Source organism: Haloarcula pellucida (genome assembly GCF_014647235.1).
Lineage (GTDB): Archaea > Halobacteriota > Halobacteria > Halobacteriales > Haloarculaceae > Haloarcula > Haloarcula pellucida.
In genome coordinates this window covers 160,547-217,908 of the sequence record NZ_BMOU01000006.1, presented here as the reverse complement: position 1 = coordinate 217,908, position 57,362 = coordinate 160,547, and the positions used below count along the sequence as shown (strand labels likewise).

Sequence of the window (57,362 nt, the reverse complement as noted above, 5' to 3'; positions counted from 1 at the left end):
GCGGCGGCCCGTACGCGATGACGATGAGTACCAGCGCGATGGCCGTCCAGAGCTTGTAGTTGTCGAGGATGCGCGGACTGTGTTCCGGTCCGGAGAGCGGCGCCGGGAAGTCGCTGTTGACCGACAGCCGACCGCCGCGGTGGGCCAGCCACGTCTCGGCCATCACGGCGAGGAACATCACGGCGCCGAGGAACAGCAGGAGGCCACCGATAGCTATCTGGAGGCGCATCTCGGCGACGGTACCGACGAGTCCTTCGAAGGCAAATTCGTCGTAGGTCGGCTCTGCGGTCCGTCGCGGGATGCCCGCGAGGCCGGCCCGGTGCATCGCGTTGGACATCAGCGCCATGCCGACGAACCAGACGTACGGCTGTGCGATGGCGACCGACCGGCGCTGGAGCTTCTTGCCCGTAATCTGGGGCACCAGCCAGTAGCTGATCGCCATCGCCGTCAGCGCGAACGCCGTGCCGACGGTGAGGTGGAAGTGGCCGGGCACCCACAGCGTGTTGTGGATGAGGTAGTTGATGTTCATCCCGGCGTTTATCATCCCCGAGAAGCCGCCGGCGGCGAACATCAGGCCGGCGAGCATACACCCGGCGAAGGCCGGTTCGCCCCACGGGAGGCTCCGCAGCCAGTTGAAGTACCCCTCACCGCCGCGCTGGCGCGCCCCGTGTTCGACGCTGGCGACGACGGTGAACGCGGTCAGCAGCGACGGCAACAGGAGGAACATCGTGTTCGTCATCGCGATGAACTTGAATCCCTCCGGGATTCCGGGGTCGACGTACTGGTGGTGGAAGCCGACCGGCGTCGACAGCAGGAGGAACAGGACGAACACGATGCGGGCCAGCGGGTCGCTGAACAATCGCCCGCCGGCCAGTTTCGGTAGGATGGTGTACCAGACGAGGTACGCGGGCATCAGCCAGAAGTAGACGACCGGGTGGCCGAAGTACCAGAACAGCGTCCGGGTCAGGAGCGGGTCGACCTGACTGATGAGCCCCAGCGACCACGGGATGAGGAAGACGACGACCTCGACGGCGACGCCGATGGTGGAGATGTACCACATCAGCATCGTCGTCACGATCATGAACGTCTTCAGCGGGATGCGCTCGCCGGGGTTCTCGGCCCGCCACGCCCACAGCGCCTTGAAGTAGGCCAGTCCCGCGATCCACGACCCGACGATGATGAGCGCCGCGCCCACGTAGAACGCCGGGTGGGCCTTCATCGGCGCGTAGAACGTGAACAGCACGTCGGCTTCGAGGTCGTGACCGAAGACGGACGGCGCGCCGAAGACGCCGCCGAGGATGGCGACGGCCGCCAGCACCGTCCCGGTCAGCATCAGCCAGAACGCCGACCACGCGATTCGCTGTGGCAGTTCGCGTTCGAGGCTGTTCGTGACCCCCCACGCGAACAGGCCGGCGATGAAGAACGTGGTAAAGACCAGCGCCAGCAGGACGCCGTGACCCGTCAGGAGCGTGTAGTAGTCCGCGGAACTGACGAACCCGCGGAACATGCCGGTTCGGTGGAGCGCCTGCACGATGCCAAAGAGGGCGCCGATACCCAGCGCGACGAACGCGACGATGAACTCGCTGCGGACGAGTTTCGACGTCTTCGGGTACTCGTCGACGAACACCATCAGTTGGTCACCTCCGTTGCGTTGTACTGAGATTGCGGGACGACTTCGACCGAGCCACCCATCGTGTGGTGGCCCGCGCCACAGTACTCGTGACAGACCAGCCCGTAGGTCCCCGTCTCGTCGAAGCGGGCCGTGACCTCGGCGACCTGTCCCGGGATGACCATCGTGTTGATGTTCGTCCCCGTGATGGCGAAGCCGTGCATCACGTCGGCGCTGGTCACCTTGAACGTGACCAGCGTGTTCGCCGGGACCTGGATGGGGTTGTCACCGCTGCCCGGGACGAACTGGAACTGCTGGGCCACCACGTAGACGACGTAGTGGCTGTCGTTTTGCTTGACGACGCCGGGGTCGTCGAAGGTGGTCCCGGTTTCGCCGCTCTGGACCGCTTGCGGGTCTATCTGTCCCCCCGAGTCGTCGACCATCGCGATACCAGCACCGACTGTGCCGTACGATATCGTCGCGATGAACCCGACGATGAGGAGCAACGCTGCACCGAGCCAGACTTTTTCGAAGTTGTGAACCTGCATGGTGAATCACCCGATGACCGAGACGCGGCCGAGGAACTCGACGAAGTACATGAACACCCACAGCAGGGCGATGAGCACGAAGTAGAACGCGACCAACGCCGCAGTCCCCGTCGGGTCGAACTCCTCGTGGCCGAGTTCGACTGCCGGGTCCGCCGCTGTGGCTTCCTCGACGGGCACCGTGCCGTCCTCACCGACGAGGTCCTGCGGTGGCCGCGTCGACTCACGGTGACGCATCGCCGCCGCGTACAGCAACGGCGTGAAGAACGCGAAGAGGACGGACCCGGTGAGTAGCCACCGCGGGCCGGAGACGGGCAGGCGCTGTGTCCCGCCGCCACCGCCGCCGCTTCCGCCGGGCGGCCCGCCGACGACGACGGCACCTTTCATCCCGAGCGAGAGGTGCGGTTCACAGACGTACTTGTAGATACCCGTCTCCTCGAAGGTGTAGCTGTAGGTCGTCCCGGCCTCGGCGACCGGGTCACCCGAATCGAGGGGGCCGTCGCCGTCGGAGACGACGTTGTGGCCGCCGCCCTCGCCCGTCCAGGTGAAGACGACCTCCGTGCCCGGCGAGACGCGCACCGCCGGCGGGTCGAAGGCGAACGCGCCGTTGTTGCCCTGCGCGCCGACGGCTATCTCGACGCTGTCCTGTCCGGTCCGGTCGAGCGTCTCGCCGTCGTAGTTCGAGACGTCGTCGAACCACCCACCGTAGTCGGGGTTCGCCGGCGGCCCCTGTTGGGCGGTGCCGCCGCCGCTACTGCCGCCGCCGGGCCTGACGACGACGGCGCCTTTCATTCCGAGGCCCACGTGTGGCTCACAGACGTACTTGAACATCCCTTCGCTCTCGAAGGTGTAGCTGTACGTCGCACCCTGTTCGGAGACGAGTTCGCCGGAGTCCAGCGGCCCGTCACCGTCCGAGACGACGTTGTGGCCGCCGCCCTCGCCCGTCCACGTCCAGACGACTTCCGTGCCGGGACTGACCATCACTGCCGGCGGAGCGAAGGCGAACGCGCCGTTGTTCCCCTGTGCCCCGACGGCGATCTCGACAGTGTCCTGTCCGCGCTTGTCGACGGTGCCGTCGTAGTTCGAGACGTCGTCGAACCACCCGCCGTAGTCGGGTTCTTCCTGTGCTGTCACCGTTCCGGCCGCGCCCAGCGCGGCCCCCGCGACCGCCGTCTGGACGAACTCGCGGCGTCTCAGCGCCATCGGTGACCCTCCCCGGGCGTGACCGACGGCGTCCGTCCGGTATCAGTTCCACTACCCATGTTCGTGGCGACAGTAGAACAGGGTAAAAAGCACGTACCGGCTTTTCAGCGGGTAAGAACTGGCGACGGTTTTTATGCACCCTCTATCGTACGGTCGACCATGTCCACGTCCAGCCCGCGACTGGTCACGGTGCTCGCCCTCCTCGGGCTCGCGCCCGTGGCCTACTACTTGCTCGGAACCGGCCGGACAATCGTGGCGCTCTCGCTTGTCAGCGTCGTCCTCATCGCCGGGAGCCTCCTGCTGATGACCGGCCCGCACGAGGGACAGACGGCCTGAGATGGGTCCCGCGACGGCCGGCCTGACCGCTGGCGAGACGGCCGGACTGGCTGCGTTCGTCGGCCTCGGTCTCCTCGGAAGCGTCCACTGTCTGGGGATGTGTGGCCCCCTCGTGACGACCTACGCCGAGCGCCTCGACTCGGGTGGCCCCGTCTCGGGCCACGAGATTCGCCAGCAGGCGCTGTTCAACGTCGGCCGCGCCGTGAGTTACACGCTGTTGGGGGCGGCGTTCGGCGCCGCCGGGGGCCTGCTGTACGACGCCGCCGGCCTCGCACGACTGGCGACCACAGTCCGCGGCGTCGTCGGCGTCCTCGTCGGCCTGTTCGTCCTCGCCGTCGGCGTCGGCTATCTGACGCGGGGGCAGGCCACCGACGTCGCCGCGTCGCTCCCGGTGGTCGGCGGCCTGTTCCAGCGCGTCTCGGCGACGCTGGTCGCGCGACTCGACGACCTCGTAGACGGCCCCGGGATGGTCGCGCTGGGTGCGCTGCACGGCCTGTTGCCCTGCCCGCTGCTGTATCCGGCGTTCCTCTATGCCTTCGCGACGGGGTCGGCCGTGACCGGCGCGCTCTCGCTTTCGGCGCTGGGCGTCGGCACCATCCCGCTGGTGTTCGCCTACGGCACCGCGTTCGGGTCGCTGTCGCCGGGCCGCCGGTCGTCGCTGCACCGCGCACTCGGGGCCGTCTTCCTCGTCCTCGCGCTGGTACCGCTCGCCAACGGACTGGCGGCGTTCGGCGTCGCCGTCCCGAAACCACCGCTGCCGATGCCGTGGACCTGATATGACCGACTGCACGCTCTGTGGCCTGCCCGCCGACGCGCCCGTCACCGACAGCGGCGTCGACGGCGCGTTCTGTTGTCGCGGGTGTCTGGAGGTCGCCCGGACGCTCGACGACCCCGAGCGAGAGACGGCCGAGGACGTCGACACCGGCCCGGACCCCGAGACGGTCGACGGCGAGACGGCCTTCCTCGCCGTCGACGGGATGCACTGTGCGACCTGCGAGACGTTCCTCGAAGCCCGGGCCACCGAATCAGCGGGCGTCACGGCAGCGGCAGCCAGTTACGCCACCGGGACGATGAAACTCACCTACGACCCCGCGGCAATCGCCGAGGACGACCTGCCGGAAGTGGTGGCCGGCACCGGCTACGAGGCGGGGTTCCAGACCACCGACCGCGAGGACGACCACGAACTGGCGGGTCGCCTCGTCGTCGGCGGCTTCTTCGGCATGATGACGATGCTGTGGTACGTCCTCTTCCTCTACCCGGCCTACCTCGGCGTCGACCCGGGACTGCTGTTGCTCGACCCGACCGGGCCGGCCGGCGACTATCTCTTGTGGAACATGGCGGTGATGACCGCCGTCGTCGTCGGGTACACGGGGTGGCCGCTCCTACGGGGCGCGTACGTCAGCCTGCGGGCCGGCCGGCCGAACATGGACTTACTGGTGGCGATGGCCGCGACCACGGCCTTCGTCTACAGCGTCGTCGCCGTCGGCCTCGGGGAGACGGAGGTGTACTTCGACGTGGCGACGGTCATCGTCCTCGCGGTGTCGGTCGGCGACTACTATCGGGACCGGGTCCGACGGGCGGCGGCCGGGCGGCTGACCGACCTCACGGCCCAGCGAGCGGACTCGGCCCGCCGCCGGACCGACGCGGGCACCGAGACGGTCGACCTCGCGGCGCTGGACCCCGGCGACGAGGTGGTCGTCAAGTCCGGCGAACGGGTGCCCGTCGACGGCGCCGTCGTCGAGGGGACCGGTGCCGTCGACGAGTCGCTGGTCACCGGGGAGTCCCTCCCGGTCCGCAAGACCGAGGGCGACGACGTCGTCGGCGGCGGGATGGTCACCGAGGGCGCACTCGTCGTCGGCGTCGGCCCCGACGCCCGGAGCACGGTCGACCGCCTCACCGAACTGCTGTGGACCGTCCAGAGCGACCGCGACGGCGTCCAGCGACTCGTCGACCGCGTCGCCGCCGTCTTCGTCCCGCTGGTGGTCGCGCTGGCCGGCCTGGCTGCTGTCGGACACCTCCTCGCGGGCGCGGGCGCGACCGACGCGCTGCTGACCGGCCTCGCAGTCCTCGTGGTCTCCTGTCCCTGCGCACTCGGCCTCGCGACGCCGCTCGCGACGGCGGCAGGTGTCAAGACGGCCCTCGAAGAGGGCATCGTCGTCACCGACGGCGCGGTGTTCGAGACGGCCACCGACGTCGACGTGGTCGCCCTCGACAAGACCGGGACGCTGACGACCGGCGAGGTGACGCTCGTCTCTCGACCCGACGACGAGACCCTGCGTCGCGCCGCGGCCGTCGAACAGTTCGCGGACCACCCGCTGGCGGCGGCCGTGACCGAGGCCGCGCCGCCGCCGGACGCCGCCGTCGACGCGTTCGAGCGCCACCCCGGCCGCGGGGTCAGCGCCAGTGTCAACGGGGAACGGGTCGTGGTCGGGACGCCCGCACTCCTCGGCGACTGCGGCCTCTCGGTGTCCGACGACCTCCGGGCACGCTGTGCCGAGGCACGAGCGAACGGGCACGTCCCCGCGCTCGTCGGGTGGGGCGGGTGCGCCCGCGGCGTCGTCGTCGGCGGGGACCGCCCCCGCGACTCGTGGGAATCGGTCGTGACCCGGCTCTCGGCCGACCACGAAGTCGTCGTCGTCACGGGCGACAGCCCCGAGGCCGCCGAACCGTTCCGCGACCACGAGGCCGTCGACGAGGTGTTTGCGGGCGTCCCGCCCGAGGCGAAAGCCGAAGTCGTCGAGCGGTTGCAGTCGCGGGGGACGGTGGCGATGGTCGGCGACGGCACCAACGACGCCCCGGCGCTGGGGTCGGCCGACCTCGGTATCTCGCTGGCCTCGGGCACGAAACTCGCCGCCGACGCGGCCGACGCCGTCGTGACGACCGACGACCTCCGGGCGGTGCCCCGCGTGTTCGACCTGACCGCGGCGACCCGCCGACGCATCCGAGAGAACCTCGCGTGGGCGTTCTGCTACAACGCCGTCGCGCTCCCGCTGGCACTGCTGGGCCTGCTGAACCCGCTGTTCGCCGCGCTGGCGATGACCGCGAGCAGTCTGCTCGTCGTCGGGAACTCCGCCCGGTCGCTCGGAGGCGAGCGGGCGGTGGGACCGGACGTCGGACCGACCGACGCAGTGGCCGCCGACGCCGACTGAGCGGCCTCGCAACCGTCCGTCTGCTTTTGTGCGTGCCGCGCCTACAGCGGGACGATGACCGAACAAGCGACCTTCGCCGGCGGCTGTTTCTGGTGTACAGAGTCGGTGTTCAAACAGGTGAACGGGGTCGAAGACGTGGTGTCGGGATACGCCGGCGGCCACGTCGAGAACCCCTCCTACGAGGCGGTCTGTCGCGAGGAGACGGGCCACGCCGAGTGCGTCCAGCTGACGTTCGACCCCGACGTCGTGAGCTACGAGGACCTCCTCGCGGTGTTCTTCACGACCCACAATCCGACGACGCTGAACCGACAGGGCAACGACGTGGGCACCCAGTACCGCTCGGCAGTGTTCTACCACGACGACGCCCAGCGGGAGACCGTCGAGGCGTTCATCGAGGAGATACGACCCGGCTACGACGACGACATCGTCACCGAAGTCGAACCGCTGGAGACGTTCTACCCCGCCGAGGAGTACCACCAGGACTACTTCGAGAAGAACCCGAATCAGGGCTACTGTCAGATGACCATCCCGCCGAAGATAGAGAAACTGAAACAGAAGCACGCGGAGTTGCTGGCATGAGCTTCGAGTTCACGACGACGGTGGACGTCCGCTACGACGATTTGGACACCTACGGCCACGTCAACAACGTCCGCTACGGGACCTACCTCGAAGAGGCCCGCATCGACTACCTCGCAGAGGTCGTCGCCCGCGGCGACCGGTCGTACCTCTCGGCGGAGGGCGAGGGGACCGGCATCGTCATCGCGAACCTCGAACTCGACTACGAGCGCCCCGTTCAGTCGGCCGAGGCGGTCACCGTCGGCGTCCGGGTCCCCCGTCTCGGCACCAAGAGCTTCCCGTTCGAGTACGAGGTTCGCGACGGCGACGCCGTCGCGGCCACGGGCGAGACGACCGTCGTCACCTACGACCGCGAGGCCGAGGCGCCACAGGAGATTCCCGACGACTGGCGCGAGGCCATCACCCAGTTCGAAGGCCTCTGATGCGCTCGGACACGCCGGGCGTCCACCACGTCTCGGCCATCGGCGGCGACCCACAGCGCAACGCGGCGTTCGACGTCGCGGGGTCGGGGCTCCGGCCGCTGGTGCGGACGGTCAACTTCGAGGACGAGTTCACCCACCATCTCTACGGCGCCGACGCGGGCCGGACCCTCTCGCCGACGCCGCCGAATCGAGGTCGCTCGCGTGGACGCCTGTCTTCGTCGGGTGTGGCGACGAGATAGTGGTCGTCGACGCCCTCGTCGCGCCCGTCGCCGACGGGTCATAGCCCCCGCGACGCTGATGGCCGCGCCCAGCGAGGCTATCGCCATCACGACCTCCGTCGACATCTGCGGCCCGTTCCTCCGCTTAGTCTCGTTTTAATCACATTATATGATAGATAGTTACAGGCCCGCGAGTAGTCGTCACAAAGGGCATGAAACTACGCACACCAGTACTGCTCGCTATTCTCGTCCTCGCCCCGGTGGCCGCGACGCCGGTGGTGGACGCACAGACACAGGCATCCGGGCCGACCGCGATCACCGAGTGTCGGATCATCACCGACCCCGGTCGCTACGTCCTCACGCGGAACCTCTCCAGAGAGGAACTCACAGACGAACCGTGTCTCCGCGTGCGGGCGAGCGACGTCGTCCTCGACGGCCAGGGGCACACCATCGAGGTTCCCCGTTTGGCGACCCCTGTCAGCGTCGGGGCCGAGGACCGGCGGCTCTCGAACGTGACCGTTCGTAACCTCAGCGCCGACAGCTACTACGAGACGTCGGCCATCACGGTCGACGGCGTCGACGGCGTCACCGTCAGGAACGTCACACTGTCGGACAACCAAGTCGGCATCTCAGTGACCGACTCGACGAGCGTCCGCATCGAGTCGAGCGGGTTCTACGGCGCCGGTGGCTTCGGGGCGACGACGACGCCGTCTAGCTACGGGGTCACCCTCGCGAACACCACCGACGCGGTGGTCACCGACAACAGGTTCGGCAGGTTCACTCGTGGGACCGCGCTCAACGTCGACGACGGGGCACGGAACACGACGGTCGCGAACAACAGCATCCGTGGCTGTGTCGAGTGCGACGAGTCCTTCGAGTTCGAGTGGAACGCATCGTTACAGGACGCCGGAACGGGGGTAGAGATAGCCCGTGCCACCGGGACGGCGGTCGTGAACAACAGCGTCTCGTACCACACCGACGGCGTCGTGGTCGATGGAGATTCGTCCGACACGGAGATTCGGCAGAACCGAATCACGCACACCAAACAGGGCGTTCTGGTCGCGACGACCGGGCCGACCGGTACCGACGACACCGACCGGCAGACCCTCGTCGCAAACAACACGCTTCGGGAGAACGCTGTCGGCCTCGAGACGACAGCGACGCACGTCCCGCTCGTGATTCGGCACAACGACGTTGCCGGAAACGACCTCGGACTCTACCTCCCGGAGAGCCGCGTCTGTGCGCCCGGAATCGTCGGGACAGAGCGAATCGACGTCAGTCGGAACGCCATCGTGAACAGCACGCTCTGGGCCGTCAACAACGAGCGCTCGGCGACGCTGAACGCGACGGCGAACTACTGGGGTGCCGCTAGTGGGCCGTCGAGTGCGAACGACACGGACGCCCCGTTCGCCGACCCGGAGACCGGGACGCTCGCTGACGGGCAGGGTGGTGCCGTGTCCGAGTCACCGACGACGGCGGGCGAGTCCAACGTCCGCTTCGACCCGTGGCTGAACGAGTCGGTGGCCGAGGCCGGCGCGCCGTAGCGCCCGCCCCGCACGCGACCACCGGCCCCGTCTCCACACCGACCTACAACAGGAGCGACACCACAGCCAGTACGAGGAAGGCGAGGACGAGCCACTTCGCGATAGTCATCGACATGCCGGCGACACCGCGAGCGCCGACGAGACCCGCGGCGACGGCGAGGACGAAGAACCCGACGGCGAGTTCGAGTATCGCCACGTCACCACCACCTCGCGTCGGGTCGCTGTCTGGCGAGACGGTTCGGGACAGGGTCGGAACTGGTCGACGGTGGGTTAGTCATGCGACACCCGTCGTACGCCGCGGGCCGCCGAATCGGCTCGCGTTGCAAGTGCAAGGATAGACGGCCGTGCCGTCGGTGAGAGCGTCCCGCCAGCCCCGATGGTCCGTTCCGAGACAGTCAGACGGCGTTCGTCCGGGCCGGGTTCGTGTCGGCTCAGTCGTCTGCGACCGTCGGCGCAGTCTGCTCCGCCGCGTCGACGGCGGGCCCCTCGGACACCGGCGTCCACGCCAACTCGTCCTCGTAGTGGAACGCGCAGTGGTCCTGCGTGGGGTCGACGACGGTCAGCGAGAGCCAGCCGTTGTCGAGCAGGTCGGTGAGTTCCTCGTGGTCGGCCAGCACGTCGGTGACGCGGTCGACGGGCGCGTGAATCACCGTCGAGAGGCGCAGGGGCTGGTGGTGTGGGTCGTCGTCGGCGGCCATCACGGACTGGAGTGGGAGGCCGGTCATCAGGTCGCCGCCGTTGCCCTGATAGACGCCGACGTTACCGACCGGGTTGTGGGTGACCTTCGACCCGCTCCCGAAGACGGCGGTGTCGACGGTGGCGAAGTAGTACTGGCTGTTTATCCACTGGGTGACGACCATCGGGCCGGCCATGATGGCCGCCAGCGCGTCGCCGTCGGGGTCGGTCGTCCAGTCGTAGGAGTGGAGGAACGCGCGCCCGTCGAGGTCGGTGCCCTCCGTCAAGTCGCGGGGGCCGACGACGAACCCGGCGTTACCGGCGAGGCCCCACTCGGGACGGGTCTCCGCCCAGTCGGCGGCGCGGCGCTCCGTCTCGCGGACGCCCGCGCCCTCGGCATCCATCGAGGCGGCGCGCTCGGCGGCCGCCCCCTCACGGGCCGTACCGAGGTCCGTGCGGAGTTGTTCGAGGTCGTCGTGGTGGCTCTCTGGAACGTGGTCGGCGTAGAGGGTCACCGCGTCGGTCGTCGTGTTGTGCTCGCCGGCGAGGAAGACGGTGTCCTCGGGGACGTCGAACCCGCGCTCGCGGAGTTCCTCGACGACCGCCTCGTCGTTACAGATGGCAGCGAGGACGCGCGCGCTCGGTCCGCCGGGGTTGCCGGCACAGGCGCCGCAGTCCAGACTCGAATCGAACGGGTTGTTCGCCGTCTCGCTGGCGTGGCCGGTGAACACGACGAGGCGGGCGAACGTCTCCCAGCCCATCAGGTCGAAGGCCGTCGCGGCGTACTCGACCTTCTCCTCGAGGGTGAGCCCTTCGCGGAGTTCGTGGACGCCGTCCGGGTTGTAGTCCACGCCGGGCGCGCAGAACTCGTGGTCGTCGGGGGTGCGGTCGTCGGCGGCGTCGAGGAGGCCGGCGGCGCGGGCCGGCGCGAGCGTGCGGGCCGCCAGCGCGGCGCCGTAGCCGCTCCCGGTCGTCTCGACGAAACTGAACGCCGTCGCGGCGTTCTTCTTGAGCGCCGCGAGGAGTTTGCCGCCGGCGTCGAGCGTCGCCGACCAGCGGTCGTAGTCGGCCTGCGCGTCGTCGGCGCCCTTCGTCGGACGGTCGGCGACGTGGTGCTGGGCGTCGACGATTGGCGGGCAGGCGTCGACGGCCACGTCGGCGTCGTACCCCTCGTAGCGCATCGGGACGCCGAAGAAACCGGCGTAGCCGTGCGTGTCGTAGTCGCCCGTGGCTTCGAGGTGGCGGCGGAGTATCTCCGAGCGGGTGTCGATACAGAAGACGAGTTGGGCGTCCGGACGGCCGCCCTCGTCGGCCTCGGCGCGGGACTCGCTGGCGTCGCTGACGGCGTCGACCAGTTCCTCGCGATAGCTGGCCTCCCACGCGGTCAGCCAGCACTCGCGCAACGGGACGTCTTCGGTCTCGCCGACCGGGTCGACGGTGCGGGTGGTGCCCGGGGCGTCGAGGGGGTCGATGGGCGCGCCGAGCAGGTCCGCGAGCGTCAGGCGGGCCGCCAGATACCCCGCGAGCGTGACGGGGTAGGCGGACTGCCAGTCGCCGCCGTCGGCCGCACGTTGTTTGACGTAGCCCGTCCAGCCCGGCAGGGCCGTCAGGTGGTGTTCGAAGACGTCCGGCAGGCGGTCGGCCGGCGAGTCCGCGAGGAGGTGTTCGAGCGCGTCGACCGGGTCGTCGGGCAGGTCGGCGATAGCCCCGGAATCGGGAATCTCGCCGTCGTGACGGGCCACGGCGTGGAACGCGGCGTAGAACCCCTGCTCGCGGTTCGGCATCGGCCACTCGGCCTGCCCCTGGTCGAGGAACGACGACAGCCACTTCGTCAGGAGGCGGTCCACCTCGTCCTCGACGGCCTGTTCGTCGTCCGTGTCGGTCGGCGCCGCGGTCATACGCTCCAGCGATGTCTCCGGGTCCGTGTCGTACCCGTGGTCGGCCAGTTCGGCACGGAGGACGTCGGGGGCTATCTGGCCTGCCTCCCAGGCCCGGCGGAACACCTCGACGCTCGGGTAGCCGTCGGCGTCGAACAGTTCCCCGGCCTCCGAGACGGCCTCGTGGAACGGCTGGTCTTCGAAGCCCGAGAGCGGGTTGGCCGTCACGAACGAGTGGAGCGGCCAGACGTCTCCGACCGCGGTCGCGGCCTGTTCGATGCTGTCACGAATCTGGGTCTCAGTACTCATTGTAGTCCTCCTTGGCAGTCAGAACGGTGTCAGAGGGTGGTTGGCTCAGGTTCAGGAGCGCCACGTACAGGCGCTGGCTGTGCTCGTACGCGCCACGCTCGATGGCGACGTAGACGGCGAGGAAGGCGGCCGCGACGACGCCGTGGACGAGCGTCAGGTCGGCGGGTGCCGTGACGACCGGCACGTCCACCAGCAGGGCGTGGACGAGGTTGTAGGCGAGGGCGTAGACGGCTATCGCCGGCAGGAAGACGACCGGCACGGCCCCGAACCGGACCGCGGCGGGCAGGTCCGTCTGCGCGACGGCCGTGCGGGTCGCGTGGAGCGTCGTCAGCACCACCAGTCCCGCCAGCAGGAGGCCGCTGTCGAAGTGGGTCCCCTTGCCGGTGAGGGCGGCGAAGACGGCACCACCTGCGAGCGCGGACAGGAGGGCGACGCCGGCACCGAGGACGCCGGCCGACTGCGAATCGGCCTTGCCCGGCGCCGTCTGTTCGACCTGTTCCCCTGCCGAGAGGAACTGGTAGGCCTTGTAGAACCCGTGCAGGACGAGGTGCGTGAGCGCCGCGCCGAAGAAGCCGAGGCCGGCCTGCATGATCATGAAGCCCATCTGGCCGACCGTCGAGCAGCCCAGTTGGCGCTTCACGTCGGACTGGACGGTCTTGAGGAGTTTCCCCAGCAGGGCGCTCGTCGCGCCGACGGCCAGCAACAGGAGCATGAACTGCGCGTCGGCGGTGACCACCGGAGCGAAGCGGACCAGCAGGACGCCGCCCGCGTTGACGAAGCCGGCGTGCATGAGCGCCGACGCCGGCGTTGGGGCGGTCATCGAGGAGAGCAGCCACGTGTGGAACGGCACCAGCGCGGACTGTATCATCGCCGCCAGCAGGAGCGCCCCCGCCGCGACCAGCCACGCCGTCTGTGGGACGGTGTCGGCGGCGGCGACGATACCGGAGACGGTCGTCGCCCCCGTCGACAGCCACAGCGTCACGAGCGCGACGGTCAGCAGGGCGCCGCTCGCGAGGAAGTAGCGGCGAGCGAGTGTGGCCGCGGCCTGTGCCTGTGGCCAGCCACGGACGTGGCCTATCAAGTCGGCCATCACGATCCCCATCGCCACCCACGCGGCGGCAAAGAGCGCGACGTGGTCGGCCGCGACCAGCACCATCACGGCCAGCGTGAACGCGAACACGCCGCCGAAGAAGCGGTCTATAGTCCGGCTCCCGGCCATGTAGCGGCGCGAGTAGCTGTGGACGATACCGCTGAAGAAGGTGACGACAACCCACATGACGGCGGTGAGTCCGTCTACGGCGGCCACGCCGGGGAGCGTCCACGCGCCGTCGACGACGAATCGGGCGACGAGAACGCCGAGGCTGGCGACACACAGCGCCCACACGACGCATGTGAACACTCGGGGCGCCAGCGACGTCGACTTCGTCCCCGTGTTCGGAAGCTGTCCGACCGCCGTCGTCTGCTGTTGTTCTGTCATCGTTTGTTCCGTGTCGACCGGTCACCGCCACCGCGGGAGTCTCGGGCCAGTGACGGTTACCGGTCGCATTCATCCACCTATACGAACAAACTGTTTGTTAAAGTCTTCTATTCTACCAAAACGTTCCAGATATTGCATATTATAGAACATTATGGTTATTGGCCAAGGGACGACGTCGGCTGGAGTCTGACAACGGTGGAGACGGGGAGGAAAGATGTCGGGGCGACGCCGAGATGCGGACGTAGCCGGCGAGTAGCGGCAGTCCGAGGCAACATCCGGCAGTGTCAGTTTCGAGGTGCTCGGGTGGGCCACCGACGCCGGGATGGCTCTCACGAGCGAGCGGGGCGGACCGAGCGTGTGTCGAACAATTCGGTCGAGTTAGTGCCGAGTTTCGACCAGTCCGTGAATTGCCGGCCGTGGTCGAGACGAAGCGGACGCCGCGGACTACTCCGTGAACTCGCCGAACGGCGTCGTCTCGTGGCTGCGGACGAGCACTTCGTCGGCGACGGTCAGCCCCATGTCGAGCAGTTTCTGTGCGACGGGCGTGATGTCGCTGTCCGTCTCGCCGACGACGGTGACGAGCAAGTTCTGTTCGCCCGTGACCAGTTCCTGTACGGAGATGACGCCGTCTATGTCGAGAATCTCGGGGATGAGATTGCCACGTTCGGGTATCGAGGCGGTACAGAACAGTAGCATCCGGAGGGGATACCCCGACTGCTGGTAGTCGACCTCGGCGCTGTATCCCTTGATGATTCCGTCGGATTCGAGGCGCTGGATTCGCTTTCGAACCGTACTGTCGGACGTGCCGGTCCGGTCAGCGATGTCGCCCGACGACGTGTTTCGAGCGTCCTCCTGAAGCGCGTGGAGGATTTCTTGGTCCACTTCGTCTATGTCGTCGCCCATACAGATTCGTCCCGCGTCGTCGACAAAGGTACTTCGGCTCTCGGCGTTCGCCGTGGCGACGTGGGACGATTCGATATAGCGGTATCTGATTTACTACCGCGAGACGCTCGACGCGCCGAGTTTTTACGAGTCGGACGATTATGGGCAGCTAATGGTCCAGAACGTCGCCTCTGTGATGCCGGAGCTGGAGCCGGAGGACTTCCACTTGCTCTCCGGCGTCGAACAGGGGATGCGGTTCTCCGAGTACGTCAACCGCGAGAAACTCACGGAGTTCTCCCGCCTGTCCGCCGAGAACGTCGACTACCGGCTGGACCGCTGTGAGGACCGGGAGCTCGTAGAGCGCAAGACCATCCAGTACGAGGGGTTCAAACTCACCTTCGAGGGGTACGACGCGCTCGCGTTGCACACCTTCGTCGAGCGCGACACCATCGAGGGGTTCGGCGCGCCGCTGGGCGTCGGCAAGGAAAGCGACGTCTACGAAGTGCAGTCCTACAAGCCGATGGCCCTGAAGTACCACCGCGAGGGGTACACCAACTTCCGGGAAGTGATGCGGGAACGGGACTACACGTCCGACCGAGACCACGTCTCGTGGCTCTACACTGCCCGGAAGGCCGCCGAACGAGAGTACGAGGCGCTGGAGACGCTGTATCCAGATGTCTCGGTTCCCCAGCCCATCGATACGAACCGGCACGCCATCGTGATGGAGAAAGTCGACGGCGTCGAACTCTCCCGGACCGGCCTCGAACCCGAACAGGTCGTCCCCGTGCTAGAACTGATTCTAGACGAGATGCAGACGGCCTACGGGGAGGGATTCGTCCACGCGGACATGAGCGAGTACAACGTCTTCGTCACGACGCAAGGGGTCGTCGTCTTCGACTGGCCCCAGGCGGTGCCGACCGACCACGAGAACGCACGTGAACTGTTGACGCGTGACGTCGACAACATCGTGAGCTACTTCCAGCGGAAGTACCCCGCCCACGTCGGCGACGTGGACGTCGACAGCGTCGTCGAGGCGCTCACGTCGGCGACCTTCGACGCGCTGGCCGACCACACCGACTGACTCCGATTTTCGCGTTCCGAGGGCCCTAAAGCGGTGAGTCGATGATCTGAGCGACGCCCTCCGGCCGCCGGATAAAGTGAATGCCGCTATATCAAATCAGGATGCGCGAGTAGTTGAGACTGGCGCTCTCAATGCATACGCTCTGGGCGATACAGTATTATCCCAATCTAACATCATTTGTCAATATCGGGCGTTCTGCATGAACTGGAATGAATTTGTGCCTAACCTGTGGCCGATTTCGGCAATCGACTAAGTCAGTTCCCCGGTCAGTACGATCTGTATGTCATCGGGCATCTCTCGGAAAGCGTTTCTTCGCGCAACTGGAGTCGCACTTGCTGCGACTATCGCAGGGTGCAACAGCACAACAGACAACAGCGGACCGAACACCAATACACAGACCTCTCCTGAGACTTCTCCGCAATCCGAACAACAGAATGACGACTCTCCGACGTTCGGTAACTTCTACGTCGGCAACGCAGACACAAGCAGTAGTACGGTCATCGACGGACGTGCTGAAGTCGTATATACACGGCCCGATACGGCCACCGACAAGTCACCCGTCGTAATGGTGCCTGGCCTTGGGTTGTCACCGTACATTTACCGGACGACACCTGACGGTCGACGCGGCTGGGTGGAGTACTTTGCCGAAGCTGGCCACCCAGTGTATGTATTCAACCCGCCTCGAAACGTCGATTCAGGTGGCTTAGACACTGCTGCCCTCCAGAGCTCTGACTCTGCGTCACTCTCTCGGTGGTCTATCGATCGAGCATGGCCGACGTGGGGGTTCGGACCTGAAGTCGGTGACCCATACGAGGACGTTCGATACCCGGTTGAGTCGGTCGACCAACTCGTTGCGTCATTCCCCGCATACGTTAGCACTGGTGGCGGAGGTGGCGGTAGACAAAGTGGGGGCCAGACGGGTGGACGTGGCGGCGACCAGAACTCCACACCTGCGGATTCCACTGAGACAGCAGCTGGAACCCAGACTGGGTCGACTACCGGAGGTGGCGGTGGGAGTCAGTTCGCATCACCCCAAGAGACTGCCGCTCTAGAGGCGCTTCTCAATCGTGTTGGTCCGGTAGTACTGCTCGTTCACTCAGCGGGCGGTAGTTCCGGATTCACGGTTGCACAAGCTGTGCCAGACCTCGTTGAACGGATCATCGCAGTTGAGCCGGTCGGTGCGCCGACTGACCCGCAAACTGTAGCGGAGATGGGTGGTGATGCACCGTTTATGGGTGTGTATGGCGATTATGTCGACGAGCGCGGACAGACTGGTCGCAAGGAAGCGACCCAGACAACTGCAGAACTCGCAGGAGAGACAAGTCCCGCATCGACGCTACTTAGCCTTCCGGATGAAGGGATATCCGGAAATACACATCTCATGATGCAAGACAACAATAACGGTGAAATCGCTGATCGAATTGTCTCTTGGATTAGTGACTAATTCGGGGGTATAGTATCGTTCGGACCGAGACAGAATGTATTTGCCCCGACCAAATGAATACTCGATAGATGCGGCAGTTGCTCTGGTGGCTCATTGGTGGGTCTCGTGGAGGCCGAAATCGACTTCGTATCCTCCGCGCACTCAACGACCAGCCACGAAACACCAATCAATTGTCGAATGACCTAGATTTGAACTACAAAACAGTGCAGCACCATCTCGAAGTCCTCGAGGAGAGCAATATCGTGACCACGGAGGGTGACAATTACGGGCAGATGTACTTCCTCTCAGACAGAATGATGAACAACCTCGACATTATGGAAGACGTGGCGGAACAGGCCGGAGTTGATGATGATTCGTAACTGGATCAAGAGTCCACTTGGAACGACAGTAGCGAGTGCGACCGCCGCGAGTGGTATCGCACTCTTAGTCGCACTATTCACATCAGTTCCGTCCCATGGCCCTCCGTCGAGGGCGCTGTCCTCCCAGGTTGAACTGCTCATTCGGATGGAGGTTTTCTTTACAACCCTGAACCTCGTGTTACTGGTGGCACTCGCAGTCATCTACGTGCAGCTTTATCGCGACCTTCCGAACAAGTACACAGCAAGCCTGCTTGTGCTAAGCCTCGCGCTGCTCCTATACGCGGGTACGTCAAATCCAGTAGTACACAACGTCTTCGGCTTCCGCCCTCGCCCAAATATCGGCGCCTTCGTGTTTCTCCCGGACTTCTTCATCGGACTTGCCATCCTAGTTCTCCTCTATCAGAGCCAGACCTGAGTTCGAATCAATTTTTCAGAGGTCTGAGGTGGCTTTCATAGACTGATTTCGTTCACCGATTAGACGGACTCTTTAGCCTCTCCAGCTATCTCCTGATGTGGGTGTGACGCGTGAGTCACGCCGGACTGTCTTCCGTCGAATTGCTCGCCAACCGACTATCAAGTGGCCAGTCTATACTTCAAACCCGCTGTATGACCGCGCTTCACTTGCCGGATTAGAGTCGGATATTCGCGCCGTCGCAGGAGCTTGGTTCGATCACGTCCACCACGAGTCAGTTGAGAAGTTCGTTTGCTCACTTCCGCTAGCGTATTTTCAGTTCAACGTACACGACCGCTACGTGGGACCAACTCGCTACGAGATTGACACACTATTTCGGTTATTCGTTCTGAAGGAACTCCACGGGTGGGAGCACGAGACCGCACTCTGCGAGTACCTCGAAAGCCATCTCGAACTCTGTGAATGTCTTGGGCTGGGTGCCGTTCCCGACCAATCGACACTCTGGCGCAGTTGGCACACGCGCTTCAACGATGAGCTTCGCGAGACGGTCCAGAAAGCGGCTCGAACGATTCTCATCAAAGCGCAGAACGCCGACGTCACCGTCCCCCGCGAACCAGAGCAGATCCTCCCGGCTCGTTGCGATGACGTGGACGAATCGGTTCCAGACGACCGAGCCATTCTGGACAACGCCGATAGAGTCACCGAGCACGTCAGCCGTGTCGTGTTCCCTGCGTTCTCGCTCAATCGTGGCGAGGGCTGTGAGGTCCACGAGCACGCTTTTTGGGACCTACAGACGTATCTCGGACTGCGCGAGCGGCTGGCTGCAAACGAGGGTGCTCGCAGTTTCGTCCACGAGTCAACGCGGGAGCGGACACCACTCGGACACGCCCACCGCGACCACATTCGTGATCTCTCTATCGAGCAGATTCGAGCGATGTACCGGCAGGCGATTCGACGACTCATTGATGAGGTCGCAGAGACGGAGAAGTTCTTCCGGGCAGGGATCGTCGCTATCGACATCACCGAGGCTGCTCCCTTCACCGGCGACCGGACCGGCCACGAGGACGAGATCATCGGGACGAAAGAACAGACCGACGAGTACGCCTATCAGTGGGCGACCGTCCAGCTGGTCGGGAACGCTGTCCCACTCGTCCTCGATGCCCGCCCGGTACGGAAAGGCGAGTCACGACTAGAAATCGTCGAGGACTTGCTGGATTCGGCTGAAGAGCTCGTTCACGTCGATAACGTACTGATGGACCGGGAGTTCGATAGCCAGCACGTCCTGGAGATGATTAGTCAGCGCGGGCACTCCTACGTCGTTCCGAAGCGGATGCAGACCAGCGAGAAAGCCCAGGCCAAGCGATTGCTCCAGCGCGATCAAGGCCGATATGAAACTGACCGGAAGCTCCACCTCGGCAAGAACGAGTGGCACGAGACGACGCTGATCTACCGACGGAAAGAGGACTCCGAGCACGACGATCACCGGCAGTATTCGGTGTTCATGACGAATCGGGGGAGCGGACACCTTACGGAGTACGGCTACAGGTGGGAGATCGAGAGTGGGTACAGGTCGATCAAACGGTTCATGGCGGCGACAACGTCGAAGAACTTTGGGCTGCGATTCTTCTACTTCGCGTTTGCGTGTCTGCTGTACTCGATCTGGCGAGCTGTCGATCTCCTCGTCCAAGCCGAATTGACTGGCGAGTATGAGCACTCACCGGTGATTACAGCGGACAACACGCTGACGCTGCTGAAGAAGGAAACTGGAATCGGGTAGAGAGACACTCTGTCTGGGTTAGCGCGCCGTCTGAGTGGCTACACTATTGGATGTCTGAAAAATCTGCCCATATGGTTGAAGGTTTGACAGGAATGGCCGCTTGGAGAGTGATCTGGAGTAGTTTCCGCTGACCGAATCGGTCAAATTCGCGCATCACAGGCCCGCTAAACCCACTGTAGTCTCAACTTCCAAGGATGCGCCACAACAAAGAGGTCGAGCAGATGACCGGGAGACTGATTTATCGTGAGGGGAAGAACAGGCGCGGATTCTGAGCTGGAGATTTTAGGCGATTTCGAGGACCCACGGTCTCAGTAATTCGGTCAGCTGATAGACGTTAGCTTGGGTTTGAGACCATTTTTACGAGTGCCGTGCCATGACCGATATTCGATTGGTGGTCTTTTGAACAGGGCAAGCATCGTGTTGCCGTCGTCGCTGGATGTCATCAGCGGATACGCACGCAGGTCTGCCCAGTGTTCGAACTCCTCGACGATCTCGAATCCCAGCGCCTCGTTGTACCAGTCTGCCGCCTCATAGCGGTCGGGTACCGACAGTTCGACGTGATCGATACTACCAACCAGGAATCCATCGTCAGTCATCGGTTCCCTCCGTGAGATCAACCACGAGTTTGCCACGAACGTGACCGTCTGCGTTCCTGTCTAGCGCATCCTGTACCTCGAATAGTGGATACGTGTCACCGACCCGGGGTGCAACGACTCCGGATTCGGCGTGGGCGGCGACCTGCCGGAGCGTCACTGGATCCGAATCGATAATGACGTCGAAAAAGCGGACGTCAACGTTGTACTCGTCGTGGTATCGTTCGACTGCCTTCTCCGAGGGCGGTTCCGGGAGCGTAACGACGACGCCCCCAGACTGGACGACCTCGACCGACCGTTCGAGGACAGCACCGCCAACAGCATCGAGGACGAGGTCAACGTCGTCCAGTACGTCTTCGAATCGTTCTTCTTGGTAGTTTATGAATTCGTCGACCCCAAGTTCGTGGAGGAACTCCTCGTTGTGGCCGGAGGCGGTTCCGATTACGTGAGCCCCCGTATTCGCCGCGAACTGGACGGCCATATGACCGACGCCACCAGCCGCTGCGTGGATGAGAACGTGCTGCCCGGAATCAAGGTTCCCTTCCTCATAGAGTGCGTGGAAGGCAGTCTGTCCTGCCATGGGGACGCCCGCAGCTTCGAGATGGGAGAGCGACTCAGGCTTGGCCGTGATTTCGTCACTTGTCATCGTGATGTACTCGGCGAACGCACCCCCGGAACCGGGAAGGCGTGCCATTCCGCAGACGACATCGCCAGGAGCAAACTCGGTTACGTTGTCCCCAACCGATTCGACAACGCCCGACACGTCCCAGCCGGGAGTCCACGGTACCTCGCTGTCGAGCAAGTGTGGGAGCAGCCCGCGGCATACGAGCCAGTCGATGGGATTGATTCCGGCCGCGTGTGTCCGAATGAGTAGTTCGTCCCGTTCTGGTTCGGGACGGGGGACATCGTCGTAGGCCAGTGCCTCGATACCATCGGTTTCTTGGAGGTGAATCGCTTTCATATGTTCTGGATCAGTGGTTGGTTGTACTGTCAGTTGCTACGGCAGTCCGTGGAATCTGCTCCGGATATTCCGCTACACCAGCGTACAATGCGAGTTCGCGACCGAGTCGGTGTGTCCGCTCGGAGATGCCCGAATCTTTGATTCGATTCTCGTCTACAATCGAGGATGAATCGGGAATTGCGACCTCGTTTGGTAGCACCCACGCGCGTAATGTCCGGCTGACTGTCCGGAGGTGAACGAGGGCTGACCCGGGAAACTCCCCAGCAGCGACCTCTAGGAGGCCGACAGTTGTTCCCTCGAACTCATCTCGACTGCAGTAATCGAGTGCGTTCTTCAATGCTCCCGAATAGGACCCGTGGTAATTTGGGCTGCCGAGTAGGACGCTATCGGCCTGGTCGACGGTCTCCCGTAGCTTCTTGGCGTCCGGCACGTCTGTATCCACAGCGTACAGACTCGGCAACTCATAGTTCCGAAGGTCAACAAGTTCGGTCGTTGCACCGGCTTCTTCAGACGCTGCGAGCGCCTCCTTCAGCGCGATCCGTGTCCGACTACTGTCACGCAAACTTCCACAGATTGCGACCACCCCTGGTTCAATTCGGGTTGACATTACTCGTGCGCACGTTTAGACACTACAAAAAATCTCGCCAAATTGATATTTTGTAACGGTGCTTGCAAAAATTAGTTTTGGGGAGGAGAGCGGAATACCGGATTCACCTATCATACCTATTTCAAAAATGAAATTAAGAGAGGATTTTAGCACGTCTGGTAACAAGCATAAGATATGAACAGGCTGGAGGCGATGGAACTCGCCAAAGAATCGGAACACTGTCTCAGGCCAGCCAAGGCGTTTTCGTTGATTAGCAACGAGATTCGCGTAGAAATTCTCGAGGCCCTTTGGCACGCCGACGAGCAGCCAGTCGATTTTACGACGCTCTACGAGAAAGCAGAGGCGGACAACAGTGCTCAGTTTAATTACCATCTGGGTCAATTGACCGGCCACTTCGTTCGCAAAACGAACGACGGGTACGAACTCCGGACGGCCGGAGAGAGCGTTATTCGGGCAGCCGTCGAAGGTTCGTTCAATGCCCACCCTGATCTCGACCCGATCAAAACTGGCGACGACTGTACGCAATGTGGCGATCCGCTGGTTGCGACGTACAGCGACGAAAAGCTCGCCATTGGGTGCCCCGCGTGTGGCCGTACACACGGCCAGTACTCGTTTCCACCGGGTGGGTTAATCGGTCGTGATGAGGAGGAAACGCTCTCAGCATTCAACCAACGAGTCCGGCATCTCCACAGTCTCGCTAAGGAGGGCGTCTGTCCGGAGTGCAGTGGCCAGATGCAGACGGAAATTGTTCGGGGTGAGGACTGTTGTCTCGATGCTGACCTTCGTGTCGAGTACATATGCCACCAATGTCACCATAGCCTCTGCTCGACGATTGGTCTAGCCCTGATCAACCAGTCACCGGTCGTCTCATTCTACCGTGAGCACGGTATTGATCTCCGGACGACCCCCTACTGGCGACTGAACTGGTGTGTAAGTGACAAATGTACCACCATAGAGACGACTGATCCCTGGAGAATCGAGGTGTCGATCATCGAAAGCGACGACACACTCACCGTTACCCTCGATGAAAATCTCTCAGTCGTTACTACGAACCGTCGTGTTTAGTTAAGCGTGAGAAGTGAGGCGGACGGCTCTGTTGAGATCCTATTAGTTCGACACCCTTCCTACTGAAACAGCGCTAGGTAGAACTGCGCACTAACTGGGATACTACTCATCCGTACGGCCTTCATCAGGTCTTTTGTCAATAGGTGTAAAGCCAACTGTGAATGCCCTCCCTGTCTCGTCGTGATGCCCTCCGGACAATCGGTCTCGCCGGTGTAGCTAGCGTCGCCGGTTGCAGTTCGGTTGATCTCGGAAATGGGCCGAACGAACGCCCACCAGATTCACTAGAAACGTCCTGGTCGCCCTCGACGGATGCCTGGTGCTTCAAGTACGCTGATTTGCAGAACACAGCACGGAGTCCCCATGAGATTCAGACGCCACCGACCATCAAGTGGCAGGACCGCATTACTGATCCCCCCTCGGCCTCCCTGATCTCTGGCGAACTCGTCGCTGCGACCCCAGGCCAGGTGATTACTGCGGGTCGGTTCGACAGCGAACTTCATTTGCGTGCCTACAGTGCCATCGATGGCAAGCACCGATGGAACCGTCGTATCCAGCATCAGCCGGGGCGTCGAATACCGCGATTCGGCGGCCTCGTCGATGGCTCGCTCTACATGACTGACGGCGGCACTGATGTTATCGCCGTGAATGTAGCTGACGGCACGATTCGGTGGCGACGGAACCTCTACGACCGGGTCGCCGACGCCGTGCCCGAGAAGTTCTTGTCCCCGTCTAACTCTGCGGTGGACTTTTCACCCATCCCAGTAGCGACGCCGGAGACTGTGTATATTCAGAGTAGTTACGGGTTGCACGGGCTCGAACCCGGAGATGGAAGCGAACGGTGGCGGTTGTATCTGGGCGATCGAATTGACCAAGCGGCCCTCGAGGATCCCTACGGCCTGGCGGTGACTGCCCGACGGGTGTGGGCGAGTTATGGTGGACACGTTCAGGCGCTGTTCACGGTCCGGCTGTCTGACGGCAGCCTCGAAATTGAGCGGACGCGTCTGCCGCTCGAATTGCCGTCGCGTCCGGTGGTCACGGGTGACCGAGAAGCGGTCCTCACACACGATATTGTGTGGGGGACGAGCCCCCCAGAGACGTTGGCCGTCGGTGTGGCTGGCGAGGACGTGGAATGGCAGTTCCCCGGGCATGCGGGCGAGGGCGCGGCAGCCTACTCGCCGTTGGCGACTGACGGCGATCGCGTGTTCGTTGCTGCGAGCCATGAACAGCAGGAGCAGTTGGTCGTGTTCGCGTTGCAGGCGGCAACCGGGAAACTGGAGTGGCTCCATCGTGAGTCATTCGCGGACCGAAACGTGTCGGTCGGTGCTGGTGGTGAATTCAGGCTCTGCCAGCCTGCGGTTACCGGTGGAACGCTCGTCGTCGGATACGGGACCAATCCTGAGCAGGGGACGGGCCATGGCGAGGTAGTTGCGCTCTCGCGTGCGGCGGGTCGCGTCCAGTGGCGTTCCACCCTCTCGATCGCTCCCCAAGACCTCATGATGACGAGCGATCGGCTCTACGTCGGTGGCCAACAGGGAACTGTCGTTGCGCTGGCAGACGACGGCTCGGGCTGACGGCATGCCGGTACTCACCGGAAACGAGATCTCGCGGATTCTTGGTTTACCAGATCGTCGCTCAATCGTGGTAGCAGCTGGGGGTTTCAACAGAGCCTCCCGAACCACAAGGCCGGCTACTCGCCAGTCTCGAAGGTCGCGCTGGTCGTCGCTTCCCCGCCGGGCAGGATTCCCACCGGCCGACCGGGCGTCCTCGCAGGTGATGTTGTACCCCTTCTCCGGCCACTCGACGGATCGATTACGACGGAACTTTCCTATGGTGACCGTCGAAATTGGCGTTCAATCGACGTCAGAGATCACTGGCCCAACAAACGGGTGGCGTAGCACACGATGCGATTTCGGCATCATTGCCAGCGCACGTCCCCGATATCGGAGCCGCGACCAGGAGGCGGAAACAAAAGCCATGTATGAAATTCTATCCTCCGAGGTTGTGCACAACACCACCGGTTCGGGTCGTGGTGCCTGCCTTCGTGTCACTTCGAGTCGGGCTGAGTAGGCTCTCGTCCGGTGAGTTCCGAACGCACTCATAGAATGAATCAGGAGCGTTTCGTAGTGAGAAGTAACGCAACAGCCCGATCTATGTCACAGCGATTTGCGACGAACAGCAGTCGTCAGTTCCATGAGCGACGTATCCGCTTTTCCTCCGCCGGCACGTCCCGCTGATCGGTCATAGCGACGCTCGACGACCGAGTTGGGCCGTGCCGAGAAGAACGCGCTGATCGATACTGCGCGACGCCGTCGTTGCGTACTTGCCGCTCACGAAGACCCTCGAGTAACACCTGTCGGACGTGTGCCCACCAACATCAATGATAGATATTGATAATTTTATATATGTGGCATAATTGATTTTATTGATATAATAATGGCCATAAGATTATTATCTAATGGCCGAATGTTCGCAATTGCATCGTATGATGAAAACGTTCTTCCAAAATAATGGATGACGACTGCAGTTAGCCCCTCGACGAATCGAGCGTACAGAGCCCCCCAACAGGGTCATGGGGCCTGTACCACGGGTCGTTCCGAATCCCGGTTCGTCGAATCGCCTTGTGAACGTCCACTACTCATCATCAACAATCCCAATGTCTGATAAGAATTCACGCGACTCCGACTTCCTTCAGGTCGGACGGCGCACGCTATTGAAATCCACAGCCGCCCTTCTGGCGGGAGGTGCCTTCGCCTCGACCCCCGCATCGGCAGACCACTACGGTTCGAAGATCCACTACGAACCGCAGGTGAACGAAAACGACCTCATGGAGTTGTCTGTCGAGGGTCACGAAGTCCTCGACGACGGAGTGAAACTCGACCTCGGTACCCACGAAGGGTACATTCGGCTGTTCAGCGACACCATGGCGCGCGTTGCCGTCGTGGAACCGGGCGAAAAAGAATACGAATCTCGTGGTATCCAGAACGGGCTCAACGAGTGGGATGAGCCGAATTTCAGCGTCGATTCGAGTCCCGAGAAGATCGCCATCGAGACCGATACGATTACTGTCGAAATCAACACGGAACTCTTCGGTGTCCGGTTCCTCGACGAGGACGGGACGGTCATCAACGAGGATTACCTGGAGAAGGGGTCGTCAGGGTACGTCCAATCTCCCGAGAGAGGCGGTGAAGAGAGCGAATCAGCGCCACCGGAGTCGTGCTCCTACGGGCCTACAAACGACGAGAGCGATTCGGAGACTGACTCATCAGGGTACGGCTCGCCTACGAAGGAAGACGTCGGGATGACCGATCCGACGCCCAACGAGCCGTTACCGTACGTCTACAAGAAGGCTGACGAAGACGAAGCCTTCTATGGCTTCGGCGAACAGCCCGAACTCACTCTCGACCAACGCGGGAAGAAACTCGAGAACTGGAACACGGACCAGTACGCGTACATGTACCAGAATGACTACGTCTACACCTCGGTTCCGTTCTTCGTCGGCCTGAAGGACGCCGGTGCGTACGGGATCTTCTTCGACAATCCCCACCACACCGTGTTCCACACGCCCGAGGTGGCAAATCCCGAAGGCGTCGAAGAAACCTACGACACCGACGCGGGTGAGGACTACTACTACTTCGTCGGCGATGGTGGCCAGTTGACGTACTACTTCTCGTACGGCCCGGAAATCGACGACGTCCTCGAGAGCTATACGGACCTGACCGGGACGATCAACCTGCCACCGAAGTGGGCGATCGGGTTCCACCAGAGCAAGTGGGAGTACAGCCCCACGGAACTCGTCGAGGTACCCCACCAGTACCGCGAAGAAGAGATTCCGATAGACGCGATGCACTTCGACATCGGCTACATGAACAACTATCGCGTCTTCAGCATCAAAGACGAACACCGGAAGGCTCTCCAAACGCTGAACGAGAGGATGCCAGAACTCAAGACGGTCGCCGTCAACGACCCGGGTGTCGCGGTAGACGAGGAAATAGACGTCGACGGCGACGGGGACATCGAACCGTACGAACCCTACCTCGAAGGAACTGCCAACGATTACTGGACCAAGGATGCGAACGGTGATACGTTCAAAGCGAGGGTTTGGCCCGACGTCGCGGTGTGGCCCGACTTCTCGCGCTCGGAGGTCCGCAGTTGGTGGGCCGAACAACACGACGTGTTGTTCGATGCCGGCTTCGACGGGATCAAAAACGACATGGGTGAACCGGCGGTGTTCCAGGAAAACGCAAGCTACGACTGGACGATGCCGGTGGACAACGTCCACGGGACGGGTGACGACACGATGTTGCACGAGGAGTATCACAACATGTACGGGTTCGACTACGCCCGGGCATCTCGTGAGTCCTACGACATCTACAAGCCCGAGGAACGGCCCTTCCTGTTGAACCGGAACCTCTATGCCGGCGGTCAGCGGTACGCGGCAATCTGGACCGGCGACTGCCTGAGCAACTGGTCCCACCTTCGGTTGCAGATTCCGATGATGATGAACATGGGGCTCTCCGGGCTCGCGTTCTGTGGTCACGACGTCGGCGGATTCGTCGGACGGCCCTCTCCCGAGCTATTCAAGCGTTGGATAGAGATGGGGGCGTTCATTCCTTACTTCCGGAACCACACCGACACGCACAGGAAACAAGACCCCGACCTCCCGCGCAATCAGCACCCATGGACGTACGATGAGGAGGCCGTGGATATCACGAGGAAGTACACTGAACTCCGCTACAAACTGCTCCCGTACCTCTACAACGAATTCCAGGAGTCCTCCGAGAACGGGAAGCCGATCTTCCAGCCACTGGTCTACCAGTTCCAGGACGACGACGAAGTCACCAACATCGCCGACCAGTTCCTCTTTGGCGACGACGTACTCGTCGCACCAGTCGTCGAAGAAGGTGCGACGGAACGCGACGTCTACCTGCCGGAGGGCGAGGTCTGGGTCGACTTCTGGACGCACGACGTCTACGACGGCGGGCAGTGGATGACCGTCGACGCTCCGGTCGACCACCTGCCGATGTACGTGCGCAAAGACTCGATCATCCCGATGCGCGAGGTACAGCAGTACACGGGCGAAAAGCCACTCACGACGCTTCAGCTGACCACCTACCTCGACGACGAAGCCTCGTACTCGTTCTACGAGGACGATGGCGCGACCAACGACTTCGAGGACGGCGAGTACAACGTGACGGACTTCACCATCACGGAGACGGAGGGCGGCGTAGTCACCTTCGACTCCGAGATAACGGTCCAGAACTACGACGACTCACAGCTCTCGTCGTACCTGTTGCGACTCGACCGCTCGGAAGCGCCGAGGAAAGTCCAGGCCGGCCCGACCAAGTACGAAGAGGTCGATGCCGACGCGGTCGAAGCGACGCCGAACTCGTTCGCCTACAGCGAGGACGAGGACGTGGTGCTCGCCCACATTCCCGCCGACGAAGAGCGCAAAGTGAAGCTCTTTTTCAACGGTCGCGGTGACGGCAACGGACAGTAACGGTCGAGAAGTCGAACAGCAGTAGGCGGCCCACCCTACTGCGCGTTTCGTTGCTGCGGTGCTTGTAGACCCGCGGACGTTCACGGCGCTCTCGGCCGTCCGCTCGGGAAACGTCTGGGGTATCTCCCTCGCACCGGCTCTCGGTGGAGAGGCTGGAGAGAGCCAACGGCTAAGTTGGCGTGGACCGACAGTCGAGCCATGGCGCTCGAACTGCTCGGCGACTTCGACGCCGAGCCAGCGGCAGGAGAGGTCGTCGACGGCGAACTGGCGGTGACCGACGACGTACTCGTCAAGGCGTTCGCCCTCGGCCCGGACGGGCGTATCGAACCGCACGAACACGACGGCGCGACCAACGTCTTCCACGTCGTCGAGGGGACGGTGACGGTCCAACGAGACGACGAGTCCGAGACGGTGACCGCACCCGGTGTCGTCCTCAACGAACGGGGACAGGTCCACGGCGCGCACAACGAGAGCGACGAGCGAGCGGTGTTGACCGCGAGTCTCTGTCCGCTGCCCTGACCGGTTCAGACCTCGCCGTGGGTCAGGACCGACTGGCGCTCGGCGTACTTCGCCAACAGGTCGGCCTCGAAGTGAAGGGGGTCACCGACCGTCTTTTCCGACAGCGTCGTCACGTCGTAGGTCGTCGGGACGACGGCGACGGAGAACGTCTCCGTCGATAGCTCACAGACGGTCAGACTCGCACCGTCCAGTGCGACGGCCCCCTTCTCCACGAGGTACTGCTCGTACCCGTCGGGAATATCGACGGTGAACCGCCAGTCCTCGCCGAGGTCGGTGACGGCGACGACTTCGGTCGTCGCGTCCACGGTACCTTTCACCAAGTGCCCGTCGAACCGGTCGGCGGCGGCCATCGGCCGCTCTACGTTGACAGCAGTCCCGGAGTCGAGGGCGGCGAGATAGGTTCGGTCGACCGTCTCGGCGGACAGAAACGTCCGGAACCAGCCGTCGCCGACGGCTTCGACCGTGAGACAGACGCCGCTGATTCCGATGCTGTCCTCGGGTTCCAGTCCGTCAGTGTCGGTGGCTACCTCGATGCGACACCCGCTGTCGAGTCGGTCGATACGTCGAACGGTGCCCGTCGTCTCCACGACGCCAGTGTACATGACGCTCGGAACCACCGAGTGGGCACACAAATTCGTTACCTTTTCCATATTTGTTACGGCATGGGCGATACCCCGAGCGCGTCTGTTATCGCACCGTCGGAAATCCGTCGAAACCGGCCGAGCGGACTATAGGCCGCCTCACACCGTCGATACGGTCGACAGAGAACCGCGCCCGACTGCGGGTCGTAAACGGCTGAGCGCGATATAGAATCGCGCTACCCGGCGGTTGCTGGCCCATCTCCGCGGGGTTCTGCATCCCCTCTTTGACGCCGACGCGGACCAGCGCGAGGTTGACGGGGAACGCGGCGAGGATTCCCAGCGACAACGAGAACACCAGCGCGAGCCAGACGGCACGTCGGTGATATGGGCCTCGGAGGCGACGGGGAGGTCCGCGCCGATTGCGACGGCCTCCATGACAGTGATAGAGGGGGTCTCGCTGTACAGCGCGTCGCGCATGGCCGTCCAGAAGTCGACGTCGTCGCTTGGGACGGACGACTCTATGCCGTTGCGGTTGGGGTTCCAAAGGACGGCCGACAGCGCGGGTCGTCAATCGCGAGGGGAGACGTCCAGAGCGGGACGCAGCATCCGGCGTCGGACGGGTACGGAATCCAAGCCGCCCGTCTGTCGTCCGGCTACCGAGGAACGTTTCGACGGCCGGCGGGTCAGCCCCCGGCCATCTCCCGGGCATCTGCGTAGAGGTCGGCCACGACGTGGACGTACAGCGTGACGCCGACGACGAGCGCCCAGTAGGGGGCCGACGCCAGCCACAGGGCGGTGACGAGGGCACCGGCGATGAGGACGTGGCTGAGCAGTCGCTGGGACTTCGAGAGGTCGGCCTCCTCGAAGATGTCGTCCTGTCCGGTGACGACGACTCGGGGGTCTCGGAGGACTCGCCGCGTGCTCTCGGCTGACCCGGTGTTGAGATAGGCGACGAGGAAGTGGTCGAAGTCGATGCCGACGCCGAGGGCGACGGCGACGACGACGACCGCGACCGGATGGACGGGCGGCGTCGTGACGGCGACGAGGACGAGGCCAGCGAGGACGGAGAGAATCGCGTGGTCCCGGGAGTACATTCGTCGGTAGTTCACCCCCCAGCGTAATGAACGCTGGCCGTGGCAACCGGTAGACTGACACTACCGTCTCGCAATCGAGACGTATGGACGAACAGTTCCTCGAAGCGACGGTGAGCGTCCGCGGCGTCGTCTGTCGACCAGACGGCCGGGTTCTCACCCTCCGCCGGGCGAGCGACGGCGGGTGGGAACTGCCGGGCGGACGGATTCGGGACGGCGAGGCCGTGACGGACTGTCTCCGTCGCGAAGTCGAAGAGGAGACCGGGCTATCGGTCGCGGTCCACGGCCCGGTCCACACGGTCACCTGGCACAACGAGGCCGGCAACGGTCGACTCGCGGTGTACTACCACTGCACGACCGGGCGTGCGGACGTCGTGCTGAGTCACGAACACACCGAGTTCGAGTGGCTCCCGGAGGCTGACGCCTGCGAACGACTGAGCGACCCGCAGACGACGGCGACGAGTCGAGCACTCGCCCGGGGTGGGGCGACGCCCGCGGAGCGCGTCGACTAGCCGCCGGGTCGCCGGCCGAGCGCCGACCCGAACAAGCGCGCGACGACGCGGTCGCTCCCGAGGAGATAGAGGACCCGACCGACCAGCGAGTCGACGCGTTCCCACCGCACCGTCGGGACCGAACGCCCACCGAACGCCGTCTTGAACGAGAACGTGCCGTCCGCGAAGTCCGGCGTCGTCTCGCCGAAGTTGCAGGTCCCGTAACCGGCGTCGATACCCCACTGGATAGCCGCCCGGTACAGCACTTCGGAGGGAAACTGCCGGAAGTTCGCCGGGTCGTAGGCCGGAAACAACAAGTCGAGACAGTCCCGTTCGTCGTCGCGGACCGCGAGCAGTTCGCCGGCAGGGTCGCCCGCGGCGTCGGTCGCCCGGAACAGTTGCAGTCGGTCACCGAGGGCCGCCAGTAGCGCCCGCAAGAACTCCGGCGAGGCCCCGTCGCCGTCGAGACGGCGCACGTGCTCGGCGTGACGTGCCGCGAAGGCGTCGATACTGTCGGCCGTGACCGCCACGTCCGTCCCGGAGACGCCGGCCTCGTCGGCCTTCCGGAGGTTCCGCCGTTTCTTCTGGGAGAGGTCGGCGGCGACGGCATCCCACGGGCGGTCGGTGTCGAGGACGAACTGGCAGTCTCGCACCGACGGGAAGTAGCCCCGGTCGCGCAGTCGGGTGGCGTATCGGAGCGAGTCACCCCCGGCGGGTCTGAGGAGATGGCCGATAGTCCGGCCACCCGTCAGCGCGGCCATCTCGTCCGCGATGGCGTCGAAGACGGCGGCCTCGTCGGTGGCTATCATCGCCCCGTTGGACCCCGGTTTCGCCGGGCCGAGAAAGCGGAACGGCGTCCCCGGAATCGGGCGGACGAACGCCGGGTGGACGCCGACGAGCGTCCCGTTCTTGCGGACCTGCACGTGCCGAGCGGACGCGCCGGTCGCGTCTTCGTAGGCCTTCAGCCACTCGTAGCGCTCGAAGACGCTCCCAGTGCGGGACTGCTGGGCGACGATAGCGTTCCACTCCCCCTGTTTGACCTCGGTGATAGAGCGGTGGACCGAGGTCGTGAGGTCGGTCATCCGATATGCGTTCGCGCGGCCTCGCCCTAACTGTATGGTTCGGTCGGGGAGCGCCACGTCCCGCAGTAAGCCGCGCCTAGGGATGGGTTTATCTCCGCCACGGGCGAGAGGTAGTCCATGACCGAACTGGCCGTCGGGGTCGTCGGGGCTGGCTGGATGGCCACCGACTACCACGTGCCGGCATTCACCAGTCACCCCGACACGCGCGTCGTGGCCGTCGCCGAACGCGACGACGCCCGGCGGTCGGCCGTCGAGAGGGACCTCTCGGTACCGGGCTACGCGGACGCCGAAGCGATGCTCGCGGCCCACGGCCTCGACGTCGTCAGTATCTGCACGCCGCCGAGTACGCACGAAGGAATCTTTCTGGACGCCGTCGACGCGGGCTGTCACGTCCTCTGTGAGAAACCGCTGGCCCTGACTGCCGAGAGTGCCCGCCGGATGGCCGAGGCCGCCGACGCGGCCGGCGTCGTGACGCAGGTGGGCTACCTCCACCGGTACTACCGGAACTACGAGCGCGCGCTGGAGATGCTATCGAACCACCTGCTCGGCGACGTCGTCGAGGTGACCGTCGCCCACCACTCGGCGCCGCCACAGCAGGGGTGGTACTACGATCCCGACCTCGCGGGCGGCGGCGTCGCCCGCGACCTGTTCCCGCACTCGCTGGACGTGCTCTTCGAGACGTTCGGCGAGGACGCGACGGTGACGGCCGCCGACGTGCGACACCTGCGGGGGCACGCCGTCGAGGACACCGCCCGCGTCTCGCTCGAAATCGACGAGGTTCCCGTGGACCTCTCGGCGACGTGGACCCAGACCGACGGCGTGACGCGGGTCCTCGTCGTCGGAACGGAGGGGTGGCTGGAACTCGACGCCGAGACGTTACGGGGCGAGGTCCACGGCCGCCCAATCGAGTTCCAGCACGGCGACCTGCCACTGGTCGACGTCGGCGTGGCGACGCTGTTCCCGGCGGGCGACGAGGACGCCCACACCGCCCGCATCCACGACTTCGCCGACCACGCCGCCGCGGGCGACACCGAGACGGCCGCGCCCGCGTCACGGGGCGTCGCCGTCGCCGAGGTAATCGATGCGGTGTACGAGCGGACCGGGGCCGCGTGGAGGGCCGAGCAGTGACCGTCCTCGTCACGGGTGCGACGGGGTTCATCGGCCTGAACCTCCTGCACGCGATGGCCGACCGCGAGACGGTGGCGATGGTCCGACCGGGCGCGTCGACGGCGCGGCTTCCCGACGGCGTCGACACCGTCGAGGCCGACCTCTCGGACCCCGGTTCGCTCGCGGCGGCGATGGACGGCGTCGACTCGGTCGTCCATCTCGCGGCCGCGGTGTACGCACAGTCGGAGATGCAACGGACGAACGCCGGCGGTACCCAGCGGTTGGTCGACGCGGCGGCCAACGCCGACGTGGAGACGTTCGTCTTCCTCAGCACCGTCGGGGCCCACCCCGAGGTGCCGGCGGATACGGACTCGCCGTACCAGCGCTCGAAGGTCGCCGTGGAGGACCTGCTGTTCGGGCAGGCCCACCCCTTCGACGTGGCGGCGCTGTACCCCACCTACATCTGCGGCCCGCGGGACTACCGGCTGACCCGCTACGAACACGTCCGGCCCATCGCGGCCAACCGGGTGCTGGTGCCGCCGCTGTACACCTACGACGAGTACAACGTCGTCCACGTCGACGACGTGACCGCGAGTATCGAGCACTGTCTCGACGAGAGAGCGACCGGCCGGCACCTGATTACCGGCCCGAACCTCTCGAACCGGCAGGTGCTGGGGACCATCGCGCGACACGCGCCGGGGAACTGCCGCGTCGTCGGCGTCCCCTACGGCGTGACTCGCTGGGTCGTCAAGCCGACGCTGGACCTGCTCCACCGGGTCGGCGTCTCGCCGGTGCCCGGCGACGGGTTCCTCGAACGGGGCGACTTCGGCACGGTCCGTGAGGACCTGACCGAACAGGCCCCGGTCCGCCAGCGCTCGTGGCAGTCGGCGCTGACCGAGACCATCGACTGGTACGAGTCAGTGGGCGTCCTCTAACTGGTGAGCCGATAGACCACACCCTCACGCTTCGAGAGGGGGTTCTCGGCCAGTGCCGCCCGCGTCCCGAGGACGTAGCTGTCGTCGCCGTCCTGCCCGAACGACAGCACCTGTATATCGAGGCCACCCTCCACCTGCACCTCACGCATCGGCCACCGACCGGAGTCCCGCGGCGTCGCGGCGACGATGCGGCCGGCGGCCTCGGTGAACGAACTCGTGAACGCACCGAAGACGTACTCGTCGCGGAGCGCGTCGACGGTCCCGGTGTGGACGTGGCCGCCGATGACCGCGAAGCCGACGGGATACCCCTCCTCGTCGAAGTGCGGGAACTCCAGCACCGGGTCGACGAGCGGTTCGCCGCGGTCGGACTCGACGACGCATTCACCGTCCTCGCTCGTCCCCAGTTGCGGGTCGTGACAGTGGAACCCCTCCTTCAGGGGCCACCCGTAGTTTCCGCCCTTCTCGACGACGTCGACCTCCTCGTAGGTCGCCTGCCCGACGTCGCCCAGGATGAGCTGGTCGCCGCTGAAGGCCATCTTCCACGGGTTCCGCAGGCCCCACGCGTACTGCTCGTCGCGGCCCTCCCGCCCGACCAGCGGGTTGTCCGCGGGGATGCCGTAGGGCAGGTCGCCGGTGCGGCCGTCGACGTCGAGGCGGAGGACGGAGCCCTTCAGATTGCCCGTCAGGTCCTGTCCGTTGAACGGGTTCAGGCCGTCGCCCAGCGCCGCGTAGAGGTAGCCATCGGGGCCGAACTCTATCGTCCCCGCCTGGTGGATGGGCCGTTCCCAGGGCAGGTCCAGTAGCACTCGCTCGGTCCCGAGGTCGCCCCGCGTCCCGTCGGCCGTCGCCCGGAACTCCGAGAGCCGTTCCCGGTGGTCGAGTTCCTCGTCGGCCGCGGGCGTGCTGTACCGGACGTAGAACAGGCCGTTGTCCGCGAACTCGGGGTGGAACGCCAGCCCGAGCAGTCCGCGCTCGTCGAAGGCTACCCAGTTCGGGAGGTCCTGTCCGAGTGCGACCAGTCGGTCCGAGAGGTCCAGAAACGGCTCCTCGCGGAGGCCGTCGGGGCCGTGGACGTACACCACGCCCGTCTGGTCGACGACGAACCGCCTGTCGGTGCCGTCGTCTGCCGTCACGAGGGCCGTCGGCGAGACGAGTCCGGTCGCCACCGCTTCGACGCCGATCGTCGGCCCCTGCTCGAAGAAGTTGCCGGTCGACCCGCCGCTGTCGCTCCCGTCGCCGCCATCGGCGGCGTCGCCACCGTCGCCGTCGCCACCGCTAGCGTCGTCGCGCGCGCCGAACGAACACCCGGCGAGTGCACTGGCGGCCCCGACCGCACCGAGCGTCCGCAAGAAGACTCGTCGCGACGACCCCGCGACCCCCACATTCCGTCGATTCATGCACGGAGGACGGGCCGCACGCAGTTAACGGTTTGTCAGCGCATACCGGACGCGGAGCAACCTATATCCCGGTCGGCGACCACCGGTAAGCTATGCTTAGCTGGACGGGAGACCCATGCAAGCGGTGATACTCGCGGCCGGCGAAGGCCAACGGCTCGGCCCGTTGACCGAGGGCCGGCCGAAACCGATGGTCCCAGTCGGTAACCAGCCCATTCTCGAATCCGTACTGGAGGCCGCAGTCGAAGCCGGCGCCGACGAGATCGTGCTCGTCGTGGGCCACGCACGCGAACGCATCCAGAGCCACTTCGGCGACGGCGACGAGTGGGGCGTCCCGATACGGTACGTCGTACAGAACCACCAGCTCGGCGCGGCCCACGCGCTGGCACAGACCGAGTCCGTCGTCGACGGGCCGTTCCTCGTCCTCCACGGCGACCAGTTGGTCGACGCCGACCTGCTGGCCGACCTGCTGGAGCGGTGGGAGCGGACCGAGCGGGCGACCATCGCCGCCGTGCAGTCCGACCGACCGACGGAGTACGGCGCGGTCGCGGTCGACGGCGAGTCGGTCGTGGCCGTCTCGAAGGACCCGACCGACGACCCACCGTTCCTCGTCAACGCCGGGGCGTACGTCTTCGATTCGAGCGTCTTCGACGTGGTCCGGGACATCGACCCGGCGGAGGGGCAGGACTACGGGATGGCGACCACGCTCCAGCGGTTGGCCGACGACGGGTCGCTGTCGGCGGTGCTCCACCGCGGCACGTGGCAGGACCTCACCTACCCGTGGGACCTGCTGACGACGAACGCCGCGTTGCTCCGCCGACGGGACGACGACGTCGACGGCGCCGCCGTCCACGACAGCGCCGCCGTCGCGGACGACGTGGCGCTGGACGAGGGCGTCACCGTGGGGCCGAACGCGACGCTCCTGCCGGGCACGGCCCTCGGTCGGAACGTCCGCGTGGGCGCGAACGCGACGCTCTCGAACTGCATCGTGATGGCGGGCGCTCGCATCGGTGACGGCGCCGTCCTCAACGATTGCATCGTGGGCGAGTCGGTGTCGGTCGGCCCGAACGCCACCGCCGAGGGCGGCCCGGCGCGGGTCGTCGTCGGCGAGACGGTCCACGACGACGTGGGTCTGGGCGCGGTGCTGGCCGACCGGACGACCCTGCGCGGCGGCGTCACCGTCGCACCGGGCACCGTCGTCGGCCGCGAGGTGCTGGCCGACTGCGGGACCGTCCTGCGGGGACGGATCGACAGCGGCGACACGATACGGAGGGGGTAATCATGTGTGGAATCATCGGCTACGTCGGCGCGGAACCGGCCCAGCCACGACTGGTGGCGGGGTTACAGAAACTGGAGTACCGCGGCTACGACTCCGCGGGCGTCGCACTGGTCGACGACGCGCTCTCGGTGACCAAACAGGTCGGCCTCGTGGCCGACCTCGACCTCCCCGAGGACGCCCTCCAGACCTGTGGCATCGGCCACACCCGCTGGAGCACGCACGGGAAACCGACGGACGCCAACGCCCACCCCCACACCGACTGTTCGGGTCGGGTCGCCGTCGTCCACAACGGCATCGTCGGCAACTACGACGACCTGCGGGCCGAACTGCCCGAGCACACGTTCCGCAGCGAGACGGACACGGAGGTCGTCGCCCACCTCGTCGAGGACGAACTCGAACGTACCCCGGACCTGCGGGAGGCGGTCGCCGCCGTCGTCGACCGCATCGAGGGGAGCTACGCGCTGGGCGTCGTGGCGGCGGGGTACGACGGCATCGTCGCGGCCCGTCGGAACAGCCCTCTCGTCGTCGGCCACGGGGCGGACGGCAACTTCATCGCGAGCGACGTGACGCCACTGTTGGAACACACCCGCGAGGTGTCGTATCTGGAGGACGGCGACGTCGCCCACCTGACGCGGGACGGCATCTCGGTCTGGCACGACGGCACCCCGGTCGACCGCGCGGTCCACACCATCCAGTGGGACGCCGAGGCCGCCGAGAAGGGCGGCTACGAACACTACATGCTCAAGGAGATTCACGAGCAACCACAGGCGCTGCGGCAGGCCGTCGCCGGCCGCATCGACCCCATCGAGGAGCGGGTCGACCTCGACCTCTCGCTGTCTCGGTCCTTCCTCGACGACCTCGACGAGATCCAGCTCGTCGCCTGTGGCACCTCCTACCACGCCTGTCTGTACGGGAAGCAACTGCTGGAGACGCTGGCGGACGTGCGCGCGACCGTCGAGTACGCCAGCGAGTACACCGTCGGGAGCGGCCGGGACCCGAGTCGGACCCTCGTCGTCGGCGTCAGCCAGAGCGGTGAGACGGCCGACACCCTCCGCGCGTTGCGGATGGCGAAACGGACCGGCATCCGGACGCTCGGCGTCACCAACACCGTCGGGAGCACCGTCGCCCGCGAGTGCGACGACGCCCTGTACATCCAGGCGGGGCCGGAGATCGGCGTCGCCGCGACCAAGACGTTCGCCTCGCAGGTGGTGAGCCTCGCCATGTTTGCGATAGACGTGGCCGACGTGCGCGGCGACCTCGACCCCGTGGCGGGCCGGGAACTGCTCTCGAACCTGCAGGACCTCCCGGGTGCCGTCCAGCAGGCCCTCGACCGCGACGAGGAGGTCCGCGAGGTGGCGGAGGCCTACGCGGGCGGCGAGGCGTTCTTCTTCATCGGTCGGCGGTTCGCCAACCCGGTCGCGTTGGAGGGCGCGCTCAAACTGAAGGAGATATCCTACGACCACGCCGAGGGGTTCCCCGCGGGCGAACTGAAACACGGGCCGCTGGCGCTGGTCACCGAGGCGACGCCCGTGTTGGCGGTCCTCACCGACGGCGCCCGGCCCGAGGAGACCCGGAACAACGTCAAGGAGGTCCAGTCCCGCGGCGCGCCGGTCATCGCCATCGCCTCCGAGTCTGGCCACGAAGGCGACTACGAGGTGGGATTCGGCGTGCCCGACCTCGGCCTGCTGGAACCGCTGGCCGCGAACGTCTACCTCCAGTTGTTCGCCTACTACGTCGCCGACAGCAAGGCCCGCCCCATCGACAGACCGCGTAATCTCGCGAAGAGCGTCACCGTCGAGTAAGCGAGCCTCTCGACTGTTTTGCCGCAGTCGGAGTTTGCCTCGTGGTTTTCACCCCCACACCCATCCTGAAAGTTCGACAACAGTAGTAGTAAAGGATATATTTGCTGGTAACCATCTGATGGCAAGATGGTACCGGACCCACCGCCGACGGACGACGCCGACAGTCACGACCTCTCCAGACGCTCGCTGCTCAAGTTGACGGGGGGAGCGCTCGGCACCGCGTCCGTGGCTGGATGTCTGGGTCAGGATCCGGACGGAACGCGTCGTCTCGGATACGGTGGCGTCCCGTGGGTCGTCACTGGCGACGTTCAGTCGGCGGTGTTCGCACCGCGCGCCCTGTCGCTGTCGGGACCGAGCGACGGCCTCGTCGCCCACTGGACGCTCGACGGGACCGGGTCGACCGCGGCGGACGCCGTCGGCGGCAACGACGGCGCTATCCGCGGCGCGCCGACACAGGGGGTCCCGGGCGTCCACGACTCGACGGCCTACGACTTCCTGTCGGGGTCTGGCAACTACGTCGAGGTAGCCGACGCGGGCGCCCTCCGTCCCGCCGCACTCTCCTTCGGTGGGTGGTACCGGACAGACAGCGAGTCGAACAGCCAGACCGTGGTCCAGAAGGCCGACGCGCGCTTCGGCGACGAGGGCTACGCCGTCGACGTCCAGACGGACAACAGCGTCCGCGGCCACGTCGCCGTCGAGAGCGGACAAGCCTCGGTGAACCCCTGGGGTGTCGCCACCCACGACGGCGAGTGGCACCACCTCTTGCTGACGTGGGACGGCGACGCCCTCGTCCTGTACTTCGACGGGACCGAGGTGGACCGAGACGCCTCCCAATCGGGCGCTGTCGTCCACAGCGACCGGTCGCTGTTCGTCGGCCGCGGCGACAACGGCTACACCTCCTACTACGGGATGGACGGGGCCGTCGACGACGTGCGGGTCTACGACCGCGCGCTGTCGGCGAGCGAGGTGACGGACCTCTACGAGGGGGTGTCAGAGACGACTGCGACGCCGACACCCACCGAGACGGCGACAGCGACACCAACCTCGACCCCGACGCCTACCGAGACGGAGACACCGACATCCACGCCGACGCCGACGGAAACGGCGACACCGACACCTACCGAGACACCCACCCCAACCCCGACGCCAACCCCGACGCCCACCGAGAGTACCGGCCCGGCGCCGGTCGCTCGCTGGCGGTTCGAGGAGACGAGCGGGACCGTCGCGGCCGACAGCGTCGGGTCCGCAGACGGGTTCCTCCGCGGGTCGCCGACGCTCGACACGACCGGCGTGTTCGGCACCTCCGGCGTCACGTTCGGGTCGAGTAGCGACGACTACGTCGAAGTCGCGGACGCCGCCTCGCTGACGCCGACTGCCGAACTCTCCTTCGGCGGGTGGTACCGGACGACCAGCGGCGCGAACAGTCAGACCGTGGTCCAGAAGGCCGACGCGCGCTTCGGCGACGAAGGCTACGCCGTCGACGTCCAGACTGACAACAGCGTCCGCGGCCACGTCGCCGTCGAGAGCGGGCAGGCCTCGGTCAACCCGTTCGGCGTCGCCACCCACGACGGCGAGTGGCACCACCTCCTGCTGACGTGGGACGGCGACGCCCTCGTGCTGTATCTCGACGGCGGAGAGGTCGACCGAGACGCGTCGCAGTCCGGTTCGGTCGTCCACAGCACCCGGTCGCTGTACGTCGGCCGCGGCGACAACGGCTACACCTCCTACTACGGGATGGTCGGCACCGTCGACGACGTGCGGGTCTACGACACCGCGTTGACCGCCAGCGCGGTCACGTCGCTGTACGAAGGGATGGCCCCGTCGCCCACGCCGACAGCGACGGCGACTGCCACCGAGACGGCGACTGCGACACTGACACCGATTCCAAACGACGAGTTCGGCGAGTCCGGCTACGGGAGCCACGGCTACGGCGGCATCGTCGACAACTGACCATGACCGACAACCACCAATACGAGACGCCGGCCGCCGGCACGCTGGACTGGGACGAACCACTGAACCGCAACTTCGAACGCATAGACACGGACGTCGAGATACGCGACGTCGACGCCAACCGGTCGAACTACGTCGCGAAGGCCGGCGCGAAGTTCCTCGCGACGGACACCGGAGACGTCTACATCGGCGACGGCGGGTCGTGGAGCCAACTCGGGACCATCGGGGCCGACGGGACGGGCGACACCACGACGGTAGAGGGGGCGGGCGTCGAGTCGCTGCTCCTCGACGGCTTCGTCGTCGCTATCGGTCGGAGCCTCGCCGCCCCGCAGACCATCGACCCCGCGGGGACCGACACGCCGATTCAGGACGCACTGGATCTCGTCGCGGCCAACGGCGGCGGCGAGGTGCGTCTCCCGGCTGGCGTGGTCGAGGAGACGGGCCCCATCCGGCCCTACGAGGAGACGCAGATACTCGGTCTCGGCGTCGAGATATCGAAAGTCGCCATCACCGACCGGACCGCCGACGGCATCCTGTTCGACCGGGACGCAGGCGTGGACCGCGTCAAACTCGACGGGTTCGCGTTGAACGGTCCCGCCGGAACCCAACCGACCGGCGTCGCCATCCGCCACGCGAACAGGGACACGCAGGACCTGCAGGTCGGCCGCCTGCTGTTCTGGGGCTGGAACAACGCCGTCTACCGCGTCGACGAGGGCGTCGGGCCGTTCCAGTGTCGCCACGACCAACTCACCATCTACGAGTGTGACGCCGGCGACCAGGACGGCCTCTTCGAGTTCCGCTCGTGGTACGGCCCGGCCAACTGGTTCGGCACCATCGCCGCCTACCCCAGCGCCACCGTCAGCGGGCAGAACACGACGGTGTTCTTCTCCCGGGGCGGGACACAGACCGTCGACTACCTCACCATGGGCGGGTCGGCCGGCGTCGCCGTCCACCAGACGTGGGACAGCATGCTGGAGTTCGGCAACGTTCACTGGGAACCGACCACCAATCCGACAAGTCCGCCCGCTATCGTGCGACTGCTCGGCCACGGGACGGCCGTCGTCGACACGGTCAAACACGTCACCGGAACGGCTGGCTACGTGTACGAACTGGGGTACGACAGCTACAACGGCCGCGGGCCGGCCCGGAAGGTACTCGGGCCGTACATCGAACTGGGCGCAGCGGCCGACGTCACGTCGAACGTCGTCAACCTCTCGGCCGCGGGCGACCCCAGTGCGCCGTCGCTGTACCACGGCGCACCCGAGGACGTGAGCGTTACCCACAGCGACGGAAACACGGGCTGCCTTCGGGCGCTCGGCACCGCTGGAACCGGGTTCTAGCCGCTCTCGCCGTCGTGTGTGATTAAGTAGTCCCGCGGTGGAGTGGTAGGCACCGATTATGGCTAGCGACTCCTCCCGGCCCCGGTTGCTCGCACACGCGCGTTCCCGGGTCGACCCTGTCCTCCACAGTGCTCGTCGTTTCCTCGCGCAGTCGACGCTCCTCGAACGGGCCGCGTGGCACACCGGCGAACGCCTACACGTGCGACCGCCGACCGGTCGACGAGTGCCGGACCCGGTCGACGTCACCGGCCGCTACGACGGCCCGACAGTACCGTCCTACCCCACCGACGCCGACCGGTCCCCCTCGCTGTTCCAGCCGGCAGGTGACCTCAATCCCGTGTTGACCGGCGCGGACGTCACCGACTTCGGCCGGACCGACTGCGTGGCCGACCCGTTTCTGTTCGTCACCGAGACCGGCGAGTGGCACATGTTCTTCGAGGTGTACACCCACAACCGGGAGCCGTCGGCGGCTATCGCCCACGCAGAGAGCGCGGACGGCTACGACTGGACCTACGACCGCGTGGTGCTCGAGACCGACGAACACCTGTCGTACCCCTACGTCTTCCGCTGGGAGGGCGAGCACTACATGATTCCCGACCGCTGGGCCAAAGAGCGAGGGCCCGCCGGCGTGACCCTCTACCGCGCCGAGTCGTTTCCTCACGAGTGGGCCCCCGTCGCTGATCTCGTCCAGCCAGCCACCCCGCTACACGACTTCAGCGTCTTCCGCTGGGCGGGGCGCTGGTGGGGGCTACTCGGCGACGGCGTGGACCTCTACGCGTACTACAGCGACACCCTCGAAGCGCCCGACTGGACGCCACACGACGAGAACCCCGTCGTCGAAGGCCGGGCCCGCGCGGCCCGACCCGGCGGTCGGCCCATCGTCTTCGAGGACCGGATTCTCGCGTTCTATCAGGACTGCGCCGACCGCTACGGCGAAGCCGTACGCCTGTACGAGATTACCGACCTCACCCCGACGAGCTACGACGACGAGGAACGCGACGACTCGCCCGCCGTGGAGGGGACCGGCAGACTCGGGTGGAACTCCGGAGCGATGCATCAGGTCGACCCGTGGTTCGACGGCGAGGGCTGGCACTGCGCGGTCGACGGCAACCTCGGACTCGGCTATCAGGTACTCGGCGAACACCACTGGGCCATCGGTATCTACCGGGCCTGAGCCCGCTACGGCAGGTCTTGGGGCTCCGGGTCGGGCGCTGTCAGCCCTTCGAGGAAGCCGACGCCGTAGAGGCAGTACTGCGCGGCGAGCATCGCCGGGACAAGCAACGCCAGCGGACTCCGCCGGTCGCGGTACACCCGCGCCGTGGCGTAGCCGCTCACGACGAGAAACGCGAGGAGCAAGAGCGGGACGTAGCGGGCCTTCCGGGCGCGGAGGTCGGCCAGTGCAGCGAGCGTTCCGCCGCCGAGCGCCAGCGACGGCAGGGCGGAGTACCACCGGATGACTTTCCGGTGGCGGCGCTGGATACGGGCCATCGCGTACCCGTACGAACGGTTCTTCGTACAGAAGTCGCCGAAGGTCGGCGAGAGATGGTGCGAGACGGCGATAGTCGGGTCGAAGACGAACCGGTAACCGGCCTCGCTCAGGCGGAAGTGGAACTCCGCGTCCTCGCCCACGTTGACCGCGTCGTCGTAGCGGAACTCCTCGAACACGTCGGCGTCGTACAGGACGTTACAGGCCGCGACCGACCGCACCAGTCGAACCTCGTCGATGGCGTGGGACTGTGGGGACCCGCCGGACCCGAAGACAGTGCCCTGCAGACTCCCGACCAGTTTCGCGAACGCCGGATCGCCCGGGAACGGGCGGTTCGGCCCGCCGACGCCGACGACCGACTCGTCGGCGGCGTGGGCCTCGATTCGCTCAACGAGATCGCCGAGCCACGTCGCCGGCACGGCGCAGTCGGAGTCGGTAAAAGCGACGTAGTCGCCGTTAGCCGCGTCGGCGCCGCGGTTGCGGCACTCACCGATGGTCGCGCCCTCGGCGACGAGGAACGAGACGCCGTGGTCGGCGGCGATGCGGGCGGTCCCGTCCGTCGACCCGCCGTCGACGACGAACACGTCGTACCGGTCGTCCGGATACGTCTGCTCGGTGAGCGAGGCGAGCGTCTCGCCTACCGTCCTCTCGGAGTTGTACGTCACGACGACGACGGACACCACCGGCCGTCCACCGTCCACACCCTTCGCTGACACGGGTAAGGAGTGGATACCTCGGAGGATAACCCTATCGGTGCGGGGGGTCGGACCGACGAAGTCGACGTGGTTTCGGTGTCTCGCCCCGGAAAGCATAACACCTCACTCGGCGATACAGTAGGACGTACGTACCGCCTCCCAGCCACACGGAGTGGTGTGGGAGACGTCCAACAGTACCCTCATGTCTGACGAACCGATATCTCGAAGCGACCCCGACGCGTCCTACCGCGTCCTCGGCTGTGCGACCGAGCACCCGAACCACGTCTTTCAGGTCCGGACGCCGTTCAACCACCGCTCGTTCGACGCGCTGAACGCCACCGGCGTCGATCTAGACGTGGTGTCCCCGACGCCCGTCGCCCCGCCCGTCGGCCCGTACTCGGAGTACCGCCACGTCCCGAAGACCGAGCAGTGGGGGTCCTATCGAGTCCACTACCCGCGCTACCTGTACATGCTCCCGAAGCGCTACTTCTACCACGTCTCGGGTAACTCCGTCCAAAAGCGCGTCACGAAGTACGTCGAGCGCACCTTCGAGACGCCCCACGACGTGGTGCAGGCCTGCGGGTTCTACCTCGACGGCTACGCCACGCTGGAGTACTGCAAGCGCCACGACATCCCTCTCGTGGCCCTCTCGCACGCTGGCGACCTGAAGAACTTCGACCGGTTCAACGAAACCGTCCAGTCGCATATCCGCGAGACCATCGACTACTGCTCGGCGGTCCTCACGGTCAGCGACGAACTCAGCGCCGTCGCCCGTCGCTTCGCGCCCGCGAGCAAGGTCACGACGCTCCCCATCGGCGAGGACCCGGAGAACTATCCGACCGAGCGTCGGGACGCCATCCGCCGGGAGCTAGGCGTCGCCCCGGAGACGAAACTGCTCCTGTTCGTCGGCCGGTTCGAGAAGGAGAAGGGCGTCCGTGACCTCGTCGCCGCGCTGGAATCGCTGGACCGCGACGACGTGGCCGTCGCCGCCGTGGGCCACGGCGGGGCGCTCCGCTGGTGGTTCCTCGACCGACTGGGCGAACTACGTCATCCGGCCCACGCCTACTGGCAACTCGACCCCATCGCGGTCCGGCGTCTCCACGTCGCCGCGGACCTGCTGGTCCACCCGAGTCACTTCGAGGCCCGCCCGACGGTCATCTACGAGGCGATGGCCGCCGAGACGCCCGTGCTGGCGTCGAACGTCGGCGGCATCCCGGAGATGGTCGTCGACGGCGAGACGGGCGTCCTCGTCCCGCCACACGACCCGGCGGCGCTGGCCGAGACGCTGGACTACCTGCTCGACGACCCCGAGCGACTGCGCGAGATGGGCCGGGCGGGTCTCCAGCGACTCCTCGACCAGCAGTGGACGTGGAAGCGCCACGCCGAGCGCCTGAACGAGGTTCATCGGGAGGTCGTGCGTGCGTAGCCCCCGCGTCAGCGTCGTGATTCCGGCCTACGAGCGGGGGCACCTCGTCGGCCGCGCGATAGACAGCGCGCTGGCACAGACCGTCGAGGACCTCGAAGTGGTCGTCGTCGACGACGGGTCGACAGACGACACGCGAGCAGTGGTCGAGGGGTACGACGACCGCGTCCGCTATCTGGCCCACGAGACGAACCACGGGGTCAGCGCCGCCCGCAACACCGGCGTCGAGGCCGCCCGCGGCCAGTACGTCGCCTTTCTCGACTCGGACGACGAGTGGCTCCCCCGGAAACTGGAGCGGCAACTCGCCGCCGTCGAGTCACGCGGCGAGGGGTGGGTCGGCGCCTACTGTGACCTTCGGACGGCCGGCCTCTCCCCGCTGGGCCGCCTCGCCGCCGTCGTCTCCGACCGCCTCTTTCGCTCGTCGGCCCCGAGAGAGGGCGGTCGGGAACTGGCGACGTCGCTGCTCGCCATGCAGGTGTTCATGGGGCCGGGATCGACGCTCGTGGTCGAGCGGGCGGTTCTCGAAGCGGCGGGCGGGTTCGACGAGAGCCTGTCTATTTACGAAGACTGGGACCTCGTCCTGCGGGTTCTCGCGGCCGGGAACCTCGCGTACGTGGACGAACCGCTCGCGGTGACACATTTCACCGGGGACGCGCCCGCCGAGACGTACGCCGAGAACGACCGGCGCTATCTCGCCCGGAACGCCGACCTCGTGGCGGAACTGGAGCGTGAGGGCGTCCCGGTCCGACGGGTCCACCGAATGGGAATCGTCGGACACTTCCTCGCCGCGGGGCGGTTCGGTGAGGCTGCGTCGTACCTCGACGCGTGTGCGTTCACCCGACCGAAGGACCTCGCTCGACTGGCGTTCTGGTCGGTACTCGGCCTCCGGTCGCTGGTGACGGGTGGTGACGGATGACCGTCCAGCCCGGTAACGACGGCGACCCCTACCGGGTGCTGGCCTGCTCTATCCACCACCAGAGCCACGCGCTCCCGGTCCGGTCGCCGTTCAACCACCGCTCGTTCGACGCGCTGAACCGGACCGCCGCCGAGTTGGACGTGGTGGTGCCGACGCCCTTCGCCCCACCGGTCGGTCCGTACTCGGAGTACTCGCGGGTACCCCGGACGGAGCGCTGGGGCACCTACGTGGCACACTACCCCCGGTTCCTCTACGCGGTGCCGAAGCAGTACTGCTACCACGTCTCCGGCGACTCGCTCCAGAAGCGCGTCACGAGGTACGTCGAACGCACCTTCGAGACGCCCCACGACGTGGTCCACACCTCGGACATCTACCTCGACGGCTACGGGATGTTGCGGTACTGCCGTCGGCACGACCTGCCGCTGGTGGTCAACAGCCACGCCGTCGACCTCCACAACTACGAGTCGTTCAACGAGCAGGCACAGGCCCGCATCCGCGAGACGCTGGCGTACGCCGCCCGAATCGTCGTCGTCAGCGACGAGCTCGCGACCCGCGCCGCCCGGTTCGTCCCCGAGTCGAAAATCCGGACCGTCCCCATCGGCGAGGACCCGTCGCGGTTCCCGACCGACCGACGCGAGCAGATTCGCGACGAACTGGGCATCGGCCCGGAGACGACGGTGCTGCTTTCGGTCGGTGCCTACGCCGAGGAGAAGGGATTGAAAGAACTCGTCGCGGCCGTCGACGCCTTAGACCGGGCGGACGTGATGCTCGTGACCGTCGGCCACGAGGGCGACCTCCGGTGGTGGCTGTTGGACCGCCTCGGCAAACTCCGCCACCCCGCCCGGTCGTTCTGGCAACTCGACCCCGTGGCGCTCCGTCGCTGGCAGATAGCCGCCGACGTGCTGGTCCATCCCAGTTGGCGAGAGGGGCGGCCGACGGTCATCTACGAGGCGATGGCCGCGAAGACGCCGGTCGTCGCCTCGTCGGTCGGTGGTATCCCGGAGATGGTCGTCGACGGCGAGACGGGCGTCCTCGTCCCCCCGCACGACCCGACGACGCTGGCCGAGACGCTCGACCGCCTGCTAGACGACCCCGAGCGGTTACGGGCGATGGGGCGAGCGGGTCACCAGCGACTGCTCGACCAGCAGTGGACGTGGCGCCACCACGCCGAGCGCCTGAACGAGATTCACCGGACGGTGATGGCCGAATGGTGACCGACGGCGCGGACGGGCCCGTCTCGGTCGTCGTCCCGTACAGTCAGAGATACACGCCCGCTGAGATGCTCGAAGAGGCGAAGGCGACCGTCGCCGCACAGTCCGTGCCGACGGAACTGATCGTCGTCGACGACGTCGATACCGGTCCCGCGGACGCACGCAACGCCGGCCTCGACCGCGCACAGCACCGATACGTCGCTTTCCTCGACGCCGACGACCTCTGGGAACCGGACAAACTCGAACGCCAACTGGAACGGATGGCCGAGACGGGCGCGGGCCTCTGTCTGGCGGGCGATCCGATGTCGATAGACGAGTTCGTCTACGAGGCGTTCGTCGGCGACTTAGACGAGGTCACGTCGGCCATCCTCGTCGACACCGACCGGGTCGGCGTCCGCTTCGAGTCCGAGTTGCGCCGCGGCGAGGACACGCTCTACGTCCTCGAAGCCGCGACGGAGGCGGGCGTCTGCCTCTGCCCGGATCTGTTCACCCGTCGGCACCACGACCAGAGTATGATGGCGTCGGGGATGCCCGTCGACGAGTACCTCGAACAGGCCAAACGCTTCGGCTATCTGGTCGACCAGCGAGTGCCCGCCGCCCACCCGTACACCGACATCTACTACGTCCAGTTGTTCACGACCGTCGGACGGGCGTACCACCGAGAGGGGGAGTTCGACCGCGCTGTCGCGTACTTCGCGCGAGCGCTCCGCATCGCCCCACACCCGTCGACAGCCCTCGCGCTGGGACGGGCGTTGCTCGCACGGGTGATGCCGTGATGCTGGCCGAACGCACCGCACGCGCAGTCCCCCGTCGAACCGCCCGACCATGACCGGGGACCGTGGCCGAGACACAGCGTCGGTCGGGCGACCGACGATGCCCCGGCGATTGAACTTCGCGAAGGCGGGCGGGCTTTTGCTGGCGCTGGAAATCGTCGGCGTCGTCGTCGGGTTCGGCTCGACTGTGTACTTCGCGGGTGCGCTCGGCGCGGCGGCGCTGGGCGTGTTCTTCCTGTTCGAGGCCGTGTTGAGTACGCTCGGGACGTTCGCCGACTTCGGCATCAACGGGGCCGTCGAGAAACGCATCAGTGAGGGGACCGATCCGGACGCGATTCTCGCGGCGGCGCTTCTCCTCAAAGGAACGCTGTTGCTCGGGCTGGCGGCGCTCGTCGTCCCGTTCCGGGGCGTGGTGAACGACTACGTCGGGGCGTCCGTCGTCGTCCCGTTGCTGGTCGCCGCCGTGCTGTACCAGTCGTCGATGCTCACGCTCCACGTCCTCCGCGCGGAGATGCGGGCCGACGAGACGGCCGTCCTCCAGTTTCTCCGCCTCGCCACCTACGTCGTCGTCGCCGTCGTCCTCGTCCAGTTCGGCGCGGGTGCGATGGCGCTCGTCTACGGCCTCGTCGCGGGCTACGTCGTGTTGCTGGCTGCCGGCGTCGTCCGGATGGAGACTGGGCTGGCCCGACCCTCGACCCGGCACCTGCGGACGCTCGTCGACTACGCGAAGTTCAACGGCGTCTGGGGGTTGGGCGGGCACGTCTACAACAGCATGGACGTCCTCGTCGTCGGCCTGTTCCTCTCGGGAGCGCACGTCGCCAGTTACGAACTCGCGTGGCGAGTGACGGTCATGACTGGCATCGTCGGCGTCGTCGTCTCGAACACCGTCTTCGCACAGATGAGCGCGTGGGACGCCACCGGAGAGCGCGACCGCATCGCGCCGACGGTGCGGGACGGACTGGCGGCGTCGCTCGTCCTCGTGATTCCCGCCTTCGTCGGCGTCGCGCTGCTCTCCGAGCAGATACTCGGCCTCGTCTTCGGGCCGGAGTTCCTCCTCGCCACCGCGGCGTTCGTCGTGCTGATGGGCGAGAAGTTGGTCACCGCCGTCAACAACGTCTTCGACGCGACGATCCGGGCGCTCGACCGACCCGACGTCGGGGCCTACGCGACGGTGGCGTCGCTGACGTTAAACGTGGTCCTGAACGTCATGCTGGTGCCCCGGTTCGGCCTCGTCGGCGCCGCGGCCGCCACCGGGACCGCGATGACGGTCAACACGCTCGTCCTCGGCGGGTACCTCCGGCGAGTCATCCCGCTGTCGTTCCCGACGGGCGTGGTCGTGTGGTGTGTCGGCGCGGCCGCGGTGATGGGCGGCGCGTTGGTCGTCGCTGGCACCGTCGCGCCCGCGACGTTCCCCGGCCTCGTCGCGCAGATACTGCTGGGCGGGGTCGTCTACAGCGCCGTCGTCCTCGCCTCGCCGTCGCTCCGAGCGAAACTGCTGGCGAACGTCCGGCAGTTCGGCAAGTGAGCCGTCGACCGGAAGTGTTACTGTCCGGTGGCGTTCGTCGCCGCCGTCCCGTTCTCGCCGTAGAGACCGCGGAAACCGTCCGGACTGTGGTAGACTCGGACAGCGTCGGTGGCGTACACGACGTTCGACCGCGCCTCGGTGGCGGCGAACCGCTCCTCGGAGAGGGTGAAGACGTTCTGCTCGCTACTCCGGAGGCTCAGGCCCAGTGCGACGAGGTGGTCCGTCCAGCGCTCGCGCACCACGACGAAGTCGGCGCCGGTGCGTAGTCCGCTCGGCCGTGCGCGGAGGACCCGCGTGGCGTTGTAGTCCGCCGTCTCGAAGGCGCGGTTGGTCACGCGGTCAGTGGCCACGTCGTCGGACGCGTACGTCTCGACGAACGCGGCGGTGGTCCCGATAGCCCGGAACTCCGCGTCGGTCATCGACACCTGCTCGCGGCGCTCGTCGGTGTAGACGCCCTCCACGTCGTCGGCGGCGAGGACGGTGAACGCCGTCGCGCCGCCGAGCGAGGCGACCACCAGCAACGTGACGGCGACGTATCGCCCGTCGACGGCGAGCGCCCGTCGGAGGCCGACGGCGAGGGGGAACACTGCGACGAGCGTGACGACGAACTTCAGCCGCTCTATCTGGGGAATCGGAATCGGGAACGGGAGGAGCAGAGCGGAGAGGCCGAGGCCCGTGACGGCCAGCGTGAAGCCGCGCCGGTACCGTCCGAGGTGGTCGAGCAGTTCGTACGCCGCGAGCAACAGGAGCGACCCGAGGCCGGCGGCGTAGACGCCCGTCGGTGTCGACAACCACTGGACCGCCCGACCGACGCTGTCGCCCGGCAGCGTGACACCGTAGGTGTACAGTCGTGCGGGGGGGACCGTCGCCACGTCGAACAGCACGCCCAGCGACAGTTCGACGATGCCGACGACGATGAGGCTGGGCGAGTACGACCAGTACGCGAGGAGGAGCGCTCCGCCGACGACGCCGGGGAACAGCCACCGGTATCGGAGCGTCGGCCAGCGGCCACCCGAGGCAGTCGGGAGGAGGGACGGCCGCGCGAGTGCGACCGGGACGGCCGCCGCCGCGACGCCGGCGAACAGGAGATACGTCAAATGGTGGGTGACGACCATCGTCCCGACGAGGAGGAGGGCGAACACGGAGAGGCGGCGGTAGGTCCGTTCGTCGCTGGCGTCGAGCAGTCGACTGTTGACGTAGATGCCGACGAGCAGGAGGAGGGAGGCCAGCGCCTGCGGGTAGAAGTACAGCGCGTGGTAGCTGAAAAACTCCAGGAGGAGGACCGACAGGGCAGTCGTCAAGCCCAGTCGGGTCGACCCGAACACCGACGCCCCGAGGAGGTACGCCAGCGGGACGACCAGCGTGAACAGCAGGATGCCGGTCAGGACCAGCGCGTCGTAGGCGCCGAGGCGGGTGAGGTGCGTGACGGTGCCGACGAAGAAGTGAAAGACGGGGTAGAGGTCGTAGCCGTGGGCGATGGCCGTCGTGTAGCGGGCCTCGACGAGCGTCTCGACGGCGGCGACGTGAGCGAACGTGTCGGTGCCGCCGAAGTAGAACCCGGTCGTGAGATACTTCCCGAGTCGGCCCGCGAGAAAGAGCGCCGATAGCTGTGTCAGCACCGCGGGAACCGAGGGATCGGCGCGTATCTGCAGGGCGGCCAGTGCGATACCCAGCGGGAGGACGACGGCGAACGGGAGCAGGCGAGACCCGAGCAGCGACGTGGCGACGACGGCTCCGCCGGCGAGCGCGAGGACGACTTTCGTCACCACGCTGGCCGGGACGCGACCGTCTGCGTCGGGGAACTCGCCGCGAGAGGCGACGAAGAGTACCAGCGCGACGACGGCACCGACGAGCGTGAACCCCGCCCGGAGGAGCGTCGGCCGTGCCAAGAGGCCGAGGAGGGAAACCGCCGACAGTCCGACGGCCGTCAGTAGGCAGACGGCGATCGGGACGTACTCGGCGCGGCGGCGGTGCGGTGCGGAGACCATCGAGGAGATATCGTTGCCCCCTGTTTCGCTGGCGGCGGCAAAAGTGTTGCAGTCGCCGACTAAGCTTAACCTACTGGCGAGCGTCCGGGGCGTATGGACAGACGGACGCTACTGCGGTTGGGTGGGGCGGGACTGGTCGGCACGCTGGCCGGCTGTGGCGGGTCGGGCGACGACGGGCCGAGCGAGACGCGCGTCGCGATGACCGACGACCTCGTGTTCGACCCGAAGGAGGTGACGGTCGCTGCCGGCGACACGGTGGTCTGGGAGACGACGGGGTCGGTGGCCCACAGTGCTACCGCCTACGAGGCCGACCTCCCCGACGGCGGAGCGTACTTCGCCTCCGGCGACTTCGAGAGCGAGTCGGCCGCCCGGCAGGCCTACCCCGACGGCAGCGTGGGGTCGGGCGAGACGTACCGCCACACGTTCGAGGTGGCCGGCGAGTACCCCTACTTCTGTATCCCCCACGAGTCCGGGATGCGCGGCACCGTCGTCGTGGAGTGAGTTACGCCGCGCCGAGCGTGCGGACCACGGAGAAGAGGGCGAGTCCCGCACCGAGAGCGACGAGGGCCTGCCCTGTCCAACGGGGCGGCCACAGCGAGTCGGGATTCGCAGTCGACCGCCGGTGGCGGCAGACGACGGCCGCGCCGATACAGAGCGCGACCACGCCGTGGACGGCATACAGCCCCAGCCCGATGGTCAGGGAGAGGACGTAAGCCCCGACGTACGCGGCCGGCGTAAAGAGGAGTTGGGGCCACGGCGAGACGTCGTCGCCGTCGAACAGGCGGAGAAAGACCGTCGGAAAGTACCACGAAGCCGTCCCGGTGAAGAGGAAGAACCCGGCGAGAGCGACGCCGATTACGGCGTCGGTCACGGCCTCGGGAGGCATCGACACACGGTAGCGAGCGACGATTGAAAGCCGTTCCTGTCCGGCGCCGTCTCACCCCAGATAGTCGGCGAGGCCCGCCTCCAGCGAGACGGTCGGGTCGTACCCCAGTCGCTCGCGGGCCTTCGCGATGTCGGCGACGCTCTCGCGGATGTCGCCCCGTCGTGGCTCGACGCTCGTTATCTCGGCGTCGGGCGCGACCCGGTCCCGAATCGTCTCGGCGACGGTCCGGATGGTCGTGCCCGTCCCGGTGCCGACGTTGAACGCCTCCCCCGTCGCGTCGGTGGTCGCCGCGAGCAGGTTCGCCTGCACCACGTCCGCGACGTCGACGAAGTCCCGCGTCTGCCGGCCGTCGCCCTGCACGGTGAGGGGGCCGCCACTGCGGGCCTGTTCGGTGAACGCGGTGATGGCACCGGCGTAGTCCCCGCCGGATTGGCGCGGTCCGTAGACGTTGAAGTACCGGAGCGCGACCGTCGGCAGGTCGTAGAGGTCGGCGTACAGCCGACAGTAGTGGTCGCCCGAGAGCTTCTCCAGCCCGTAGGGTGAGGAGGGCTGTTTCGGTGCCGTCTCGGTGACCGGCATCGACTCGGGTGCGCCGTAGATGGCCGCACTGGAGGCGAAGACGACCCGGGCGTCCTGCCGGCGGGCCGCTTCCAGTACCGAGAGCGTCCCGTCGACGTTGACCGAGTGACTCGTCGTCGGGTCCGCGACGGACTGGGCGACGCTGACGACGGCCGCCTCGTGGAAGACGAGGTCGACGCCGTCCATCGCTCGGCCGAGTGCCGCCTCGTCGCGCACGTCGCCCTCGACGAGCGTCACGTCGTCGGGCACTCTGGAGCGCTTCCCGGTGACGAAGCTATCGAGAACCCGCACGTCGTTGGCCGGTCGGAGTGCGTCCACGAGATGACTCCCGATGAACCCTGCTCCACCCGTCACGAGCGCCGTCTGCCCGGCGACAGTCGCAGTCATGGCTTACCGTGCGCGAGGTGTGACCAAATAGCCGCGGGTGCGGCGTCAGTCGGGACGCGGCGGCCGCCACGGGAGCGCTCGCCAGAAGTGCGCGAGGAAGACGAGACCGCCGACGGCGGCGAGCGCCAGATGGCCGAACGCGTTCGGCGACCCCTCGACGGCGCGGAGTAGTTCACCGAGGCCGATGGCGGAGTCGTACGGATACGCCGGCAGGAAGGGCCACAGGAGGAAGGTGAACTCCTCGACGCGCCAGTAGTACAGCGCCACGTACGTATCACCGAGGAGGTGGCTGGCGTACCCCAGCCAGAACGCCACGCCGACCTCGGGGTGGGCGCGGTGCCACGCCACCGCGAGGACCAGCGCCGAGAGCGGGACGGCGAGGACGAGCGAGTGGGCCAGCGACCGGCCCGAGGGGATGGCCCCGACCCACCACGCCAGCGGCTTGTCGACGAGGTCCGGGAGTTGCGTCGCCACCAGCACCGCGGCCAGTTCCGCCCGTGAGACCCGGCGGCGGAACACCAGCGCCAGACCGACGACGAGGAGGTAGCCGAAGGCGGCGTGGGTCCATGGATACATTCGCGTACCGAAGGGACGGTCCCCGACGGCTTGAACCCCGCGCTAGGCGGGACGTACCGAACCCCAGAGGGTTATGCCGCTCGACGGCGTAGCGAGGTGTGATGACGACGCCCCGGCAACGCCGGTTCCTGTACGCGCAGGTCGGCCTGACGCTGGTCGCCACCGCGATACTGGCGACTGTCGGGGCGCTCACGCTCGAACACGTCTTCGTCGTCTCCTTTCTCGGGTTCGTCGTGCTGACCGCGCTGACCGCGCCGGTCCACGTCACCCCGCGCTGGCGCTCGCGGCTCCGCTGGCCCCTGCTGGCTGGCGCGGTCGCCTTCCTCGTCCTCGTCGGCCTCCGCACGCTGGAGAAGTTCGTCGGGTCGCTCTAGTCCCAGCGACAGGTGACGACGAGGCGCCCGTCATCGTCGGTCGGTTCGACGCGAACCGGACGCCCGACTGCTCGTGCGAGACCGACGCCGACGACGGAGGCGACGGGGTGGTCGAACAGTTCCGCTGTCCCGACGGTAGTCCCGGTGACAGTCACTTCGGCACCGCCATCGGTCGTCTGCGCCGTCGCTCGGTCCGCGAGTTCGAGGTCCTCGACGAGGTAGTCGACGAGCACCGGGAGTCGGTCGGCCGGGTCCTCGTCGACCGCCGGTCGATCGAGCGTCGTCAGCAGTCGCACGCCGACGGGGTCGAGGTGCGCGTCGCTCTCCTCGACGGTCAGCGCGACCGAGTCGCCGTCGGGGACGTACAGTAGCGGGCCGTCGCCGGCGAGTCGGCGCGCGTTGGTCCCGGCCGTCGCGGCGAGGTCCGTCGCGACCCGCGCCGGGAGCGTCCGCTCCGCCGTGACGAACTGGAGCAACAGGGCCGCGAAGAGGGCGGTGCCGCCCCACGCGAACAGGAGGGTCTGGCGGGTCGGCACTCCGACCCCGGCAGCGACGAGGCCGACGCCGACGAGGGCGAACACCGGTGCCGGGTTCCGGTCCCCGAACCGTTCTCGAAGCCGGCCACCCGCCGACGCGTGCGTGGCGTTATCCACGGGCGTCCACCGCCACGCGGTTCGTCCCCACGGTCATACTGCTGTCCAGTCTCGCTGCCGGTTTAGCTGTTCCCCTCACTGTCCCAGTCGTTTCATCGTCGGGTGGCCGTTCAGAACGTGCATCATCAGCGCCGTGACACACAGCAGCGTCCCGCCGATGGCGAACATGATGGCGGTGCCGAGTTGGACGGGGTAGAGCGCTCCCGTCTCGACGTACTGGACGAGCAACAGGAGCACGACGCTCACGCCCAGCAGGGTCGTGATAGTGCCGGGAATCCCGACGATGAGGAGCGGACGGCCGTACTCGACGGTCCAGACGATGTTCCGGACGAGGTCGAGTCCGTGCGAGAGCGACCCCTGCGTACTCGAGTTCTCGACGTCGTAGGAGATGGTCGTCCCCACCTCGGCGACGCTCAGGCGGTTACGGTGGGCGTGGTACAGGATGTCCGTACTCGCGCCCATGTTGTTCCCGAGAGTCTGGTCGCCGGCCAGCGAACGCAGCGCTCGTCTGTTGTAGGCCCGGTAGCCGCTCTGTGTATCGCGGACCCACCCGCTCGGGCGGAGTTTGCCGAGACTGAGGTTGGTGAGGTCGTTGATGACCGCCAGTCCGAGCGACCGGACGAACGGTATCTTCGACTGGCGGTCACCGACGTAGCGACTCCCGATGACGATGTCGGCGTCGGCGCGGTCCTGCGTCTCGACGAGTATCGGGATGTCGGCCGGGTCGTGTTGCCCGTCGGCGTCGACGACGACGAGGTGGGCGGCGTCGCGGTCGGCGGCCTCCCGGAACAGCGTCTTCAGCGCCCCGCCGTAGCCCTGATTCCAGTCGTGGGCGACGACGGTCGCACCAGCCTCGCGGGCCCGGTCGGCCGTCGCGTCGCGGCTCCCGTCGTCGACGACGACGACCTCGTCGGCGAACGCCGCGGCACGGTCGACCACGTCGGCGATGCTGTCGGCGGCGTTGTACGCCGGAATCCCGACGACGACGGTGGGCGTGTCTCGCGCGACGCTCCACTGCTCGGGGATAGCGACCACCTCGTAATCGGCGCGCTCGAAGGCGGCGCTCGTGCGGTCGTAGTCGATGCGCGGGCAGTCGCGGGTCTGCAAGATGATGCCCGGCGAACCACGCTCTCTGGCGGTCCGTGAGAGGAGTCGGTTGAGTTCCGCCTGTGACGACCGTCTCGACGGCGGTGAGAGGACGATGGCACCCAGCGACGCGAGCGTATCGAGTGGCTCGGCACCCTCGTCCAGTCCGGAGTAGGTCACGAGAACGGGGTGCCCCCGACGACTCGCCCGGAGGACAGTCCGGATGGCGGCGTCCCCGTTGGTCGGGGAGAGGACGAGGCCGATAGCGACGTCCCGTGCCGCGTCCGTCGCGTCGGCCGTCGTGTCGTCGGGAATCGACACGAGCGGGAGGGAGGCCTCGGTGCGACCGGGCACCGACGCCGTCGTCACGTCCAGTACCGTCGTGTCGCCGTCGGCGGAGACCCACCTGACCGTCGGTGTCGCCAGCGACTCGTCGTCGCCCGAGAGCGGCACTACCTCGTCGACGGTCGGGTTGGACACGACGGACTCGCCGGGACCCTCGACGAGGTAGCCGACGGTGGCCGACTCGCCGGGTTCGACGGCACCCTCGATGGCGAGACGGCCGCCACTGAACGTCCCGTCACCCGCCCTCCGGTCGCGCCCGGTGAGCGTCTC

At 66.2% G+C, this 57,362-nt stretch carries 51 protein-coding genes (2 of these 51 running past the window's edge); 30 read left to right on the top strand and 21 right to left on the bottom strand.

The features are described 5' to 3' along the window. The 3 genes in view from IEY28_RS17770 to IEY28_RS17760 are tightly spaced (at most 6 nt apart) and all read right to left on the bottom strand, a layout consistent with a single transcriptional unit that may run on beyond the window. Positions 1-1,630 carry the 5' portion of a b(o/a)3-type cytochrome-c oxidase subunit 1 gene (locus IEY28_RS17770; RefSeq protein ID WP_189001095.1) on the bottom strand. Its footprint begins 59 nt before the window's first position, so 1,630 of the gene's 1,689 nt are visible here — the first part of the coding sequence; it begins with the start codon at positions 1,628-1,630; its stop codon lies beyond the left edge, outside the window. After that, positions 1,630-2,157 carry a cytochrome c oxidase subunit II gene (locus IEY28_RS17765; protein ID WP_189001092.1) on the bottom strand — a complete coding sequence of 176 codons (528 nt, stop codon included), beginning with the start codon at positions 2,155-2,157 and terminating at the stop codon, positions 1,630-1,632. Before IEY28_RS17765 ends, IEY28_RS17770 begins: the two co-directional genes overlap by 1 nt. 6 nt (positions 2,158-2,163) lie before the next feature. Beyond that, complete coding sequence (locus tag IEY28_RS17760; protein ID WP_189001089.1) at positions 2,164-3,357, bottom strand: halocyanin domain-containing protein; 1,194 nt, start codon at positions 3,355-3,357, stop codon at positions 2,164-2,166. A 159-nt stretch (positions 3,358-3,516) separates the two neighbouring features. Between IEY28_RS17760 and IEY28_RS17755 the strand changes: the two genes are divergently transcribed. From IEY28_RS17755 to IEY28_RS17725, 7 genes are all read left to right on the top strand, one after another. After that, on the top strand, positions 3,517-3,693 hold the full coding sequence (locus IEY28_RS17755) for a DUF8131 family protein (RefSeq protein WP_166968379.1): 177 nt from the start codon (positions 3,517-3,519) through the stop codon (positions 3,691-3,693). Between the two features lies 1 nt (position 3,694). After that, positions 3,695-4,468 (top strand): sulfite exporter TauE/SafE family protein, encoded by a 774-nt coding sequence (locus IEY28_RS17750; RefSeq protein WP_189001085.1) that lies wholly within the window; start codon positions 3,695-3,697, stop codon positions 4,466-4,468. 1 nt (position 4,469) lies between these two features. Then, positions 4,470-6,842 carry a heavy metal translocating P-type ATPase gene (locus IEY28_RS17745; RefSeq protein WP_189001082.1) on the top strand — a complete coding sequence of 791 codons (2,373 nt, stop codon included), beginning with the start codon at positions 4,470-4,472 and terminating at the stop codon, positions 6,840-6,842. Positions 6,843-6,896: 54 nt separating this feature from the next. Beyond that, positions 6,897-7,421, top strand: coding sequence for a peptide-methionine (S)-S-oxide reductase MsrA (msrA, locus tag IEY28_RS17740; RefSeq protein WP_189001079.1), 525 nt, complete (start codon positions 6,897-6,899; stop codon positions 7,419-7,421). Beyond that, a complete protein-coding gene (locus tag IEY28_RS17735) occupies positions 7,418-7,840 on the top strand; it encodes an acyl-CoA thioesterase (protein WP_189001076.1) in 423 nt (140 codons plus the stop codon). Before msrA ends, IEY28_RS17735 begins: the two co-directional genes overlap by 4 nt. Then, positions 7,840-8,079: a VOC family protein gene (locus IEY28_RS17730; protein ID WP_189001073.1), complete on the top strand. Its 240-nt coding sequence runs from the start codon at positions 7,840-7,842 to the stop codon at positions 8,077-8,079. Before IEY28_RS17735 ends, IEY28_RS17730 begins: the two co-directional genes overlap by 1 nt. A gap of 191 nt (positions 8,080-8,270) precedes the next feature. Further along, on the top strand, positions 8,271-9,602 hold the full coding sequence (locus IEY28_RS17725; RefSeq protein WP_189001071.1) for a right-handed parallel beta-helix repeat-containing protein: 1,332 nt from the start codon (positions 8,271-8,273) through the stop codon (positions 9,600-9,602). Between the two features lie 43 nt (positions 9,603-9,645). Here IEY28_RS17725 and IEY28_RS17720 read toward each other — a convergent pair whose 3' ends face one another. From IEY28_RS17720 to IEY28_RS17705, 4 genes are all read right to left on the bottom strand, one after another. Beyond that, on the bottom strand, positions 9,646-9,792 hold the full coding sequence (locus IEY28_RS17720) for a DUF1328 family protein (protein ID WP_189001394.1): 147 nt from the start codon (positions 9,790-9,792) through the stop codon (positions 9,646-9,648). A gap of 241 nt (positions 9,793-10,033) precedes the next feature. Beyond that, positions 10,034-12,463, bottom strand: a complete 2,430-nt coding sequence (locus tag IEY28_RS17715; RefSeq protein WP_189001066.1) for a DUF2309 domain-containing protein — start codon at positions 12,461-12,463, stop codon at positions 10,034-10,036. Then, entirely contained in the window at positions 12,453-13,940 is a 1,488-nt protein-coding gene (locus IEY28_RS17710; RefSeq protein ID WP_189001063.1) for a proton-conducting transporter transmembrane domain-containing protein, read from the bottom strand. The genes IEY28_RS17715 and IEY28_RS17710 overlap by 11 nt, the downstream gene beginning before the upstream one ends. A gap of 444 nt (positions 13,941-14,384) precedes the next feature. Next, positions 14,385-14,843 (bottom strand): Lrp/AsnC family transcriptional regulator, encoded by a 459-nt coding sequence (locus IEY28_RS17705; protein WP_189001060.1) that lies wholly within the window; start codon positions 14,841-14,843, stop codon positions 14,385-14,387. 151 nt (positions 14,844-14,994) lie between these two features. On the opposite strand from IEY28_RS17705, the gene IEY28_RS17700 reads away from it, so the two are divergent. The 4 genes from IEY28_RS17700 (at position 14,995) to IEY28_RS17685 (ending at position 19,895) form a co-directional block, all read left to right on the top strand. Further along, a complete protein-coding gene (locus IEY28_RS17700) occupies positions 14,995-15,903 on the top strand; it encodes a serine/threonine-protein kinase RIO2 (protein ID WP_189001057.1) in 909 nt (302 codons plus the stop codon). A 1,512-nt stretch (positions 15,904-17,415) separates the two neighbouring features. Then, complete coding sequence (locus IEY28_RS17695; RefSeq protein WP_008308706.1) at positions 17,416-17,706, top strand: ArsR/SmtB family transcription factor; 291 nt, start codon at positions 17,416-17,418, stop codon at positions 17,704-17,706. A 145-nt stretch (positions 17,707-17,851) separates the two neighbouring features. Further along, on the top strand, positions 17,852-18,121 hold the full coding sequence (locus IEY28_RS17690; RefSeq protein WP_007344095.1) for a DUF8036 family membrane protein: 270 nt from the start codon (positions 17,852-17,854) through the stop codon (positions 18,119-18,121). A gap of 97 nt (positions 18,122-18,218) precedes the next feature. Then, positions 18,219-19,895, top strand: coding sequence for a transposase (locus IEY28_RS17685; RefSeq protein ID WP_189001054.1), 1,677 nt, complete (start codon positions 18,219-18,221; stop codon positions 19,893-19,895). A gap of 320 nt (positions 19,896-20,215) precedes the next feature. Here the strand turns inward: IEY28_RS17685 and IEY28_RS17680 are convergent, their stop codons facing one another. The 3 genes from IEY28_RS17680 to IEY28_RS17670 are packed head-to-tail and all read right to left on the bottom strand — an operon-like array spanning position 20,216 to position 22,056. Further along, positions 20,216-20,491 carry a VOC family protein gene (locus IEY28_RS17680; protein WP_189001051.1) on the bottom strand — a complete coding sequence of 92 codons (276 nt, stop codon included), beginning with the start codon at positions 20,489-20,491 and terminating at the stop codon, positions 20,216-20,218. Continuing rightward, entirely contained in the window at positions 20,484-21,449 is a 966-nt protein-coding gene (locus IEY28_RS17675; protein WP_189001048.1) for an NADP-dependent oxidoreductase, read from the bottom strand. Before IEY28_RS17675 ends, IEY28_RS17680 begins: the two co-directional genes overlap by 8 nt. Before the next feature lie 10 nt (positions 21,450-21,459). After that, on the bottom strand, positions 21,460-22,056 hold the full coding sequence (locus IEY28_RS17670) for an NADPH-dependent FMN reductase (RefSeq protein ID WP_189001045.1): 597 nt from the start codon (positions 22,054-22,056) through the stop codon (positions 21,460-21,462). Between the two features lie 174 nt (positions 22,057-22,230). Here IEY28_RS17670 and IEY28_RS17665 point away from each other — a divergent pair, with 174 nt between their 5' ends. From IEY28_RS17665 to IEY28_RS17650, 4 genes are all read left to right on the top strand, one after another. Beyond that, entirely contained in the window at positions 22,231-23,121 is an 891-nt protein-coding gene (locus IEY28_RS17665; protein ID WP_189001042.1) for a DUF7351 domain-containing protein, read from the top strand. Positions 23,122-23,282: 161 nt separating this feature from the next. After that, on the top strand, positions 23,283-24,692 hold the full coding sequence (locus tag IEY28_RS17660) for an outer membrane protein assembly factor BamB family protein (RefSeq protein WP_229783178.1): 1,410 nt from the start codon (positions 23,283-23,285) through the stop codon (positions 24,690-24,692). A 1,082-nt stretch (positions 24,693-25,774) separates the two neighbouring features. Next, on the top strand, positions 25,775-28,618 hold the full coding sequence (locus tag IEY28_RS17655) for a glycoside hydrolase family 31 protein (protein ID WP_189001037.1): 2,844 nt from the start codon (positions 25,775-25,777) through the stop codon (positions 28,616-28,618). A gap of 198 nt (positions 28,619-28,816) precedes the next feature. After that, on the top strand, positions 28,817-29,137 hold the full coding sequence (locus IEY28_RS17650; protein ID WP_189001035.1) for a cupin domain-containing protein: 321 nt from the start codon (positions 28,817-28,819) through the stop codon (positions 29,135-29,137). Between the two features lie 5 nt (positions 29,138-29,142). Here IEY28_RS17650 and IEY28_RS17645 read toward each other — a convergent pair whose 3' ends face one another. Together IEY28_RS17645 and IEY28_RS17640 are read right to left on the bottom strand one after the other, a co-directional pair. Next, positions 29,143-29,739: a riboflavin synthase gene (locus IEY28_RS17645; RefSeq protein ID WP_189001032.1), complete on the bottom strand. Its 597-nt coding sequence runs from the start codon at positions 29,737-29,739 to the stop codon at positions 29,143-29,145. Positions 29,740-30,401: 662 nt separating this feature from the next. Continuing rightward, positions 30,402-30,812 (bottom strand): hypothetical protein, encoded by a 411-nt coding sequence (locus IEY28_RS17640; protein ID WP_189001029.1) that lies wholly within the window; start codon positions 30,810-30,812, stop codon positions 30,402-30,404. A gap of 83 nt (positions 30,813-30,895) precedes the next feature. Here IEY28_RS17640 and IEY28_RS17635 point away from each other — a divergent pair, with 83 nt between their 5' ends. After that, on the top strand, positions 30,896-31,321 hold the full coding sequence (locus IEY28_RS17635) for an NUDIX hydrolase (RefSeq protein ID WP_189001026.1): 426 nt from the start codon (positions 30,896-30,898) through the stop codon (positions 31,319-31,321). On the opposite strand, the gene IEY28_RS17630 is transcribed toward IEY28_RS17635, so the two are convergent. Then, complete coding sequence (locus IEY28_RS17630; RefSeq protein ID WP_189001022.1) at positions 31,318-32,382, bottom strand: GNAT family N-acetyltransferase; 1,065 nt, start codon at positions 32,380-32,382, stop codon at positions 31,318-31,320. The two genes, IEY28_RS17635 and IEY28_RS17630, sit on opposite strands and share 4 nt — an antisense overlap. A 117-nt stretch (positions 32,383-32,499) precedes the next feature. On the opposite strand from IEY28_RS17630, the gene IEY28_RS17625 reads away from it, so the two are divergent. After that, positions 32,500-33,510, top strand: a complete 1,011-nt coding sequence (locus IEY28_RS17625) for a Gfo/Idh/MocA family protein (RefSeq protein WP_189001020.1) — start codon at positions 32,500-32,502, stop codon at positions 33,508-33,510. Next, the gene (locus IEY28_RS17620; RefSeq protein WP_189001017.1) at positions 33,507-34,424 is read left to right on the top strand and encodes an NAD-dependent epimerase/dehydratase family protein; all 918 of its coding nucleotides are present in this window, start codon (positions 33,507-33,509) and stop codon (positions 34,422-34,424) included. Before IEY28_RS17625 ends, IEY28_RS17620 begins: the two co-directional genes overlap by 4 nt. Here the strand turns inward: IEY28_RS17620 and IEY28_RS17615 are convergent. After that, a complete protein-coding gene (locus IEY28_RS17615; RefSeq protein ID WP_189001014.1) occupies positions 34,421-35,821 on the bottom strand; it encodes a PQQ-dependent sugar dehydrogenase in 1,401 nt (466 codons plus the stop codon). The genes IEY28_RS17620 and IEY28_RS17615 overlap by 4 nt on opposite strands. 115 nt (positions 35,822-35,936) lie before the next feature. On the opposite strand from IEY28_RS17615, the gene IEY28_RS17610 reads away from it, so the two are divergent. The 5 genes from IEY28_RS17610 (at position 35,937) to IEY28_RS17590 (ending at position 43,363) form a co-directional block, all read left to right on the top strand. Then, positions 35,937-37,097 (top strand): sugar phosphate nucleotidyltransferase, encoded by a 1,161-nt coding sequence (locus IEY28_RS17610; protein ID WP_189001011.1) that lies wholly within the window; start codon positions 35,937-35,939, stop codon positions 37,095-37,097. 2 nt (positions 37,098-37,099) lie between these two features. Further along, positions 37,100-38,899 (top strand): glutamine--fructose-6-phosphate transaminase (isomerizing), encoded by a 1,800-nt coding sequence (gene glmS / locus IEY28_RS17605; RefSeq protein ID WP_189001008.1) that lies wholly within the window; start codon positions 37,100-37,102, stop codon positions 38,897-38,899. Positions 38,900-39,025: 126 nt separating this feature from the next. Continuing rightward, positions 39,026-40,849: a LamG domain-containing protein gene (locus tag IEY28_RS17600; protein WP_189001005.1), complete on the top strand. Its 1,824-nt coding sequence runs from the start codon at positions 39,026-39,028 to the stop codon at positions 40,847-40,849. A gap of 2 nt (positions 40,850-40,851) precedes the next feature. Then, positions 40,852-42,189 carry a hypothetical protein gene (locus IEY28_RS17595; protein WP_189001002.1) on the top strand — a complete coding sequence of 446 codons (1,338 nt, stop codon included), beginning with the start codon at positions 40,852-40,854 and terminating at the stop codon, positions 42,187-42,189. 58 nt (positions 42,190-42,247) lie between these two features. Further along, entirely contained in the window at positions 42,248-43,363 is a 1,116-nt protein-coding gene (locus tag IEY28_RS17590; protein WP_220639461.1) for a glucosamine inositolphosphorylceramide transferase family protein, read from the top strand. Positions 43,364-43,368: 5 nt separating this feature from the next. On the opposite strand, the gene IEY28_RS17585 is transcribed toward IEY28_RS17590, so the two are convergent. Beyond that, on the bottom strand, positions 43,369-44,391 hold the full coding sequence (locus tag IEY28_RS17585) for a glycosyltransferase (RefSeq protein WP_229783177.1): 1,023 nt from the start codon (positions 44,389-44,391) through the stop codon (positions 43,369-43,371). Between the two features lie 181 nt (positions 44,392-44,572). Between IEY28_RS17585 and IEY28_RS17580 the strand changes: the two genes are divergently transcribed. The 5 genes from IEY28_RS17580 (at position 44,573) to IEY28_RS17560 (ending at position 50,218) form a co-directional block, all read left to right on the top strand. Beyond that, positions 44,573-45,796 (top strand): glycosyltransferase family 4 protein, encoded by a 1,224-nt coding sequence (locus tag IEY28_RS17580; protein ID WP_189000986.1) that lies wholly within the window; start codon positions 44,573-44,575, stop codon positions 45,794-45,796. Further along, entirely contained in the window at positions 45,789-46,709 is a 921-nt protein-coding gene (locus IEY28_RS17575) for a glycosyltransferase family 2 protein (RefSeq protein WP_220639459.1), read from the top strand. Before IEY28_RS17580 ends, IEY28_RS17575 begins: the two co-directional genes overlap by 8 nt. Then, on the top strand, positions 46,706-47,923 hold the full coding sequence (locus tag IEY28_RS17570; RefSeq protein ID WP_189000983.1) for a glycosyltransferase family 4 protein: 1,218 nt from the start codon (positions 46,706-46,708) through the stop codon (positions 47,921-47,923). The genes IEY28_RS17575 and IEY28_RS17570 overlap by 4 nt, the downstream gene beginning before the upstream one ends. Then, positions 47,917-48,696 (top strand): glycosyltransferase, encoded by a 780-nt coding sequence (locus tag IEY28_RS17565; protein WP_189000980.1) that lies wholly within the window; start codon positions 47,917-47,919, stop codon positions 48,694-48,696. Before IEY28_RS17570 ends, IEY28_RS17565 begins: the two co-directional genes overlap by 7 nt. Positions 48,697-48,793: 97 nt before the next feature. Then, a complete protein-coding gene (locus tag IEY28_RS17560; RefSeq protein WP_229783176.1) occupies positions 48,794-50,218 on the top strand; it encodes a lipopolysaccharide biosynthesis protein in 1,425 nt (474 codons plus the stop codon). 17 nt (positions 50,219-50,235) lie between these two features. Here the strand turns inward: IEY28_RS17560 and IEY28_RS17555 are convergent, their stop codons facing one another. Beyond that, positions 50,236-52,206 (bottom strand): hypothetical protein, encoded by a 1,971-nt coding sequence (locus IEY28_RS17555; protein WP_220639458.1) that lies wholly within the window; start codon positions 52,204-52,206, stop codon positions 50,236-50,238. Between the two features lie 93 nt (positions 52,207-52,299). On the opposite strand from IEY28_RS17555, the gene IEY28_RS17550 reads away from it, so the two are divergent. Beyond that, positions 52,300-52,707 carry a cupredoxin domain-containing protein gene (locus tag IEY28_RS17550; RefSeq protein WP_189000978.1) on the top strand — a complete coding sequence of 136 codons (408 nt, stop codon included), beginning with the start codon at positions 52,300-52,302 and terminating at the stop codon, positions 52,705-52,707. 1 nt (position 52,708) lies between these two features. On the opposite strand, the gene IEY28_RS17545 is transcribed toward IEY28_RS17550, so the two are convergent. The 3 genes from IEY28_RS17545 to IEY28_RS17535 are packed head-to-tail and all read right to left on the bottom strand — an operon-like array spanning position 52,709 to position 54,634. Beyond that, a complete protein-coding gene (locus IEY28_RS17545; protein WP_189000976.1) occupies positions 52,709-53,092 on the bottom strand; it encodes a hypothetical protein in 384 nt (127 codons plus the stop codon). Between the two features lie 51 nt (positions 53,093-53,143). Continuing rightward, positions 53,144-54,058, bottom strand: coding sequence for an NAD-dependent epimerase/dehydratase family protein (locus tag IEY28_RS17540; RefSeq protein ID WP_189000974.1), 915 nt, complete (start codon positions 54,056-54,058; stop codon positions 53,144-53,146). 45 nt (positions 54,059-54,103) lie between these two features. After that, positions 54,104-54,634, bottom strand: coding sequence for a metal-dependent hydrolase (locus IEY28_RS17535; RefSeq protein WP_189000972.1), 531 nt, complete (start codon positions 54,632-54,634; stop codon positions 54,104-54,106). Between the two features lie 101 nt (positions 54,635-54,735). On the opposite strand from IEY28_RS17535, the gene IEY28_RS17530 reads away from it, so the two are divergent. Continuing rightward, positions 54,736-55,008, top strand: coding sequence for a DUF8044 family membrane protein (locus tag IEY28_RS17530; RefSeq protein ID WP_189000970.1), 273 nt, complete (start codon positions 54,736-54,738; stop codon positions 55,006-55,008). On the opposite strand, the gene IEY28_RS17525 is transcribed toward IEY28_RS17530, so the two are convergent. Next, complete coding sequence (locus IEY28_RS17525; protein ID WP_220639457.1) at positions 55,005-55,661, bottom strand: DUF7982 domain-containing protein; 657 nt, start codon at positions 55,659-55,661, stop codon at positions 55,005-55,007. The two genes, IEY28_RS17530 and IEY28_RS17525, sit on opposite strands and share 4 nt — an antisense overlap. A gap of 75 nt (positions 55,662-55,736) precedes the next feature. Continuing rightward, positions 55,737-57,362 carry the 3' portion of a glycosyltransferase family 2 protein gene (locus tag IEY28_RS17520; protein ID WP_189000969.1) on the bottom strand. 156 nt of this gene lie beyond the right edge of the window, so 1,626 of the gene's 1,782 nt are visible here — the last part of the coding sequence; its start codon lies beyond the right edge, outside the window; the stop codon is at positions 55,737-55,739.

What these genes read in the sequence shown, in the direction of transcription:
- IEY28_RS17765 (WP_189001092.1), bottom strand. Translation starts at nt 2,157, where the DNA reads ATGCAGGTTCACAACTTCGAAAAAGTCTGGCTCGGTGCAGCGTTGCTC.
- IEY28_RS17760 (WP_189001089.1), bottom strand. Translation starts at nt 3,357, where the DNA reads ATGGCGCTGAGACGCCGCGAGTTCGTCCAGACGGCGGTCGCGGGGGCC.
- IEY28_RS17755 (WP_166968379.1), top strand. Translation starts at nt 3,517, where the DNA reads ATGTCCACGTCCAGCCCGCGACTGGTCACGGTGCTCGCCCTCCTCGGG.
- IEY28_RS17750 (WP_189001085.1), top strand. Translation starts at nt 3,695, where the DNA reads ATGGGTCCCGCGACGGCCGGCCTGACCGCTGGCGAGACGGCCGGACTG.
- IEY28_RS17745 (WP_189001082.1), top strand. Translation starts at nt 4,470, where the DNA reads ATGACCGACTGCACGCTCTGTGGCCTGCCCGCCGACGCGCCCGTCACC.
- msrA (WP_189001079.1), top strand. Translation starts at nt 6,897, where the DNA reads ATGACCGAACAAGCGACCTTCGCCGGCGGCTGTTTCTGGTGTACAGAG.
- IEY28_RS17735 (WP_189001076.1), top strand. Translation starts at nt 7,418, where the DNA reads ATGAGCTTCGAGTTCACGACGACGGTGGACGTCCGCTACGACGATTTG.
- IEY28_RS17730 (WP_189001073.1), top strand. Translation starts at nt 7,840, where the DNA reads ATGCGCTCGGACACGCCGGGCGTCCACCACGTCTCGGCCATCGGCGGC.
- IEY28_RS17725 (WP_189001071.1), top strand. Translation starts at nt 8,271, where the DNA reads ATGAAACTACGCACACCAGTACTGCTCGCTATTCTCGTCCTCGCCCCG.
- IEY28_RS17715 (WP_189001066.1), bottom strand. Translation starts at nt 12,463, where the DNA reads ATGAGTACTGAGACCCAGATTCGTGACAGCATCGAACAGGCCGCGACC.
- IEY28_RS17710 (WP_189001063.1), bottom strand. Translation starts at nt 13,940, where the DNA reads ATGACAGAACAACAGCAGACGACGGCGGTCGGACAGCTTCCGAACACG.
- IEY28_RS17705 (WP_189001060.1), bottom strand. Translation starts at nt 14,843, where the DNA reads ATGGGCGACGACATAGACGAAGTGGACCAAGAAATCCTCCACGCGCTT.
- IEY28_RS17700 (WP_189001057.1), top strand. Translation starts at nt 14,995, where the DNA reads ATGGTCCAGAACGTCGCCTCTGTGATGCCGGAGCTGGAGCCGGAGGAC.
- IEY28_RS17695 (WP_008308706.1), top strand. Translation starts at nt 17,416, where the DNA reads ATGCGGCAGTTGCTCTGGTGGCTCATTGGTGGGTCTCGTGGAGGCCGA.
- IEY28_RS17690 (WP_007344095.1), top strand. Translation starts at nt 17,852, where the DNA reads ATGGAGGTTTTCTTTACAACCCTGAACCTCGTGTTACTGGTGGCACTC.
- IEY28_RS17680 (WP_189001051.1), bottom strand. Translation starts at nt 20,491, where the DNA reads ATGACTGACGATGGATTCCTGGTTGGTAGTATCGATCACGTCGAACTG.
- IEY28_RS17675 (WP_189001048.1), bottom strand. Translation starts at nt 21,449, where the DNA reads ATGAAAGCGATTCACCTCCAAGAAACCGATGGTATCGAGGCACTGGCC.
- IEY28_RS17670 (WP_189001045.1), bottom strand. Translation starts at nt 22,056, where the DNA reads ATGTCAACCCGAATTGAACCAGGGGTGGTCGCAATCTGTGGAAGTTTG.
- IEY28_RS17665 (WP_189001042.1), top strand. Translation starts at nt 22,231, where the DNA reads ATGAACAGGCTGGAGGCGATGGAACTCGCCAAAGAATCGGAACACTGT.
- IEY28_RS17660 (WP_229783178.1), top strand. Translation starts at nt 23,283, where the DNA reads ATGCCCTCCCTGTCTCGTCGTGATGCCCTCCGGACAATCGGTCTCGCC.
- IEY28_RS17655 (WP_189001037.1), top strand. Translation starts at nt 25,775, where the DNA reads ATGTCTGATAAGAATTCACGCGACTCCGACTTCCTTCAGGTCGGACGG.
- IEY28_RS17650 (WP_189001035.1), top strand. Translation starts at nt 28,817, where the DNA reads ATGGCGCTCGAACTGCTCGGCGACTTCGACGCCGAGCCAGCGGCAGGA.
- IEY28_RS17645 (WP_189001032.1), bottom strand. Translation starts at nt 29,739, where the DNA reads ATGTACACTGGCGTCGTGGAGACGACGGGCACCGTTCGACGTATCGAC.
- IEY28_RS17640 (WP_189001029.1), bottom strand. Translation starts at nt 30,812, where the DNA reads ATGTACTCCCGGGACCACGCGATTCTCTCCGTCCTCGCTGGCCTCGTC.
- IEY28_RS17635 (WP_189001026.1), top strand. Translation starts at nt 30,896, where the DNA reads ATGGACGAACAGTTCCTCGAAGCGACGGTGAGCGTCCGCGGCGTCGTC.
- IEY28_RS17630 (WP_189001022.1), bottom strand. Translation starts at nt 32,382, where the DNA reads ATGACCGACCTCACGACCTCGGTCCACCGCTCTATCACCGAGGTCAAA.
- IEY28_RS17625 (WP_189001020.1), top strand. Translation starts at nt 32,500, where the DNA reads ATGACCGAACTGGCCGTCGGGGTCGTCGGGGCTGGCTGGATGGCCACC.
- IEY28_RS17615 (WP_189001014.1), bottom strand. Translation starts at nt 35,821, where the DNA reads ATGAATCGACGGAATGTGGGGGTCGCGGGGTCGTCGCGACGAGTCTTC.
- IEY28_RS17610 (WP_189001011.1), top strand. Translation starts at nt 35,937, where the DNA reads ATGCAAGCGGTGATACTCGCGGCCGGCGAAGGCCAACGGCTCGGCCCG.
- glmS (WP_189001008.1), top strand. Translation starts at nt 37,100, where the DNA reads ATGTGTGGAATCATCGGCTACGTCGGCGCGGAACCGGCCCAGCCACGA.
- IEY28_RS17600 (WP_189001005.1), top strand. Translation starts at nt 39,026, where the DNA reads ATGGTACCGGACCCACCGCCGACGGACGACGCCGACAGTCACGACCTC.
- IEY28_RS17595 (WP_189001002.1), top strand. Translation starts at nt 40,852, where the DNA reads ATGACCGACAACCACCAATACGAGACGCCGGCCGCCGGCACGCTGGAC.
- IEY28_RS17590 (WP_220639461.1), top strand. Translation starts at nt 42,248, where the DNA reads ATGGCTAGCGACTCCTCCCGGCCCCGGTTGCTCGCACACGCGCGTTCC.
- IEY28_RS17580 (WP_189000986.1), top strand. Translation starts at nt 44,573, where the DNA reads ATGTCTGACGAACCGATATCTCGAAGCGACCCCGACGCGTCCTACCGC.
- IEY28_RS17570 (WP_189000983.1), top strand. Translation starts at nt 46,706, where the DNA reads ATGACCGTCCAGCCCGGTAACGACGGCGACCCCTACCGGGTGCTGGCC.
- IEY28_RS17565 (WP_189000980.1), top strand. Translation starts at nt 47,917, where the DNA reads ATGGTGACCGACGGCGCGGACGGGCCCGTCTCGGTCGTCGTCCCGTAC.
- IEY28_RS17560 (WP_229783176.1), top strand. Translation starts at nt 48,794, where the DNA reads ATGCCCCGGCGATTGAACTTCGCGAAGGCGGGCGGGCTTTTGCTGGCG.
- IEY28_RS17555 (WP_220639458.1), bottom strand. Translation starts at nt 52,206, where the DNA reads ATGGTCTCCGCACCGCACCGCCGCCGCGCCGAGTACGTCCCGATCGCC.
- IEY28_RS17550 (WP_189000978.1), top strand. Translation starts at nt 52,300, where the DNA reads ATGGACAGACGGACGCTACTGCGGTTGGGTGGGGCGGGACTGGTCGGC.
- IEY28_RS17545 (WP_189000976.1), bottom strand. Translation starts at nt 53,092, where the DNA reads ATGCCTCCCGAGGCCGTGACCGACGCCGTAATCGGCGTCGCTCTCGCC.
- IEY28_RS17540 (WP_189000974.1), bottom strand. Translation starts at nt 54,058, where the DNA reads ATGACTGCGACTGTCGCCGGGCAGACGGCGCTCGTGACGGGTGGAGCA.
- IEY28_RS17535 (WP_189000972.1), bottom strand. Translation starts at nt 54,634, where the DNA reads ATGTATCCATGGACCCACGCCGCCTTCGGCTACCTCCTCGTCGTCGGT.
- IEY28_RS17530 (WP_189000970.1), top strand. Translation starts at nt 54,736, where the DNA reads ATGACGACGCCCCGGCAACGCCGGTTCCTGTACGCGCAGGTCGGCCTG.